This is a genomic window from Bradyrhizobium oropedii, assembly GCF_020889685.1.
GTDB classification, from domain to species: Bacteria; Pseudomonadota; Alphaproteobacteria; order Rhizobiales; family Xanthobacteraceae; genus Bradyrhizobium; species Bradyrhizobium oropedii.
In genome coordinates this window covers 1-56601 of record NZ_JACMYO010000024.1, presented here as the reverse complement: position 1 = coordinate 56601, position 56601 = coordinate 1, and the positions used below count along the sequence as shown (strand labels likewise).

53 protein-coding genes and 1 tRNA gene (1 of these 54 only partly in view) are annotated in these 56601 nt (G+C 63.4%); 34 read left to right on the top strand and 20 right to left on the bottom strand.

Annotated features, from left to right (window positions below; translation table 11 throughout):
• Both H8A95_RS09630 and H8A95_RS09625 read right to left on the bottom strand, forming a co-directional pair.
• A protein-coding gene (locus tag H8A95_RS09630; protein WP_229182951.1) for a sterol desaturase family protein crosses the window boundary here: on the bottom strand, positions 1-266 show its 5' end (the start). It extends 547 nt beyond the left edge of the window; only the first 266 of its 813 coding nucleotides appear in the window; the start codon lies at positions 264-266; its stop codon lies beyond the left edge, outside the window.
• A gap of 228 nt (positions 267-494) precedes the next feature.
• Positions 495-1370 carry a LysR substrate-binding domain-containing protein gene (locus H8A95_RS09625; RefSeq protein ID WP_229182950.1) on the bottom strand — a complete coding sequence of 292 codons (876 nt, stop codon included), beginning with the start codon at positions 1368-1370 and terminating at the stop codon, positions 495-497.
• A 103-nt stretch (positions 1371-1473) separates the two neighbouring features.
• Between H8A95_RS09625 and H8A95_RS09620 the strand changes: the two genes are divergently transcribed.
• Positions 1474-2085 (top strand): DUF1989 domain-containing protein, encoded by a 612-nt coding sequence (locus H8A95_RS09620; RefSeq protein WP_229182949.1) that lies wholly within the window; start codon positions 1474-1476, stop codon positions 2083-2085.
• Between the two features lie 24 nt (positions 2086-2109).
• Positions 2110-3039 (top strand): LysR substrate-binding domain-containing protein, encoded by a 930-nt coding sequence (locus tag H8A95_RS09615; protein ID WP_229182948.1) that lies wholly within the window; start codon positions 2110-2112, stop codon positions 3037-3039.
• On the opposite strand, the gene H8A95_RS09610 is transcribed toward H8A95_RS09615, so the two are convergent.
• Together H8A95_RS09610 and H8A95_RS09605 are read right to left on the bottom strand one after the other, a co-directional pair.
• Entirely contained in the window at positions 3020-3904 is an 885-nt protein-coding gene (locus H8A95_RS09610) for a polysaccharide deacetylase family protein (RefSeq protein WP_229182947.1), read from the bottom strand. The two genes, H8A95_RS09615 and H8A95_RS09610, sit on opposite strands and share 20 nt — an antisense overlap.
• Before the next feature lie 36 nt (positions 3905-3940).
• Complete coding sequence (locus tag H8A95_RS09605; RefSeq protein WP_229182946.1) at positions 3941-4612, bottom strand: FMN-dependent NADH-azoreductase; 672 nt, start codon at positions 4610-4612, stop codon at positions 3941-3943.
• A 313-nt stretch (positions 4613-4925) separates the two neighbouring features.
• On the opposite strand from H8A95_RS09605, the gene H8A95_RS09600 reads away from it, so the two are divergent.
• A complete protein-coding gene (locus H8A95_RS09600) occupies positions 4926-6386 on the top strand; it encodes a purine-cytosine permease family protein (RefSeq protein ID WP_229182945.1) in 1461 nt (486 codons plus the stop codon).
• 22 nt (positions 6387-6408) lie between these two features.
• On the opposite strand, the gene H8A95_RS09595 is transcribed toward H8A95_RS09600, so the two are convergent.
• Positions 6409-7335, bottom strand: a complete 927-nt coding sequence (locus tag H8A95_RS09595; RefSeq protein WP_338027814.1) for a LysR family transcriptional regulator — start codon at positions 7333-7335, stop codon at positions 6409-6411.
• 121 nt (positions 7336-7456) lie between these two features.
• On the opposite strand from H8A95_RS09595, the gene H8A95_RS09590 reads away from it, so the two are divergent.
• From H8A95_RS09590 to H8A95_RS09580, 3 genes are all read left to right on the top strand, one after another.
• On the top strand, positions 7457-8812 hold the full coding sequence (locus H8A95_RS09590) for an MFS transporter (RefSeq protein ID WP_229182943.1): 1356 nt from the start codon (positions 7457-7459) through the stop codon (positions 8810-8812).
• Positions 8813-8845: 33 nt separating this feature from the next.
• Complete coding sequence (locus H8A95_RS09585) at positions 8846-10090, top strand: metal-dependent hydrolase family protein (protein WP_229182942.1); 1245 nt, start codon at positions 8846-8848, stop codon at positions 10088-10090.
• Positions 10091-10576: 486 nt separating this feature from the next.
• Complete coding sequence (locus H8A95_RS09580; protein ID WP_229182941.1) at positions 10577-11773, top strand: adenylate/guanylate cyclase domain-containing protein; 1197 nt, start codon at positions 10577-10579, stop codon at positions 11771-11773.
• A 92-nt stretch (positions 11774-11865) separates the two neighbouring features.
• Here H8A95_RS09580 and H8A95_RS09575 read toward each other — a convergent pair whose 3' ends face one another.
• Complete coding sequence (locus H8A95_RS09575; RefSeq protein ID WP_163159328.1) at positions 11866-12261, bottom strand: NUDIX hydrolase; 396 nt, start codon at positions 12259-12261, stop codon at positions 11866-11868.
• A gap of 441 nt (positions 12262-12702) precedes the next feature.
• Here H8A95_RS09575 and H8A95_RS09570 point away from each other — a divergent pair, with 441 nt between their 5' ends.
• The 4 genes from H8A95_RS09570 (at position 12703) to H8A95_RS09555 (ending at position 15194) form a co-directional block, all read left to right on the top strand.
• Positions 12703-12999 (top strand): hypothetical protein, encoded by a 297-nt coding sequence (locus H8A95_RS09570; protein ID WP_229182940.1) that lies wholly within the window; start codon positions 12703-12705, stop codon positions 12997-12999.
• A 155-nt stretch (positions 13000-13154) separates the two neighbouring features.
• Complete coding sequence (locus tag H8A95_RS09565) at positions 13155-13382, top strand: hypothetical protein (protein WP_163159324.1); 228 nt, start codon at positions 13155-13157, stop codon at positions 13380-13382.
• A gap of 553 nt (positions 13383-13935) precedes the next feature.
• Complete coding sequence (locus H8A95_RS09560; RefSeq protein ID WP_420839364.1) at positions 13936-14685, top strand: lytic murein transglycosylase; 750 nt, start codon at positions 13936-13938, stop codon at positions 14683-14685.
• 101 nt (positions 14686-14786) lie between these two features.
• The gene (locus tag H8A95_RS09555) at positions 14787-15194 is read left to right on the top strand and encodes a hypothetical protein (protein WP_229182938.1); all 408 of its coding nucleotides are present in this window, start codon (positions 14787-14789) and stop codon (positions 15192-15194) included.
• Between the two features lie 9 nt (positions 15195-15203).
• Here H8A95_RS09555 and H8A95_RS09550 read toward each other — a convergent pair whose 3' ends face one another.
• A complete protein-coding gene (locus H8A95_RS09550) occupies positions 15204-15590 on the bottom strand; it encodes a YciI family protein (RefSeq protein ID WP_229182937.1) in 387 nt (128 codons plus the stop codon).
• 415 nt (positions 15591-16005) lie between these two features.
• Positions 16006-16140 carry a hypothetical protein gene (locus H8A95_RS43755; protein WP_274617396.1) on the bottom strand — a complete coding sequence of 45 codons (135 nt, stop codon included), beginning with the start codon at positions 16138-16140 and terminating at the stop codon, positions 16006-16008.
• A 60-nt stretch (positions 16141-16200) separates the two neighbouring features.
• Between H8A95_RS43755 and H8A95_RS09545 the strand changes: the two genes are divergently transcribed.
• Both H8A95_RS09545 and H8A95_RS09540 read left to right on the top strand, forming a co-directional pair.
• Positions 16201-16274, top strand: a tRNA-Gly gene (locus H8A95_RS09545).
• A gap of 480 nt (positions 16275-16754) precedes the next feature.
• On the top strand, positions 16755-17561 hold the full coding sequence (locus H8A95_RS09540; protein ID WP_338027813.1) for a Crp/Fnr family transcriptional regulator: 807 nt from the start codon (positions 16755-16757) through the stop codon (positions 17559-17561).
• Positions 17562-17828: 267 nt separating this feature from the next.
• Here the strand turns inward: H8A95_RS09540 and H8A95_RS09535 are convergent, their stop codons facing one another.
• Entirely contained in the window at positions 17829-20432 is a 2604-nt protein-coding gene (locus H8A95_RS09535; RefSeq protein ID WP_229182935.1) for an MASE1 domain-containing protein, read from the bottom strand.
• A gap of 412 nt (positions 20433-20844) precedes the next feature.
• Here H8A95_RS09535 and H8A95_RS09530 point away from each other — a divergent pair, with 412 nt between their 5' ends.
• From H8A95_RS09530 to H8A95_RS09505, 6 genes are all read left to right on the top strand, one after another.
• The gene (locus H8A95_RS09530) at positions 20845-20994 is read left to right on the top strand and encodes a hypothetical protein (protein WP_229182934.1); all 150 of its coding nucleotides are present in this window, start codon (positions 20845-20847) and stop codon (positions 20992-20994) included.
• A gap of 689 nt (positions 20995-21683) precedes the next feature.
• Positions 21684-22634 (top strand): PDR/VanB family oxidoreductase, encoded by a 951-nt coding sequence (locus H8A95_RS09525; protein WP_229182933.1) that lies wholly within the window; start codon positions 21684-21686, stop codon positions 22632-22634.
• An 18-nt stretch (positions 22635-22652) separates the two neighbouring features.
• Complete coding sequence (locus H8A95_RS09520; RefSeq protein ID WP_229182932.1) at positions 22653-24005, top strand: aromatic ring-hydroxylating dioxygenase subunit alpha; 1353 nt, start codon at positions 22653-22655, stop codon at positions 24003-24005.
• The gene (locus H8A95_RS09515; RefSeq protein WP_229182931.1) at positions 24002-24478 is read left to right on the top strand and encodes an aromatic-ring-hydroxylating dioxygenase subunit beta; all 477 of its coding nucleotides are present in this window, start codon (positions 24002-24004) and stop codon (positions 24476-24478) included. Before H8A95_RS09520 ends, H8A95_RS09515 begins: the two co-directional genes overlap by 4 nt.
• 7 nt (positions 24479-24485) lie before the next feature.
• Positions 24486-26102, top strand: coding sequence for an ATP-dependent acyl-CoA ligase (locus H8A95_RS09510; RefSeq protein WP_229182930.1), 1617 nt, complete (start codon positions 24486-24488; stop codon positions 26100-26102).
• A 20-nt stretch (positions 26103-26122) separates the two neighbouring features.
• A complete protein-coding gene (locus H8A95_RS09505) occupies positions 26123-26851 on the top strand; it encodes an SDR family NAD(P)-dependent oxidoreductase (protein ID WP_229182929.1) in 729 nt (242 codons plus the stop codon).
• A gap of 23 nt (positions 26852-26874) precedes the next feature.
• Here H8A95_RS09505 and H8A95_RS09500 read toward each other — a convergent pair whose 3' ends face one another.
• The 4 genes from H8A95_RS09500 to H8A95_RS09485 are packed head-to-tail and all read right to left on the bottom strand — an operon-like array spanning position 26875 to position 31586.
• Positions 26875-27357 (bottom strand): MarR family winged helix-turn-helix transcriptional regulator, encoded by a 483-nt coding sequence (locus H8A95_RS09500; RefSeq protein WP_229182928.1) that lies wholly within the window; start codon positions 27355-27357, stop codon positions 26875-26877.
• Positions 27357-27854 (bottom strand): MarR family winged helix-turn-helix transcriptional regulator, encoded by a 498-nt coding sequence (locus tag H8A95_RS09495; protein ID WP_229182927.1) that lies wholly within the window; start codon positions 27852-27854, stop codon positions 27357-27359. The genes H8A95_RS09500 and H8A95_RS09495 overlap by 1 nt, the downstream gene beginning before the upstream one ends.
• Positions 27851-29416 carry an indolepyruvate oxidoreductase subunit beta family protein gene (locus H8A95_RS09490; RefSeq protein ID WP_229182926.1) on the bottom strand — a complete coding sequence of 522 codons (1566 nt, stop codon included), beginning with the start codon at positions 29414-29416 and terminating at the stop codon, positions 27851-27853. Before H8A95_RS09490 ends, H8A95_RS09495 begins: the two co-directional genes overlap by 4 nt.
• A 10-nt stretch (positions 29417-29426) precedes the next feature.
• On the bottom strand, positions 29427-31586 hold the full coding sequence (locus tag H8A95_RS09485; protein ID WP_229182925.1) for a thiamine pyrophosphate-dependent enzyme: 2160 nt from the start codon (positions 31584-31586) through the stop codon (positions 29427-29429).
• A 92-nt stretch (positions 31587-31678) separates the two neighbouring features.
• On the opposite strand from H8A95_RS09485, the gene H8A95_RS09480 reads away from it, so the two are divergent.
• From H8A95_RS09480 to H8A95_RS09450, 7 genes are all read left to right on the top strand, one after another.
• A complete protein-coding gene (locus H8A95_RS09480) occupies positions 31679-32707 on the top strand; it encodes a carbon-nitrogen hydrolase family protein (protein WP_229182924.1) in 1029 nt (342 codons plus the stop codon).
• Between the two features lie 231 nt (positions 32708-32938).
• Complete coding sequence (locus H8A95_RS09475) at positions 32939-34045, top strand: cupin domain-containing protein (RefSeq protein WP_229182923.1); 1107 nt, start codon at positions 32939-32941, stop codon at positions 34043-34045.
• Positions 34046-34089: 44 nt separating this feature from the next.
• Positions 34090-34998: a fumarylacetoacetate hydrolase family protein gene (locus H8A95_RS09470; RefSeq protein ID WP_229182922.1), complete on the top strand. Its 909-nt coding sequence runs from the start codon at positions 34090-34092 to the stop codon at positions 34996-34998.
• A complete protein-coding gene (locus H8A95_RS09465) occupies positions 34998-35429 on the top strand; it encodes an acyl-CoA thioesterase (RefSeq protein WP_229182921.1) in 432 nt (143 codons plus the stop codon). The genes H8A95_RS09470 and H8A95_RS09465 overlap by 1 nt, the downstream gene beginning before the upstream one ends.
• On the top strand, positions 35426-36148 hold the full coding sequence (locus H8A95_RS09460; RefSeq protein ID WP_229182920.1) for an EthD family reductase: 723 nt from the start codon (positions 35426-35428) through the stop codon (positions 36146-36148). Before H8A95_RS09465 ends, H8A95_RS09460 begins: the two co-directional genes overlap by 4 nt.
• Before the next feature lie 265 nt (positions 36149-36413).
• Positions 36414-36917 (top strand): methyltransferase family protein, encoded by a 504-nt coding sequence (locus H8A95_RS09455; protein WP_229182919.1) that lies wholly within the window; start codon positions 36414-36416, stop codon positions 36915-36917.
• Between the two features lie 750 nt (positions 36918-37667).
• Positions 37668-38231, top strand: coding sequence for a hemerythrin domain-containing protein (locus tag H8A95_RS09450; RefSeq protein WP_229182918.1), 564 nt, complete (start codon positions 37668-37670; stop codon positions 38229-38231).
• A gap of 681 nt (positions 38232-38912) precedes the next feature.
• Here the strand turns inward: H8A95_RS09450 and H8A95_RS09445 are convergent.
• From H8A95_RS09445 to H8A95_RS09425, 5 genes are all read right to left on the bottom strand, one after another.
• Positions 38913-39740 carry a universal stress protein gene (locus H8A95_RS09445; RefSeq protein WP_229182917.1) on the bottom strand — a complete coding sequence of 276 codons (828 nt, stop codon included), beginning with the start codon at positions 39738-39740 and terminating at the stop codon, positions 38913-38915.
• Positions 39741-40372: 632 nt separating this feature from the next.
• Positions 40373-41086: an ABC transporter ATP-binding protein gene (locus H8A95_RS09440; protein ID WP_229182916.1), complete on the bottom strand. Its 714-nt coding sequence runs from the start codon at positions 41084-41086 to the stop codon at positions 40373-40375.
• Complete coding sequence (locus H8A95_RS09435) at positions 41083-42852, bottom strand: branched-chain amino acid ABC transporter ATP-binding protein/permease (protein WP_229182915.1); 1770 nt, start codon at positions 42850-42852, stop codon at positions 41083-41085. The genes H8A95_RS09440 and H8A95_RS09435 overlap by 4 nt, the downstream gene beginning before the upstream one ends.
• Complete coding sequence (locus H8A95_RS09430; RefSeq protein WP_229182914.1) at positions 42849-43892, bottom strand: branched-chain amino acid ABC transporter permease; 1044 nt, start codon at positions 43890-43892, stop codon at positions 42849-42851. Before H8A95_RS09430 ends, H8A95_RS09435 begins: the two co-directional genes overlap by 4 nt.
• Positions 43893-43935: 43 nt before the next feature.
• The gene (locus H8A95_RS09425) at positions 43936-45087 is read right to left on the bottom strand and encodes an ABC transporter substrate-binding protein (RefSeq protein WP_229182913.1); all 1152 of its coding nucleotides are present in this window, start codon (positions 45085-45087) and stop codon (positions 43936-43938) included.
• Positions 45088-45712: 625 nt separating this feature from the next.
• Between H8A95_RS09425 and H8A95_RS09420 the strand changes: the two genes are divergently transcribed.
• The 6 genes from H8A95_RS09420 to H8A95_RS09395 all read left to right on the top strand — a co-directional run bounded on the left by H8A95_RS09420 (position 45713) and on the right by H8A95_RS09395 (position 52735).
• A complete protein-coding gene (locus tag H8A95_RS09420; RefSeq protein ID WP_229182912.1) occupies positions 45713-46492 on the top strand; it encodes an aspartate/glutamate racemase family protein in 780 nt (259 codons plus the stop codon).
• Between the two features lie 130 nt (positions 46493-46622).
• Positions 46623-47801, top strand: a complete 1179-nt coding sequence (locus H8A95_RS09415) for a thiolase family protein (protein ID WP_229182911.1) — start codon at positions 46623-46625, stop codon at positions 47799-47801.
• Positions 47798-49039 carry an SDR family NAD(P)-dependent oxidoreductase gene (locus H8A95_RS09410; protein ID WP_229182910.1) on the top strand — a complete coding sequence of 414 codons (1242 nt, stop codon included), beginning with the start codon at positions 47798-47800 and terminating at the stop codon, positions 49037-49039. The genes H8A95_RS09415 and H8A95_RS09410 overlap by 4 nt, the downstream gene beginning before the upstream one ends.
• Before the next feature lie 33 nt (positions 49040-49072).
• Complete coding sequence (locus H8A95_RS09405) at positions 49073-49855, top strand: cyclase family protein (RefSeq protein ID WP_229182909.1); 783 nt, start codon at positions 49073-49075, stop codon at positions 49853-49855.
• 57 nt (positions 49856-49912) lie between these two features.
• A complete protein-coding gene (locus tag H8A95_RS09400; RefSeq protein ID WP_229182908.1) occupies positions 49913-51070 on the top strand; it encodes an ABC transporter substrate-binding protein in 1158 nt (385 codons plus the stop codon).
• A 30-nt stretch (positions 51071-51100) separates the two neighbouring features.
• Positions 51101-52735 (top strand): ATP-dependent acyl-CoA ligase, encoded by a 1635-nt coding sequence (locus tag H8A95_RS09395; RefSeq protein ID WP_229182907.1) that lies wholly within the window; start codon positions 51101-51103, stop codon positions 52733-52735.
• Positions 52736-52748: 13 nt separating this feature from the next.
• On the opposite strand, the gene H8A95_RS09390 is transcribed toward H8A95_RS09395, so the two are convergent.
• A complete protein-coding gene (locus tag H8A95_RS09390) occupies positions 52749-53093 on the bottom strand; it encodes a MarR family winged helix-turn-helix transcriptional regulator (RefSeq protein ID WP_229182906.1) in 345 nt (114 codons plus the stop codon).
• Positions 53094-53735: 642 nt separating this feature from the next.
• Between H8A95_RS09390 and H8A95_RS09385 the strand changes: the two genes are divergently transcribed.
• The 3 genes from H8A95_RS09385 to H8A95_RS09375 all read left to right on the top strand — a co-directional run bounded on the left by H8A95_RS09385 (position 53736) and on the right by H8A95_RS09375 (position 55570).
• Positions 53736-53942 (top strand): SDR family NAD(P)-dependent oxidoreductase, encoded by a 207-nt coding sequence (locus H8A95_RS09385; protein WP_229182905.1) that lies wholly within the window; start codon positions 53736-53738, stop codon positions 53940-53942.
• Positions 53943-54161: 219 nt separating this feature from the next.
• Complete coding sequence (locus tag H8A95_RS09380) at positions 54162-54947, top strand: coiled-coil domain-containing protein (RefSeq protein WP_229182904.1); 786 nt, start codon at positions 54162-54164, stop codon at positions 54945-54947.
• Positions 54948-55417: 470 nt separating this feature from the next.
• Complete coding sequence (locus H8A95_RS09375) at positions 55418-55570, top strand: hypothetical protein (RefSeq protein WP_229182903.1); 153 nt, start codon at positions 55418-55420, stop codon at positions 55568-55570.
• Between the two features lie 298 nt (positions 55571-55868).
• Here H8A95_RS09375 and H8A95_RS09370 read toward each other — a convergent pair whose 3' ends face one another.
• Positions 55869-56057, bottom strand: coding sequence for a hypothetical protein (locus H8A95_RS09370; protein ID WP_229182902.1), 189 nt, complete (start codon positions 56055-56057; stop codon positions 55869-55871).
• Between the last annotated feature and the right edge of the window lie 544 nt (positions 56058-56601).

Genomic DNA, 56601 nt, shown 5'->3' with positions numbered 1-56601 from the left:
GCAATCAGCACTTGCACCAGATACGGGAGATCGCCGACCGCCTGCTTGACCGCTGAAGGCAGTATCCACTGATTGACCAGAGTGGCCACCGCGAGGATGGCGGTCACACCGGCGAACACCAGCCAGCCGTTGATGAACAGGAAGGCCATGTCGGTCAGCAGGCCGCGCCTGAAAATCTTCTGGGGCCTCGCAGCAAACAGCAGCTCGAACGGCACGAAGATCAAGATCGTCAGCAACAGCTGATACTGTGCAAATAGCTCGCGCATTGAAATGGTCGCCTGAAATGGCGGTAGCCTATCACCTTGGCCCCCAATTGCGTCAATTGGAAAGGGAGGCCCAGGTCGCAAGAGCGTTAATCCCCGTGTCGTTACGGGGATGAAGGATGTCCCCGGGCCGGCTGGCCCGAGCGCGCCAATTCTCACGCCTCACTCCATCAACGCGAACATCTCCACCAGCGTCTCGCACAGCCGACGTTGCACCGCCGCGGACGGAACTCAGGCGCGCAAGGCACGCCGCAGCAGCTTGACGAAATCCTGCGCCATCTGCGACGGCGCTTCGTGCGTGGGGGAGAGAATGGCGATCTGGTACTGGATCCTCGGCTTGAACGGGCGGATGGCGAGGCCTTCGGTGAACGGCTTGCTCACCACGGGATCGACGATACCGACGCCGCGGCCCTCAGTGACGAGCTGACACGCGGTCGAGAAGAATTCGGTCTCCGCGACCACGTTCCAGCGCGCGCCATATTCGGAGAAGGCGGATGCCAGCTGCTGGTAGATCGGGTCGCCGCGGAACAGTGTGACGAACGGGACGCCGTCGAGGTCATCAGGGGTGATCTGCTTCAGCTTCGCAAGCGGATGCGCATGCGGCAGCATGCACATGCAGTCATACGAAAACACCTCCATGTGCGAGGTCGGATAATCGAGCGGCAGTTCGGCGACAGCGAGGTCGAATTGCTGCGTCGAAACCAACTCGCGGACGGTAGCTGAATTGCGCGTGATGATCTTGACCTGCAACTCGGGCCGGTCCCTGGCGAACTGCGACAGCAGGCGCGGCAGCAGTTTGATCGAGATGCTCGGATAGGCCGCGATGGCAAGATGACCGCGCCGGCCGGACCTGATTTCGGCGGCGACGCGGGACGCGTTCTCGACGGCTTCGAGTGCCCGTGCCGCCTCGACGTAGAACAATTTGGCTTCGGGGGTCGGTTGCAGGCGGCCGCCGCGGCGCAGGAACAGCGTCAGGCCGGTCTCGTGCTCGAGGCCCGCAATCATCGTGCTGATGCCGGGCTGCGACATGCCGAGCAACTCGGCCGCCCGGGTCATGGTGCCGTGGAGCATCAGGGCACGAAAGCATTCGAGCTGTCTGAGGCGCATGGGACGACTATACGAATCTGCTATAATGGATACAATTAATATTATTAGAATTGCATGGCCGGCAGTGCTCCAATGGCGCGAGTGAAGCTTGAGGAGCCACCACGTGACCGCAGCAACCGCCGATCTCACCCACGCCCGTCTGATCCCGGCCCGTCATGGCGTGGCGGCACGCCTCGACGCAGGAGAGACGGTCACCGTGGTCAATACCCACGGCAAGCAGGTGGTCGACACCTGGGCCTTCAATGCCGGCGACACCGGCGAGTTCATGTCGATGGAGCACAGCCGTGCGTCGATGCTGCGGCTCATTCCGCGCGTGGGCGACACGATGACGACCAACAGGCGCCGCGCGATCCTCACCTTCGTCGCCGACACGACGCCGGGAATCCACGATACGCTGATCGCGGCCTGCGACATTCACCGCTATCGTCAGCTCGGTGCGGTCGGCCATCACGCCAATTGCACGCAAAACCTGGCTCATGCGCTCGAGGCAGTCGGCCTTTCGGCTGCGGTGACGCCGGCGCCGCTCAATCTGTTCATGAACGTACCCGTCTCCGACGGCGGAAAGCTGGACTTCAAGTCGCCCGTCAGCGAGGCCGGACAGTATGTGGCGCTGCGCGCCGAGATGGACCTGGTCATCGTGTTCTCCGCCTGTCCGCAGGACATGGTGCCGGTGAACGACATGCGGCCGACCGATGCTCACTATCTCATCGCCTGATACCGTCAGCGCGGAGAACCGATCATGCGCAAGCTGCCGCCCCTCAATGCCGTCCGTGCGTTCGAAGCGGCGGCGCGCCACGAGAGCTTCACCGCCGCCGCCAATGAACTCTGCGTCACGGTGACGGCGATCAGCCACCAGGTCCGGCAGCTCGAGGCGATCCTCGGACGCAAGCTGTTCGAGCGCTCCGGTCGCGCAGTCGTGCTGACCGCGGAGGGCCATGCGGTGTTCCCGTTGCTGCGCGACGGCTTCGACCGCATGGCGAGCGCCTTTGCCGCGATCCGGCCGCCGGTCGATGGCGATGCGATCACCGTATCGACCACGCGGGCCTTCGCCGAACGCTGGCTGATGCCGCGGCTTACCCGCTTCAATGCGGCGTTTCCTCACCTCGTGGTCCATATCGATGCGACCGAAGAGATCAGGGCGCCGGGCGCCGACGGCGTCGATCTGGCCGTTCGTTACGGACGCGCTGACCGCGCCGGTGAAAATTCGGTGCTGTTCAGCGACCGTTATGTTGCCGTTGCGGCGAGCGCGATCTGTCCGCCGGATGGCCGTCTCGCCATTGACGACCTCCGCTCGCGATCGCTGCTGGCCTTCCGCTGGAAGAACGCCGCGCTGGATTCGCCTGCGTGGTCCGCGTGGCTCGCGGGCTCCGATCATGATCCCGGCCGGGACTTCCGCATCTCCTGGTACAGCGAGGAGCCGCTGGCGTTGCATGCCGCCGAGCGCGGGCTCGGACCTCTGTTGTGCAGCGATGCGCTGGTGGACGAGCAATTGCGCGAGGGCACGCTGCGTCGGCTCGATGGCCCCGCGCTTCCGGGCTTTGCCTACCGTCTCGTGGACGCGCCGGCTGCTGCCCGGCGCAAATCGGTGACGGCGTTCGTCGATTGGCTACGAGGAGAGGCGGCCGCGTTCCGCACCGCCCCGCAGCAGGTCATGTCACGGGCCGCGTGAAATAGGGCAGGGTCTCGACCCGGACCTGATAGGTGCCTGCCTTGACCAGGCCGTCGACATGCGCGGCGATCGCCTCGAGCGGCGCAAACCAAACCTTGCGCTCGGCAACGATCCGCTCGAGCCAGCGCTCCACGACGCGCCAGCGGGCAAGCCGGCCGGTCAGGAACGGGTGCCAGATCCCCATCCAGAATCCGCCGGCCTCGTAGGCCGCCTCGAACTCCTCGAACGAGGCGGCAAGGCCTTCGCTCGGCGATTTGACCGGCATCATGTAGCCGATCTCGGCGTAATGGGCGAAGGGCGGCCAATCGTCCGATCCCCAGTGCGGCGGCATCTCGTAGATCGATCCGCGCGCGGTGCGCATCTGGTACGGGATGTCGTCGGCCATCAGCGACGAATCGTAGACAAAGCCGTGCTCGATCAGGAGGTCGATCGTGGTCTGGTTGGCGTTGTAGACTGGCGCGCGGTAGCCGCGCGGCTTCCGCCCGGTCATCGCGACATGAATGGCGAGCGCGCGTTCGAAGGCCTCGCGCTGCTGCGCCGAGGAAATCTCCGTCGGGTCTTCGTGGATATAGCCGTGATGGCCGATCTCGTGGCCATCCCGGAGGATCGCTTCCACCGCATCCGGATAGCGCTGCATGGTCCAGGCCGGTATGAAGAACGATTGCTTGAGGCCGAGGCGGCGATAGGTCTCAAGGATGCGCGGCAGGCCGACGGTCGGCCCGTATCGTCCCATTGTGATCGGGTAGAGCCGGTCGAACGAATCCTTCGGCCGGGCGACATGAATGAGACTGTCGGCATCGACGTCGAACGTGATCGCGCAGGCGCAGCGCGCCCCGTTCGGCCAGGGGATGGGATTGCGTATCATCGGATCATCCTCGTGCAGCCGGCAGACGGCGGCGCATCATTCCGCCGCGACATTAACAGGCCCGTCGATTCCAAGACACTGCCGGACCAGCAGCGGGATCGCGGCGAAGGCGTCGGCGACCGACCGCCGGTAGCGTTCGTCGTTGAACTCCTGGTAGTCGACCGCGATCAGGTGGCTCTCCTGCACCCCGAGATAATGGGCGCAGGTGAAGATGTGGGTCTCCAGATGGTTCATGGCTTCCCGCACCCCGCCGGGACCAAAGCCGAATTCGCCGCGCGAGCTCAGCACCACCAGCGTCTTGCCGCGCATGATCGGTTCGAGCGGAAAGTCGCCGCGTGCGAGATCGAAGCTGAAGGTCTTGTCGATGCGGATCACCTTGTCGAACCATGACTTCAAGGCAGCCGGCATGCCGTAATTGTGCATCGGCGCGCCGATCACGATCACATTGGCGCGTTCAAGCTCGTCGATCAATTCGTCGGAGAGACGAAGCTCGTCGCGCTGCTCCGCCGTGCGGTCGCCGGGCGCGGTGAAGGCGGCGGCCACCCACGCCTCTGATATGAGCGGCGGCGGGTCGCGGCCGACGTCGCGCGAGATGATGGTGGCGCCGGGTTCGTGCGTCAGCCAGTGCTCGACAAACGACTTCGAGAGTTTCCGGCTGACCGAACGGTCGCCGCGCGGGCTGGCATCGATATGGAGGAGTGTCGTCATCTCTAGTGTCGTCATCTCTGACCTCGGCTAATTGGCGGCAATGCGTCGGCTCCACAATGACCGGGTGTTCGGGTCGGCGTGATTGACGAATTCGTCAACTGGGTTGAGAAAATCTCAGCAGTGAAGCGGCGCGCCAGGGTGTCGCGGCGTGCGAGCCCGGTCGCGGCGCGATCTCTCGCTATTCAGCACGCAAACTTCACTCTCGATGTCGTCTCAACCCGGCTTGAGGATTTCTCATTATCGCCTCCCAGCTTCCTGCTGCTCAAATGCCCCATCCCGGCCCACATCAATGCGCCGGACAAACGGGGGAAACATGTTGCTCGAGCAGACACAGCTTCCGGCGCAGGATGAGGCCGGCTTCGATGCCCACGGAATCGAGCCGGTGCCAGCGGCGCACCGCACGTCGTCATCGTTCGATCAGTTCTGGATCTGGACCGGCGCGAACATCGCGCCGATCAACTGGGTGCTGGGCGCGCTCGGCATCCAGCTCGGCCTGAGCCTGCTGCAGACGCTTGCCGTCATCGTTGTCGGCAACCTGTTCGGCGCGGCGCTGTTTGCCGCCTTCTGCCTGATGGGACATCGCACCGGCGTGCCGCAGATGGTGCTGGGTCGGCTGGCGTTCGGCCGGCGCGGCGCCTATCTGCCGGCGCTCGCGCAGGTGCTGATGCCGATGGGGTGGGTCGCGATCAACACCTGGATCGTGCTCGACCTCTGCATGGCGGCGCTCGAGCGGATGGGGGTTGGCGGCGGCGTCGAGCTCAAATACGCGATCGCGCTGCTGGTGATGCTGTTCCAGATCGGCATCGCGGCCTGGGGCTTCAACGCCATCAAGGTGTTCGAGCGCTACACCATGCCGTTCATTCTGCTGATCATGGCGGTCATGACAGCGCTCGCTTTCCTGCGCGTCGATATCAAGTGGCAGTCCGCCGCTGTCACCGGCATGCCGGCGTTCGCCGCGGCGACGCAACTGATGACCGCGATCGGCATCGGCTGGGGCATTTCGTGGCTCACCTATGCGTCCGACTATACGCGCTTTACCAGGCCCTCGCTCAGTGCCGCCAAGGTGTTTCGGGCGACGTTTCTCGGCATGTTCCTTCCGACCGTCTGGCTGGCGTTCCTTGGCGCCGCCATTGCATCCGCCGGCGCCGGGTCCGATCCGTCGAAGCTGATCATCGCGGCGTTTGGTACGATGGCGTTGCCGGTGCTGCTGGTGCTGCTCCATGGTCCGATCGCGACCAACATCGTCGTGATCTATTCGGCGGCGCTGTCGTCGCTCGCGCTCGATCTGCGGCGGCCGCGCTGGGTGATCTCGGTGCTCTCCGGCCTGATCGCCTCCGCGATCCTCTACGCCTTCCTGCAGTCCGGCGATTTTGCCCATGCCTTCGACAACTTCATGGTCGCCCTGATCGTCTGGATCAGCCCTTGGGCCGGCGTGACGCTCGCCGACTTCTACCTGGTGCGACGCGGCCGGATCGATGTCGCGTCGCTTTACGAGGAGCCGGGCCGGGATCGTGATTTCAACTGGGCCGGGCTGATCGCCTTTGCTGCCGGCTTCGTGGCGGCGTGGGCCTTCCAGATGGGCACGATCAAGGCGATGCAAGGCCCGCTTGCGTTGGCGACCGGCGGGGTTGACCTGTCCTGGCTCACCGGCATGGGTGTTGCGATGGCGAGCTACCTGGCGCTGCATCGGCTGTTTGGACGTCCGCTGGCGCGGAGCGTCCCGTCGTCCGCCGCGGACGCAGCGTCGATCGAACCCGCGCCCACATCGACCTGAACGGGGTACGGCTTGCGCCTGTTCACTCCATCCGCGCGAACATCTCCACCAGCGTCTCGCGCAGCCAGCGCTGCGCGGGGACGGTGTCGTTGCGCTGGTGCCAGAACAGGCTGACGATGCGCGGCGGCGCCGGCAGCGGCACCGGCACCGCATGCAGATGGGGCGCGTGGCGGGACTGCGCGCTGAGATCGCGCGGCAGCACCGCGATCAGGTCGGACTGGCGCACGATCTCGTAGGCGGCGTTGTAGTGATTGACGGTGGTGACCAGATTGCGCGACAGCCCGCGCGAGGCGAGGAACTGGTCGTAGGTCGGCAGCGTCTTGCCGGCGAGGCTGACATCGACATGCTTGGCGTTGAGGAAGCTGCGGGTGCTGAGCCGCTTCCTGTTCGCCAGCGGATGATCCCGCCGCATCATGCAGGCATATTCGACGGTCCATAACGAGCGAGAGCGGATCACGGCCGGCGGCTGCTGCGCCTCGTTGACGTAGACGCTCAGCACGCAATCGACCCGGTTGTCCTCGAGCCGGTCGCCGATCTCGAGGATGGTGTTGGGCAAAGTGTGGATGCGCGCGGAGGGCGCGATCTCGCTGAAGCGGTTGATGAGCCGCGGCATCACCAGCGAGGACACGTAATCCGACATCGACAGGCTGAATTCGGCCTCGGTGCGCCGCGGATCGAAGGCGTCCTCGTCGAGGGCGTGGCGAACATGTTCCAGCGCATCGCCGATCGGCTGCCACAGCGCCACCGCCCGCTGCGTCGGGCGGATCCCGCTGGCTGTACGCACGAACAGGGGATCGCCGAGCGCGTCGCGCAGGCGGGCAAGCGCATTGCTGACCGCGGGCTGGGTCATCGTCAGCGCGCTCGCCGCGCGCGTGACGCTGCCCTCGGTCATCAGGGCCTCGAAGACTTTCAGCAGGTTGAGGTCGAGCGTGCGAAAGGACACGAGCAATATTCACAGGGGTGATGTACCAGATAACGATTATAAATTATTCCCATAATATTGATTTGTCTATCATTCCCCGGACTGACCTCGCGGCGCGTGCCGACCGCGGGGCGGAGGGGGGCTTTTCATGTCAATGATCTCGGCGCGCATCGAGCGCCTGCCGTTCGCGCGTTTCCATGTGCACCTGCTGCTGATGGGCGGCCTGGGCTATCTGTTCGACGCGATGGACGCCGCGGTGCTGGCGTTCATCCTGCCGGTGCTGCGCACCGCCTGGGGGTTGACCAATGTCGAGACCGGCGTGCTCGGCAGCAGCACCTTCGTCGGCTATCTGTTCGGCGCGCTGCTCGCAGGCATGCTGGGCGACCTGATCGGCCGCCGCGCGGTGATGATGTCGGCGCTCGCGCTCTACAGCGCGGCCTCGCTGGTCAGCGCGGCGGTGGACAGCTGGCCGGCGTTCTTCGCCGCGCGCGTCGTGGCCGGCATGGGCACCGGCGCGGAAAGCGCGATCATCGCGCCATATCTCGCGGAATTCGTGGCGCGGCGCTACCGCGGCGCCTTCACCGGCGCGCTCGCCGGCTTCTTCTCGTTCGGCTTCGTCGCGGCTGCCTTGCTCGGCTATTTCATCGTGCCTGCCTACGAGAATGGCTGGCGCATCGTGCTCGTCATCACCGCCATCCCTGTCGTGATGCTGCTGTGGTGGCGCCGGTCGCTGCCGGAATCGCCGCGCTGGCTGGAAAGCCGCGGCAGGGTGAAGGAAGCCGAAGCGGTGCTCGACAAGGTCGAGGCCGCCTTCGCGCGCGAGGGCCGGATACTGCCGCCGCCGGTCGTAGAGCCCGCTGGGCCTGCCGTATCGTCGGGAACGCTGCTGAGCAATTTTGCCGCGCTGCTGGCCGGACGCCAGGCGCGGATCACCACCATGACCTGGATCATGTGGCTGTCGATCACGTTCAGCTATTATTCGTTCTTCGTCTGGATCCCGGGCCTGCTGGTGCAGAACGGCATGAGCATCACCAAGAGTTTCGGCTATTCGCTCGCGATGTATTGCGCGCAGGTGCCGGGCTATTTCACCGCCGCCTTTTTCAATGAGCGGATCGGCCGGCAGTCCACGATCGCGTCCTACATGACCCTCGGCGGCGCCAGCGCGCTCGGGCTCGCCTTTGCCGCAAGCGACGGGCAGATCATGGCGGCCGGCCTGCTGCTGTCGTTCTTCATGAACGGCACCTATGCCGGCGTCTATGCCTACACGGCCGAGGTGTTTCCGACCGCGATCAGGACCACCGGCGCAGGGCTCGCATCCGCGATCGGCCGCATCGGCGCGATCATTGCACCGATCCTGGTCGGCTATCTCTACCCGAATTTTGGCTTCGCCGGCGTGTTCGGCGTCACCACGACCGTGCTGTTGATCGGCGCCGTCACCGTCCTGCTGATGGGCGTGCCGACGCGCGGCCGATCGCTGGAAGACATCGCAAGCGAAGCCGCGTGATTGCCGCGCTTGCATCCCGATAAGGAGATCATCATGTCCACCATCCTGTTCAAGAATGCCGCGCTGCTTGATCCGCTGCGGTCCGATCTGCTCGAAGGGCATCAGGTGCTGGTCGAGGATCGCCTGATCAAGGAGGTGTCCGATCGGCCGATCCAGGCCTCAGTCGATCGCGTCATCGACCTCAAGGGCAAGACCCTGATGCCCGGCCTGATCGACCTGCATGTGCATGCGGTCGCCGTCGAGCTCGATCTGTCGCAGCAGGCGCGGATGGCCAATGTGCTGGTGACGCTGCGCTCGACCATGCTGCTGCGGGGCATGCTGAAGCGCGGCTTCACCACCGTCCGCGATGCCGGCGGTGCCGGCTATGCGCTGAAGCAGGCGATCGATACCGGCCTGACCGATGGTCCGAGGCTGTTCGTCTCCGGCCGCGCGCTGAGCCAGACCGGCGGGCACGGTGACGGGCGCGGCCGCTCGGACTATCTGAGCGACCCGACCTGCTCCTGCTGCGTGCGGGTCGGCGCGATCGCGCGCGTCGTCGACGGCGTCGATGCGGTGCGCAAGGCGGTGCGCGAGGAGCTGCAGATGGGCGCCGACCAGATCAAGATCATGGCGTCCGGCGGCGTCGCATCGCCCACCGATCCGATCGGTGCGTTCGGCTATTCCGAGGACGAGATCCGCGCCATCGTCGCGGAGGCGAAGGCGCGGCACACCTATGTGCTGGCGCATGCCTACACCGCGGAAGCGATCGAGCGCGCGGTGCGCTGCGGCGTGCGGACCATCGAGCACGGCAATCTGGTCGATCTTCCGACCGCGCGCCTGATGGCGGAGCAGGGCGCCTATGCGGTGCCGACCCTCGTCACCTACGAGGCGCTGGCCACTGAAGGCGCCAAATACGGCCTGCCTGCCGCGAGTGTCGCCAAGGTCGCCGACGTGCGCGACGCCGGCTTGCGCTCGCTCGCGATCTATCGCGAGGCCGGCGTCAAGATGGGGTTCGGCACCGACCTGCTCGGACCATCGCAGCGCCTGCAGAGCGACGAGTTCCGGATCCGCGCCGAATTGTTGGGCCCGCAGGCGGTGATCGCGAGCGCGACCATTGTCGGCGCCGAGGTGCTCGGCATGGACGGCAAGCTCGGCCGCATCGCGCCGGAGGCTTTTGCCGACCTGCTGGTGGTCGAGGGCAATCCGCTGCGCGATGTGGCGTGCCTGCTCGGGCAGGGCGAGCACATCCCGCTGGTGATGAAGGCCGGCAAGGCCGAGGTCGACCGGCTGGGCGGATAGGACGGGAAGAGGTCGGGCTGAATCAATCCTGCGACAGGCTCCCTGAACCGCTCCCGCTTGCGGGCAGGGCGATCGCATATGGCTATCGGCCACGTTCCACGGCCCGGCGATGACGGCGTGGAGACGTCAGTTGCAGAGGTCCGCAAATGCCATATGCGATAGTCCCGGGGCGAGGCGCTGCACGAGTTCTGGATAATAGAAGAATGCCGCTGATTTGCCCGACGAGTTAAGTTGCTGTGTCCGCCGGCTACTGTGCATGGGGTTGTTTTCGATATTTTGGCAGTGCGTCCATGCGACGGCAGGCTATCGCATCCGGCTCGCGTATGACCGTCCGGCCTCTCCACGCCACGCGGAGGCCCGCGGTGCCCTTCGAGGGGCTCGGGCAGGCCGACTAGCTCGATCACGATACCGCCGGCGGCGTTGACGCGGCCGGGCGGAAGCACGACATACCGGTTGCCGACCCCACCCGCCGCTCCGGAGCCAGCCATGAACGCACCCAACATCGATCACGTCACGCCGCAGTCCGACGGCGACGTAGTGAGCTGGCTGACCAACGAGACGCGCGACCAGCGCTTCATCGACAATATTTTCGCCGAGCTGTGCATCCGGCTGCAGGGCACGGGCATTCCGCTCAAGCGGGCGACCATGAACCTCCTGATCCAGCATCCGCAATGGCTCGGCGCCCGGATCATCTGGGCCGACGGCAAGCGCGAGGCCGAGATCACGCGGGTCGACTACGATGTCCAGCAGCGATCGGAATATATCGGCAGCCCGGTCTACGAAATCCATCAGGGTGCCGACGAGGTGCGCGAGAAGCTCGAACGTGACCCGTCGCAGGGCCGCAAGCACGCGCTCTATGACGACATGCGCGCGCAGGGCCTGACCGACTATGTGGCCTGGGCGCTGCTGCACACGCTCGGAAAGCGGCATGTCGTGACCTTCGCGACCGACCGTGCCGGCGGTTTCGATGACGTCCACGTCGCCGAACTGCGGAAGGTGCTGCCGGTGCTGGCGCTGGTCAGCGAGATCCGGATGAAGAACCGCCTGGCGCGGACGCTGCTCGAGACCTATGTCGGCACCCATGCCGGCGAGATGATCCTGGCCGGCGCGACGCGGCGGGGCAGCGGCACGACGGTTCGCGCCGCAATCATGATCTGCGATCTCAGGGACTTCACCCGGATCTCGGACTCCTGGCCGCGCGATGACGTCATCGATCTCCTGAACGACTATTTCGACGCGATGTCGGAGCCGATTGCGCGGCATGGCGGGGAAATCCTGAAATTCATCGGCGACGGCCTGCTCGCCATTTTCCCGCTCAGCGAGCCCAAGGCCTGCGCCAACCTGCTGCACGCGGTGTCCGAGGCGCGGCTGGCGATGGCGGCGCTGAGCGAAAGGAACGGCATGATGGGCCGGGCGCCGATGAATTACGGCATCGGCGTCCATGTCGGCGACGTCATGTACGGCAATATCGGATCGCGCACCCGGCTCGACTTCACCGTGATCGGCCCTGCGGTGAACATGGCCTCGCGGCTCGAAGCCCTCACCAAGCAATTGGGAAAAACCGTGCTGCTGTCGCGCGCATTCGCCGATCTCGTCGAGCATGATTTCGCGCTCGAACACGTCGGCGAGCATGCGGTGCGCGGCTTCAGCGAGCCGATCGAGCTGTTTGCGTATCAGGGCTGAGGCCTGAACGATCGGAAGGTGCCGGGACGTTCGGAGAGGCTAATCCCAACGGCGGCATCTGGCGCTTTCGGTGGCGGCAGATCTCCAGCCGTCTATCGCCGGCGCCGCTGCTTTCTCGGAAACAGCCGGTCGCGGATGTAGCGTGAGGTCGCCGTCAGGCGAAGTCCGCGCGGCTTCTGCCAGGCGGCGCGGTCGATCTCCTTCTTGTCGCCGATCGCCAGTCGTCCCTTGGCGTTCTTGGCGATGAAGATCGCGTCGCTCATCTTGCGGCCTGAACGCTTGTTCTTGGCCGTCACCTCCTTCCAGAGGCTGAGCCTGCCGAGCTTGAGCTTCGGCAGCTCTTCCTTGATCTCGCGCTTGAGGCAATCCTTCCCGGTCTCTCGCGCGCGCCTGCGTCCGCCGGGGAACATCCACAGCCCGTCAGATCGGCGTCGAACCAGAAGAACCTTGCCGCGCTTGGCGGCAACCAATTTAGAGGACTTCGTCATGTCACTGCGCAATGATCGAAACGGAATCGGTGCCTATTTTAATTTGTCTATTTGAGTAGACAAGTTCTAACGGCGGATTGTTCCACAGTCATGTGTCCGTCGTTTGTCCCTGATCGATAGCCTTTAAATTGAAGAGCTCCGACGACGCGGAGAATCCTGTGCGGACGAGGCTGCAACTGAAAAGGCTGCCGGGCTGTGACGGTCTGCCGCGCCTGCACTGCGTGCTCGGGTTCGCAGCGATCCTCCCTGTGCGCGTCCTCTGGTGGCTCGCCGAGCTCGCTTGACGTCCGACATCCTCACGGTGAATTCGCGAAACTGTTCCCGCGACAGGAACCCGCCGGATCGCGCATCGACGGCAAAGCCGATGATGAGCGGCGTCGCCGCTTGACTTCATGTTCTTGTTTTGTTCTAGTTGCCCTCCACCGTGAATAGGAGGCCGCCATGGACAACCGTATCAGCGAAATTCGCAGGCAGATCAGGGCACTGCGCGTCAGCATGCTCGAGGCCGAGGCCATCATGCGCCAGCAGATCAACCGGGATGAGGACTGCGCCTTCGTCGCCGGGGACCTCCTGAAGATGCGCCTGGTGATGAGCCGTCTGGTCGAGGAGCGGAGTGTCCTGGGCGACCGCGAGCCGATCATCGTGCATGCGAGCGTTGCTCCACGCCGCCGCGCCGCGGCACCGATCTTCCTGCGCGCGGCGAAGCGACAGCTCGTCGCCGCCGAAGCGCGTGCGTGATGACGTAATCAGGATGCAGCGGCTGCGCGTCGAGTTGCGCGCGCTGGATTTATCAGTGAACCGGCTCAGGCGTGCCGGACGCGACAGCGCGTCGGCGCAGCTGCTGCTGTCGCGCAAGCGTGCCGAGCTGGAAGACGTGATCTGCCGGAGGAAAGATGAGAGAGCCGCTTCGGTATTTCCACGACAGCGATGATCACGCGCCCTGGATCAAGGCGTTGGCCGAGGTCCGGCACATGGCAACGCGGGAAGGCTGGTGCTTTCAGCACGTGCAGGCGATCATCGTGGCGATCGACCAGTACGCGGAGGCCGCGCTCGGCAACCGCGAGTTCTTCCTCAACCGGCCACAAACCGTCGGCCCGATCAGGCGAGGCGACGTGCCTTAGCGCGTTTTCGAGCGGGCGGTTGCGATCGACACTCGGCCTTCCCAGCGTCCTCCTCAAGAAAGCGGGCGGAATGAAAGCTCGGACCGGTCATGTCGCGAGAATGCGGATGTGATTCACAAACCGCGCAACACATTCGGCGTCGTCCTGGCGAAAGCCAGGACCCATTACCCCGAATGCTCGTTGCTGAGCGGCTTGGGGCCCCAATCCCTTTCACAACCAACGCCGGTGGTTATTGGTCCTGGCTTTCGCCAGGACGACGAATGGAGAGAGCCCAGCCCACTAGGCAGGACGATGGTGGTCGCGTCATCCGGATTTAGCCACCGTATGCGGCATCGACGCGGTAAAGCCGCTATCGGCCGGGATGGCGAATCCGCGGCCGGCGACATATCGTAGCGGTCTGCGGCCGAATCTGAGGCGGATCGTTCATCGCCGGGTCATGTAAATCCGGCCATCGTCAGCGCTGCGCCCGGAAGGCGCGGCGGTACATTTGCGGAGGAGGTTTCGGATGATCAGGGGCTGGCAGATTGCGACGTCGGCGCTCGCCATCGTCGTGATGGTTGCAACGCTGACTGCTGAGGCAAACGCGGCGCAGTGCGGCAACGGGCCCGGCGGGTTCGAAGCCTGGAAGGAGCAATTCGCCGGCGAGGCGAGGGCCAAGGGCGTCGGCGCCACCGCGACCGACGCGCTGATGCAAACGCATTATGCCAGTGCGACGATTGCCGCGGATCGCGGCCAGCGCAGCTTCGGCCTGTCGCTCGAGCAGTTCATGGCCAAGCGGGGATCTGCGACCATCGTGGCGCGCGGCCGTTCGCTGAAGCAATCGCAGGCGGCGATGTTCGCCTCGATCCAGCAGCGCTACGGCGTGCCGCCGGGACCGCTGATCGCGATCTGGGGCATGGAGAGCGGCTTCGGCAGCCAGCGCGGCAACCAGAACATGCTGTCGTCGATCGCGACGCTTGCTTATGACTGCCGCCGTCCGGAGTTCTTCACCGAGCAGCTCTATGCCGCGTTGAAGCTGATCGACCGCGGCAGCCTGTCCGGCAGCACGCGCGGTTCGATGCATGGCGAAATCGGCCAGACCCAGTTCATGCCGAAGAACGTCCTCGCCTACGGCACCGGCAATCTCGACGTCGCCGCCAATGCGCTGGCCTCGACGGCGAACTTCCTGCGCGCCAATGGCTGGCGCGCCGGCGCCGGCTATCAGCCCGGGGAACCCAACTTCGCGGCGATCGAGGCATGGAACGCCGCGGGGGTCTACCAGAAGGCGATCGCGATCATGGGTCGGCAGATCGACGGCCAATGAGCGCAGGCGCGAGTTCTCCACCTCCAGGTTCCTTCATCCCCTGTTAACGCAACGATGCCCAGATCGCTTGCGGTGAAACGGAGCAGGTGGAGACAGGCTCCATGCTCAAGAACGGCACCTATGCGGCGTGGTTTCGCACGTCGCTCGCGGACGGCACCGGCATCGTGCATGTCGCCGACGGCAGGCTGTGGGGCAGCGATGCCATCATGCTCTACAGCGGCACCTATGAGGTCGACGGCGAATGCTTCTCCGCGGTTCTCACCGCAAGGCGGCATTCCGAAGGTCATGCGACCGTGTTCGGCACCGACGATCTCGTGGTGCGGCTCGAGGGGGCCTTCAGCGGCGCGATCGCGATCTGCACGGGCAGGGCGGATGCCGTGCCCGATCTCGCCTTCGAGGTGACGCTGATGCCGAGCCACGACGCGCCGCCCGAGCCGCCGCCGGATCTGCCGCTGCCGAAGTTCGATCCGAGCAAGCTGCCGAAGCTGCCGAAACGCTCCGGCCGCTGAGCAAACTCGCTACGCGTCGCTGGGGCCCGCGGTCTCCGGAAACGGTGCGCCGGGGATGTAGAGCTTCAGCGGGCGGATCTCGTAGACTGCCGACGGGTTGACGCTGCGCAGGTCGCGCGCCGCGGCGATCGCCTCCGCCTCATCGGCGCAATCGAGCACGTAGAAGCCGAGCAGCTGCTCCTTGGTTTCGGAGAATGGGCCGTCGATCACCATGCCGTGGCCGGGCCCGCGCAGCGTGCTGGCCTTGCGCGTCTCGTCGAGCCGTGCAGCCGGGCCGAGCCGGCCCTTCAGCCGTTGACGGACCTCGCGCAGTCCCGTCATCACGGCTGCGTCCTCTTCGGCGTTCCACGATTTAACCTCGGCTTCGACGTGGTAGGCCAGGATGGCATAAAGCATCTATTGAGCTCCTCATTTCTGATGCGACAGGCGCTGAAGCGCGACGATGTTCGAGCGTGAATCTTTCCGGAAAACCGCTTCGCACTTTTCCGGATCATGCTTTAGGACGTCTCGCGGCGGCCCGCACCGACATTTCATCTGTAGCGGATCGGATCGATTTGGGGCTGCGACAAGGTTTCCCCCGAAGCCGTGCGGAAACCGGATTCCGCCCGGCAGGCTTGAACGCGTGAATCGGGCGGGCAGGGCTGCGGCGAACTTCGCGGCTCGATGGCAAAAAGGCGCGGCGGAATCGCTTCCGCCGCGCCCCCGATGTTGATGTCTCGCTGGTCCAGGGCTGAGAGCGCCCCGATGCCAGGCTGATTGCTCAGGGCCTAGCGGGCGATCCCAGCGAGGTGACAGCGCTTGAGACAAGACACTAGATCACCTCCTTTTCTTTGTTGATGGGACCAGCAATATAGGTGGCGAATCCGCCGCTGTTAAGGCCGCCATCCGGCCCGTCCGCGCCAGGAACCGGGCTGATCGCGCCGAAATATCTGCGTTTACCGGACAACAAAGCCATCCGCCGAGGCAGTTGAGACGGCCGTCCGGCCGTGTTAGGGGATCGTTCGACGCGGGTGTAGCTCAATGGTAGAGCAGCAGCCTTCCAAGCTGAATACGAGGGTTCGATTCCCTTCACCCGCTCCAATGATTTCAATAACTTAACGCGTCAGGAGAGTTTCATTCTGACAAGTAGCGTTTTCTCGTTCTGACAAACGTTCACTTGTTGAGCTCGACGCTTGATGCGCTTCATTTGCGCATCCCGCTTTGCCACGTCGTCATCGTGAAGATAGTGAGCAATCGCCGCAGTTGAGGACCACTGTCCCTTCGGCATCACGGCTGCTGCGTGGCGATCGTGATGCGGGTTCGTTGGCGGCAACGATGTGCTGGAGGCGGTCTTTGCCCGAGCGCCGGCGATCGGCTCCGTTCTCACGCTCCTGACGCATGCGATGATTCCGGCGGCGCAGGAAGGAGGCTCGCCTGCGGAGCGGCCGATGGTCGCTTCATTCCCCTATTTGTGCTCTTTCTCGCCCTCGCCGAGTCTTTGGTTTGAGTTGACGAGCGCAATGGTTTCATTCGGAATAGCCGCTACCGGTATCGGCTTACACAGCACTTTGGCGAAATCAAATGATACTCAGCGCAGACGTGTCCAGCATGCTGGATCGCATTCTAGATGCAGCAACCAATAACCTCAGGTTCGCTAAGATTCTGCTTCAGATGGGTCTCGATCCCAATGACGTGACCTGGGACGCCATTTTCAGCCGCCTGCTGGAAATCTTTCTGCACAACATCACCCTGGCAAACATGTTCGCCCTGGTTGGCGCGATCTTCTTTGTCGCCACCCTGCTGACGCAGACCATGGTGCCGCTTCGGGTCGCCAACATGATCGGTTGCGTATTCTTCGCCATCTTCGGTGCGCTCACTGGAGCCGTTACGACGTTTCTTCTTTATCTCTTGATGGTTCCCATAAACGCCTATCGCCTTCGTCAAATGCTCGCTCTCGTGAAGAAGGCACGCGCCGCAACGCAGGGCGACATGTCGATGGAGTGGCTCAAGCCGTTCATGACCCAGCGCAAGTATCGCAAGGGCGATATCTTGATGAAGAAAGGTGACACGGCCAACGAAATGCTGCTGACCGTTACCGGCAGATTCCGGGTCGTCGAAATCGACGTCGATGTTCCGCCGGGCCGCCTGATGGGTGAACTCGGCTTCCTCACACCCGACAACCGCCGGACCGCGACGATCGAATGTATCGAGGATGGCCACGTTCTAACCATCACCTATGAAAAGTTGCTCGAGATCTACTTCCAGAACCCGCAGTTCGGCTACTACTTCCTTGTCTTGACCAGCCAGCGCCTACTGGAAAATCTCGCGCGGGCCGAAGCGATCATAGCGCAGAACAAGATCGCGGTGCAGACGGGCTCGGCGAACTGACGGTGGTTCGGCTCGATAGACCCTGGCTGCCGCCCGCCGCAAACCTGAACCTACCGAACCGCTCCTCCGAGCAATGAATGCTGTCTAGCACGACACACACGACAAGAAGGTCATGATTTATGAGTTGCGCGCGGCGCTGAGTAGCTCAACTTGCGAGACTGTGCACCCAGCGGGTCAGGCCAGAACCGGATTCGCGCATTTGCGACGAGGGAGGCCTGCTCGATCACTGCGTCGGCACGGCCGAGCAGTCCCCGTGATGGCGATCGGTCAATGTCTGCGCAAAGCGTCGGTCGTGTTTGACGCCAAAGGTACGACGGATGATCGCGCTGATCTCGGGGGCGCAAGATCCTGGATAAAATCTCTCAGTGCCTCGGTATCGAACGGCTTGCGGAGTATCTTTAGATTTGGCGGTGCCGCATTTGCAGCATCGCTGTAACCGGTCGTCAGGGCGATCGGCAAACCCGGGTAGCGCGACCGTACTTCTCTCGCGAGCCCGACGCCATCGATGGTTCCCGGCATGACAATATCGCTGAAGACGAGATCGATCCTCGTGCCGGCATCGAGCAATTTCAACGCCGCTTCGGCCGAATCCCGATAGATCGTTTCATAACCCAGATGCTCGAACAGCGATGATGTCACATCCGCCACTTCTGGGCTGTCGTCGACAACGAGAACCGTCTGCCGCTGCGGCTGCTTCGGTCTTACTCTGGCAGCGGCGAGGTCTTTAGTGGCGGTTTGCTCGTCTGCACTGGACGGCAAGTAGATTGTAATCGTTGTCCCTTGTCCAACCTTGCTGTCTGCCGTCACCGTTCCACCCGCCTGGTGGGCAAAACCATAAACCTGGGACAGACCGAGCCCGGTCCCCTTGCCGACCTCCTTGGTCGTGAAAAACGGATCGAACATCTTGGACAGAAGATGTGGCGGAATACCCGTGCCGGTATCGCCAAGCGCTATCGCAAAGAAGGCCTTTGCTCGGCGATCGCCGCCGGTTTCCTGGTTCGCGGTCACCGCATGGACGGACAGGGTGAACGTGCCGCCGCTCGGCATTGCATCGCGCGCATTAACGGCGATGTTGACGATCGCAAGTTCCAGCTCGGCGAGGTCCACCTTGACCGACGCGACGCCCTCACCGACGTTCTCGTTGTACACGATGTTCCCGCGCAGTGAGCTCTCGATCATCGTCCGCATGTTCTTGATGGACGCATTCAGATCGACGACCGTCGGGCTGAGATGCTGATGACGAGAGAAGGTCAGCAATTGGCGTGTGAGGCTCTCGCCGCGTTTGGCCGCGGTCTGTATGGCTTCGATTGCCTTGGGCAGTTTTGGATCGAGCAGGCGCGTGAAGATCTGGGCGCTGCCTCCGATGATCATCAATAGATTGTTGAAGTCGTGTGCAATCCCGCCGGTCAGCTTGCCGATTGCCTCCATTTTCTGTGACATCGCGAGCTGTTCGCGCGCCTGAACCAGCTTCTCCTCCGCGTCGCGTCGCTCGGTTGCGTCCCGCAGAATACTGATGAAGCCGATCAGATTTCCTGCGTCGTCATGGCTCGACGAGACCGAGCCCGTGATGAAGAACGGCGTACCGTTCTTTCTGATGCGCCAACCCTCGACGTCGTACCTGCCTCTTTCGATGGCCGTCTCCAGCGCGTGTGTCGGTGAACCCGCGCGTCGCTCATCCGGCCGATACAATATTCCAAAATGCTTGCCGATGATTTCTTCCGAGGTGTAGCCGATGATTTTTTGAGCGGTGCTGTTCCAACTCGTAACGTGTCCTTCTCTATCAAGCGCAAAAATCGCATAATCGACGACGCCTTCGATAAGGGTCTGGAAGTGCCGTCTGATGCTGTCGAGCGCCAAGGCTTTCCGTTCAAGTTGGCCGTTCAGTTGGTCCTGAACGGAAAGTAGATGGACTTCCGTGGCCTGGCGCGTCGCAATTGCCGCTGCCAGGGCAAGAGGAGGCGCCGATACGATGATCGAAAGCACGAGCAAGGATAACAGTGCGCCATTCGGATCCAGTTTCGGAAATGGATCATTCCCCACCGAGAATCCCCACACGGCCATTCCGACAAAAATGAACGCAGCCGTCGACACGGTGCATCGATCGCCGCGCAGGCCGGCCCAGATCAAGGGTAGTAGAACCAGAAAGCCCAGAAGGCTCCGATGCGGCAGCAACACGTCGAGGTCAGTGCTGATGAGATCGGTACCGATGAGCGGACTGTAAGCAACGATCCCGATGATCGCAGCGAGAGCGGGGAGAGCGATCGATTCCAATAGCTTCCATTTCGAGGGAACGCGCAAGGGGATCGCCGCCCAGAGCACGATGACCGGAGCAATCAGCAGGGCCGCAGCCGCGTCCGCAAGCCACCAGGTCACCCCGGCGACGACGGAATCGGAAAGGCTCGATTCGTTGGCGAGCGTGAAGCCGGCCAGGGCGATGGTGGAACTGATGACCGTGGTCGGCGTAAAGGAAATGATTGCAAATTTTACAACGCCGGAAGGCGTGGCAAACGTCTCGCGACCGTTCGACCAGCGGTCGATCAGCTGTGTCCCGGCAAATGCAGCAAGGAGGCTGCCGATCCCGGCGGCGCCAAACTCCAGGAACGATCGGTCGGCCATGAGGTAGGGAGAGACGGCTCCCACCAGGATCGCCGGCCAGATCCGGTAACCGCGCAGCAGGACCAGCGCGAGCGCAAGCCCGGTTGGTGGCCATAGCGTCGTCCCGGTCGGATTTATCGCGGGAAGCAATCGCGCGGATTCAGCAAGGCCGCCATAAATCGCGGCAATTATCAAGATTTCGACCGAGTAGGTCGCAATGCTCCGAGCGTCGCCAAAAGCGAAAATCCTGGCTTTGTCGAACGTTGCCCTTTCCATCCCAAGCCTTTGCAGTGGGCATCTCAAGAATGCGGTGGCGACCTGTCCCCTGATCCAGTGTCACCAAAAGCGGCGAATCGCATTGTCATGACGTCGATGTTCCCGCCAAGCACTCAACGCAGTTTTGACCAAAGCATGGCCGCACGATGGTGAGGAGAGGGGACCAGGCAAACTTCGGAACGAGGGGCTATCGGGCAGGGCCACTGACCTAATAGCACCAAGACCCGAAACGGGGCACGGCAGCATCCGGAATACAAATTGGGTACGATCCCGCTGCGTGTCGATGGGGGCACCAGCCGTCATTTTTCCTGTTGGCGCAGGAGGGAGCGCGCTGCAATGGCGAGCGGCATCCGTATTGAACTCGGCCGAAGGTAGCGGCGACCAAATTGTCGGTAGACTGGAGGACCACGACATGCCCGACTGGATTCTCGCGCCGATTTGTGTGGCCGCACTGGGCGGCTTTATCTGGTTCGCGTTTCGACAGGGGTTCAAGGTCAAGCCCGACAAGGACAACCGCGACCATCCGACTTTACCCCTTGGGCCGGACGGGTCTTGGCGCTAACGGCGGTCCCGAGCGACAGGCGCTGCCGGCGCCACGCCGTGTGGCCCACGGTCGTGTGAGATCGTCATCGTGAGGTCGTGACGGGGGGCGAGGGTGCCCCAAGGAGGGGCCTCTTGCGGTATGCAATCCTACACCCTTTGGGGTATGCCCAATCGTCACGTGAACTTTCTGCGCCGATGTGTAAACGTGATGGCTACCGGGATTTTGCATTTCAGTCCTGGGGCTAGAGCTGACGCTGTCCGCATGCATTTTAAGCGGGCGGTGTTGTGCTGATGTGGACCAGCGCCCCGTCGCAGCATCCCGCTCCCGCGTGCGGAGGCGGCCCATGAAGCGAATACCCACGAGCGAAGCGATCATCACCGTCGCCTTGTTGGTGATGTTCGCGCTCGTGATCTGGTTTGGCGCCATGCCCTGAGCCTCCATGCCCTAAGCCTTGGGCGCCCGGCGCCGGTCGACCGGTGGGCAAACAAGCTCAGGCAGCGCTGGACACGCTCCATTTCGTATCCCGTTCGCTCTCACGATCATGCTGGTCATGCGCCATGGTGGCGGTCGCAGGCCACCGACCTTTCTGCATCGACCGGGTCCTCGTAAGCCCTGACGCACCCGCTTCCTGTCGCCACGTCGGCGATTGACAGGGAATTATTACATGTATAAAAATATGCAAATTCATATAATATGAGATGCCCGAAATGGACGCGCATCCGCTTAAGCTCAAGGTGCAGTCGGTCGTTGCGGAGACGTCGGTCGTTCGCAGCGTCGTGTTCGACGTGGAGGGCGGCGCCGTGCCACTATGGCAAGCAGGCGCGCATATTCGCGTGCTGCTGCCGAACGGAGGAGACCGGCCGTACTCCCTGATGGCGTTGCCGGACCTGCCCGACGGCACGGTGGCGCTGGGGGTGCTGCGCGAGGAGGCATCGACCGGTGGCTCGCAGTTCATCCACGCGCTTCAGGTCGGCGACGTCGTGAGGGCGACCGCGCCGGTCAACAATTTCGGTCTTCATCAGGGCACAGCGCCCGCGCTGCTGTTTGCCGGCGGCATCGGCGTCACGCCGATCCTGTCGATGGCGGCGGAGCTGAAGGCGCAGGGAATTCCCTATCGCCTGCACTATGCCGGACGAATGCCGGGGCTGCTGGCGTTCCTGCCGCAGTTGCAGGCGATCTGTTCGGAGGGCCTCGCGGTTCATTACGACAGCGATGCGTCCCGCCTCGATATCGCGGCAGCGCTCGGCGATGCGCCCGCGGAAGCGCACGTCTATGTCTGCGGCCCGGCCGGCATGATCGACGCGGTGAAATCAGCCGCGCTCGCCAAGGGGATTCCGGCCGACCGCATCCATTTCGAGCTGTTCAAGGCGGAGCAGCCCGGTTCCCCCAACAAGCCATTCGAGGTCGAGCTCAAGTCGACCGGGCAGGTCATCACGGTCGCGACCGATCAGAGCATCATCCAGGCGCTGGAAGCGGCGGGCCTCGACGTGCTGTACGACTGCCAGCGCGGCGATTGCGGCATCTGCCAGTGCGGGGTGATCGCAGGCCTGCCCGATCATCGCGACGTCATTCTCAGCGACGACGAGAAGGCGTCCAACAAGGTGATGCAGATCTGCGTGTCGCGTGCGAAGTCGGAACGGCTGGTGTTGGATCTCTGAGAGGAGGCAAGAGGCGCCATGGCGAAATACGGAAAGAATCCCCGCGCGATCGCGGGGCTCGTGCGCGACGCCGAAGTGCATCGCGACGTCTATGTCGATCCCGAGGTTTTCGAGCTCGAGATGGAGCATCTGTTTCCCAACAGCTGGATCTATGTCGGCCATGCCAGCCAGCTGTCGAAGCCAGGCGATTTCATCACCGCCAAGATCGGCCGGCAGCCGGTCATGGCGAGCCGCCATAGCGACGGCTCGATCCACGTCTTCTACAACCGCTGTCCGCACAAGGGCGTCAAGATCGCGTCCGAGCCGTGCGGCAATACCGGAAAGTTCTTCCGCTGTCCCTATCATGCCTGGTCGTTCAAGACCGACGGCTCGCTGCTCGCGATTCCGCTGAAGAAGGGCTACGAGGGCACCGGGTTCACCGACACGCAGGCGAATGGCGGGCTGTCGAAGATCAAGAATGTCGTGATCTACCGGGACTTCATCTTCGCGCGGCTGAGCGAGAACGGCGTCGGCTTCGAGGATTATTTCGGTGAAAGCCTCTCGACCATCGACAACATGGCCGACCGCTCGCCGGAGGGGAAGCTGGCCGTCGCAGCCACGCCGATCCGTTACATGCACACCTGCAATTGGAAGATGCTGGTCGAGAACCAGACCGACACCTGCCATCCGATGGTCGCGCATGAGAGCTCGGCCGGCACCGCCATCAAGGTCTGGCAGCGCGAGCAGGGCAATTCGACCGAGACGCCGATGGCGGTGCAGCTCTATGGGCCGTTCATGAGCCCGTACGAGTTCTACGAGCAGAGCGGCATCCGGATCTGGCCCAACGGCCATGGCCATACCGGCGTCGCCAACTCGATCCATTCGAACTATTCCGACGTCGAGGGCTATCTCGGCCAGATGGTTGCCGCCTATGGCGAGAAGCGGGCCCACGAGATCCTCGGAGAGGTCCGCCACAACACCGTCTATTTCCCGAACATCATGGTGAAGGGCGCGGTGCAGATCCTCCGCAATTTCATCCCGATCGCGGTCGACCGGACACTGGTGGAGAGCTGGGTCTATCGCCTGGTCGGTGCGCCCGACAAGCTCTACGAGCGTGCGCTGATGTACAACCGCTTCATCAACGCGCCGACCTCGATCGTCGGGCACGACGATCTCGAAATGTACGAGCGGGCCCAGGAAGGACTGAAGTCGAACGGCAATCAGTGGGTCAATCTGCGCCGGCTCTACGAGAGCGGCGAGGAGCCTGATGTCACCGCTGTCATCAACGGCACGTCGGAGCGCCAGATGCGGAACCAGTTTCATGCCTGGGCCAAATACATGACCATGGACATGAACCAGGACATGGACCAGCCGGTCGAGGCCGCCGAATGATCAGCGAAAACACCATCACCGATTTCATCTATCGGGAAGCCGAGCTGCTCGACACGATGCAGTGGCAGGCCTGGCTCGACCTGTTTCATCCGGATGCGCGCTACTGGATGCCGCTGGAATGGCAGCAGCAGGATCCGGTGCTGCAGCCGTCACTGATGTATGAAGACCTGTTGCTGATGAAGGTGCGCGTCGAGCGCCTGACCGGCGAACGCACCTTCAGCCAGAAGCCGAAGAGCCGCTGCCATCATCTGCTGCAGGCGCCGCGGATTGTTGCCTGCGATCCGGCGGCCGGCATCTTCAAGGCGCGGACGTCCTACATCTACACCGAGACCCGCGGCGACACGCTGGAGCGCTTCTCGGGATGGGCGTCGCACGATCTCGTTCAAGTCGGCGACGACCTCAAGATCATGCTCAAGCGCATTGATCTCGTGAACTTCGACGCTCCCTTCGGCAATATCCAGCTCTTCATGTGAGTGCGCCTTGACCGCTGCGACCACTGTCCATGTCCGCTTCCGTGACATCGCCCTCAGCCGGGGGGACGCCGGCTTTCTCAACGTGCTGCCGGAGACGGCCGAGATCTACGGCATCGCGGCCGGCGAGATTTCGTATCGTGCCATGCTCGAGCGGGTGGAGCACTGGCGCACGGCATTTGCCGGACGCGGCTATGGCGAAGGCCATCGGGTCGGGCTCCTGCTCGAGAACAGGCCGCGCTTCGTCGAGCTGTGGTTCGCGCTGAACGCGCTCGGCGTTTCCGTGGTACCGATCAATCCCGATCTGCGGGTCAGCGAGCTCGAATACATCATCGCGCATTCCGAGATGAATGCGGCGTTCGTGCTCGCCAAACGCCGCGACGAGGTCGAGACTGCGGCACGCCAGGCCGGCCGGCCGATTCCGGTAGCAACCGAGGGCGACGACGTTCCAGCCCCGCTGGGCGGCGCACGCCCGGCGAGCGCGGGCGACGGGGCGACCGAATGCGCGCTGCTCTACACCTCGGGGACGACAGGCCAGCCCAAGGGCTGCGTGCTCACCAACACCTATTTCCTGCATTCCGGAGACTGGTACCGCGACGTCGGCGGGCTGATCGATCTCAAGCGCGATGGCGAGCGCATGATCACGCCGCTGCCGCTGTTTCACATGAACGCGATGGCGGTGTCGCTGATGGCGATGCTGTCGGTCGGTGGCAGCCTGACCATGCTCGATCGCTTCCATCCGCGCAGCTGGTGGAGATCCGTGCGCGACAGCCGGGCGACCTGCCTGCATTATCTCGGCGTGATGCCCTCGATGCTGATGAGCGCACCGCCATCTGAGGAAGATCGAGCGCACGGCGTGCAGTTCGGCTTCGGCGCCGGCGTCGACAAGCTGCTGCACGCGCCGTTCGAGGCGCGTTTCGGCTTTCCGCTGCTCGAGGCCTGGGCGATGACCGAGACCGGAAGCGGCGGCGTGATCGCCGCCAATGTCGAGCCGCGCAAGGTCGGCACCAGCTGCTTCGGCCGTCCGGCGCCCGAAGTCGAGGTTCGGATCGTCGACGACGGCGGCAATGATGCGACGGCGGGAATGCCGGGCGAACTGCTGGTACGGCGGGCGGGGGCCGATCCCCGCTACGGCTTCTTCAGGGAGTACCTGAAGAATCCGGAAGCCACCGCCGAGGCCTGGAAGGACGGCTGGCTCCATACCGGGGACATCGTCTCGCGCGATGGCGATGGCGACCTGCATTTCGTCGATCGCAAGAAGAACGTGATCCGCCGCTCCGGCGAGAACATCGCCGCGGTCGAGGTCGAATCCGTCCTCAACCGCCATCCCGCGATCCGGCAGGCCGCGGTGGCGGCAACACCGGATCAGGTGCGCGGCGACGAGGTCGCGGCCGTGATCATCGCGGAGCAGCCGGGGGCGGATCGTGCGCAAGCCGAGGACATCGTGCGCTGGAGCCTGGAGCAGATGGCCTATTACAAGGCACCGGGCTGGATCTGTTTCGTCGAGAAACTCCCGCTGACCGCGACCGAGAAGATCCAGCGCGCCGGGTTGAAGGAATTCGTCGCGAAGCTGATGCGCGAGGGCGCATTCTTCGATTGTCGCGACCTCAAGCGGCGGCAGGAGTGACAATTGGCAGGGAGCCGATCATGAGCGAGACCCGCACCACACTCATCACCGGAGGCAATTCGGGAATCGGCGAGGCGCTGGCGAAGAAGCTCGTTGGCGAAGGACAGCGGGTGGTTTCGGTCGGGCTGGAGAAGCCTGTGTGGACCCACGATCTGCTCACCGCCTATCGTGCGGACCTCACCAGCATGGCGGAGACGCGAGCCATCGCCGAGGAGATCTGCCGCGATCATGCCATCGATAGCCTCGTGCACAATGCCGGCATCATCCTGCCGAACCTGCTGCCCGATGCGAAGCCGGAAGACATCCTGACGCTGGCGCAATTGCATCTGGGCGCACCGATGTTGCTGACCCAGGCGGCGATGGAAGGGATGCGGTCGCGGCGGTTCGGGCGGATCGTGTTCGTGAGCTCGCGCGCCGCGATGGGCGCGGCCACGCGCTCGGCCTATTCCGCGACCAAGGCCGGCGTGCACGGCATGGCGCGGACCTGGGCGCTGGAGCTGGCGTCGAGCGGGATCACGGTGAACGTGGTCGCGCCGGGTCCGATCCTGACCGACAATTTCTGGGGCATCGTCCCGAAGGGCTCCGAGCAGCAGGAGAGGATGGCACGCAACGTTCCGGTCGGGCGGCTCGGCACCCGCGAGGACGTGGCGCACGCGATCAGCTTCTTCCTCGACGAGCGCTCGGACTTCGTGACCGGCCAGGTGCTCTATGTCTGCGGCGGCACCAGTCTTGCCGGCCTCAGTCCCTGATCGCAAGGTCAGGTCGGGTCAGATCAGATCTGGTTCTGGCGGATGTTCTCGACCATCCTGGCCAGCACCCGGGCGCAGACCTCGATCTCGTCGGGGTCGATGCCCACGGTCAGCCGGTCGTAGTTGGCCTCCATGATCGGCCAGATCTTGCGCAGCAGCGCTTCGCCGTCCGGCGTCAATCCGACGACGCGGCGACGCTGGTCCTCCTCCGCGATTTCGCGCTTGACGAGGCCCGCTGTCACCATCGACTCCACCATGCGGCTCGCGGTCGACTGCTCGGTAACGGCCAGAACGGCAATCTCGTTGACGGTCAGGGTCTTGTAGATGAACAGCACCGACAGCGTCCGGAATACGACGTTGTTGATGTTGTGCTCGCTGAGATCGCGGTTCTGATCCAGATTCCAGCGGTTGGCGAGCCGGTTGAACAGATAGGGGATGTAGCTTTGCAGCTGATCCCGCGTCCGCGGTGGACCGGATTTCCATCTGCTCCTGGAGTCTTTGGCCATTACTTCTTGCGACCCTGCTGCTTGCTTTCGCTGCCAAGTTTCGAGGAGAGGGACCGCAGCATCGACAGTGCCGTCTCCAGCTCCCGGGCGGGAATGCTTTCGAGCCGTTCGCTCAAGTGCTTCTTATGCACGTCGGCGGCCTTCCTGAACAGGGCCTCGCCCTTCGGCGTCAGCCGGACGATGAACGAGCGGCGGTCCTCGCTCGACATCTCCTTGCTGATGAGATCATCAGCCAGCAGGCGCTGCACCAGGCCCGAGACGTTGCCGCCGGACACTTTCAGGTTCTGGGACAACTGCCCGAGCGCGAGGCCGTCCTTGTAACGATCGAGTTGCGCCAGCACGTCGAACTTGGCGAGCGACAACCCGAACTCCGAGCTCAGCATGGAATTCAGCGACGCAAACAGCTCGCCATGCAGTGACAACAGTTGCAGCCAAAGCCGGGTTTCGATCTGCCCGAATTCGGGAGCAATGCTTTCCTTGAGTGCCGACGACGTCATGCGAAGCTCTTGATGGTCTGGATCACGCCGTCGAGCTCCTTGCCGGCGCTGTCCTTCAGCGCGGCTTCCCGCAGCCGGCGCGCCCAGTCGGCGGCATCTTCGCGCGGCGCGACCAGCTTGATCGCCGCCAGCGTCTTGTCGAACTTCGACAGGCCGCGGCTGTGCGTATCGGAATAGCCTTTGACGAGGCGCCTGCATTGCAGGACCTCGACGCCCAACTGATAGTTCGTTCGGACTGCCTCTGTCGCGGACTTGACCCATTCATCCCGATGCGCAGTCTCGATGGCGTGACGCAGCGAGCGGCGGCGGATGCCGCGCAGTCCGCCGACGACATAGAGCGCGACGAACCAGGGCAGCGAATAGGTCCGCACCCTTCGTCCCTTGTTGACGCGTCGGTCGAGCCAGCCGAGCAGGCCCGGCTTGGCGCCAAGCCAGCGCGCGAATCCCGCCGGCAGCATGCCCATGACCTCCTCCATGCGGGGATGCATGAACTCGGTGGTCTGCAGCACCTGGCCCGCGGACAATTCGAGATCGCCTTCGATCCGCGCGCGGCGGCCGGATCGGGTCTTGAGGTCGGCAACGCGGATGACGTCGTCATAGGTCATGGCGTTGGCGAGATATTTTGCAGCGGCCCCGGTGAAGGCAAAATTCCGCGCGGCACCACCGGCGCTGCGATCGGCGGCGTGGAGCTTGCCAAGGATGTCGAGATATTCGCCGCCATAGGCGACGTCCTGGAAATCGACCACCTTCTTCAGCCCGGCGCGGCCGATGGCGTGTGCGGCGTCGGGCAATTCCTGCGTCAACCGGGCGGCGAGGCCGGCAAGGCGGGGATCCAGAGCCGCCGGAGCGGGGGGCGTCTTGGCAGTCTCCGATTGCACGGGCGTCACCGGCTCCGGGGCTTTCGACTGCACCCGGTCATACGCGGCCTCGAACGCGCGGATGCTGGCCTGCGCGCCCTTGTCGCCGGCGCGGATGACGTCGAGATAGCTGTCGTGGCTGAAGCTCAGCACGCCGGCGCCCGCGAGGGCGCCGAACATCGCAGCCGAGATGACGCTACCGTTGGCGATCGCCAGCGCATTCATGTCGAAGATGATCTCGGTCTTGGCGGCGATCCCGATGGCGCCGGTCACCGCGCCCTTGTCGGCGATGCCGTTGCCCGGCGCGATCTTCTCGCCGATCGCAAAGGTCCGGTGATTGGAGGCGATCAGCGTGGTACGGTCCGGCGTCACCAAGCCACGCAGGATCGAGCGCCCGGCTTCCATGAACTCCGCCGCCATCACCACGTCGACATCGCCGGGCGTCGGCATCAGCGACAGGATCGGCTTGCGGCCGTCGAGCGGCGGCATCGCCTCGATGTAGTAGATCGTGGCGCCGGTGCGCTGGGCGACGCCGGGCACCGAGGTCGACTGCGCGACCCAGCCGTGGTTCTCGGCGAGCTGGACGATCCAGTCGGTGAGCACGCCGCCGCCCTGGCCGCCCATCGCGACGATCGCGATCGAGATCGGCCGCTCGGTTGCGTCACCCGCGGCGGGGAGGGCCAGCTTCACCGTTTCGTCTCTCATGCCAAAGCTCTCATGCCAAAGCCTCGAGCGCCGGACGCCGGCGATCGCGGCGCCGCTGCAGCCAGCCGATCACGGCCATCGCGACCTTTGATTTGAACTTGTCCCAGCCGGTCGGGTTGTGAATGACGTCGGCGCGATAGAACGAGGGACACAGCACGGCCGCTTCCGCGACCTCGCCGCAATTGCCGCAGCCGACGCAGGAATTGTCGATCGCCGCAACGGGATCGTCGCGCAAGGGATCGTCGAGTTGCTTGACCGAGAGCGAGGGGCAGCCGGAGAGGCGGATGCAGGCGTGGTCGCCGGTGCAGACATCCTCGTCGACGCCGAACCGTTCCTTGACGGTGCGAACGCCGTCCTTGATCGCCTTGCTGATCTGCGGCTTCACGCGGCGCTGTTTGTTCAGCATGCATTCGGAGGAGGCGACGATGACCTTGGGGCCTTGCTCCTTGGTGGTCAGCGCTTCCTTCAGCGTGTCGCGCATCCGGCCGACATCGTAGGTGCGGTCGATCTGCCGGACCCATTGCCCGCCGATGCCCTTCACGGCCTGCACGATCGAGTTGTTGGTGTTCCGCCGTTTGCTCACCGCGCGCGACGACAGGATGTCCTGACCGCCGGTCGCCGAAGTGTAGTAATTGTCGACGATGACGAAGACGCCGTCATGCTTGTTGAACACGGCGTTGCCGATGCCGCTGGTCAGGCCGTTGTGCCAGAAGCCGCCGTCACCCATCACGGCGATCGAGCGCTTGTCGGCCTTGACGTTGAAGGCCGAGGTCGAGGCCGGGCCGAGGCCAAAGCCCATCGTCGTCGCGCCGATGTTGAACGGCGGCAGGATCGAGAACAAATGACAGCCGATGTCGGCGGAGACGTGGTGCTCGCCGAGTTCGCTCTCGACCAGCTTCATCGCGGCGAAGATCGGCCGCTCCGGGCAGCCGGTGCAGAGGCCGGGCGGGCGCGCCGGCACGACTTGCTTCAGCTTCTCGACCTCGGGGTGGCTCAGCACGGCGGTTGCGTCCGGCGCCGGCGGCCGGTTGCCGAGCAGCCGCGGATCGGTCTTCTCGAGGAATTCCCGCACGCCGCCGAGCAGCACCTGCGCGGTATAGTCGCCACCCATCGGGAGCACGTCCTTGCCGTGGACGCGCGCCTGGATATCCCTGCGGCGCAGCACCGTGTTGATCGCCTGCTCCAGATATTCCGGCTGGCCTTCCTCGACGATCAGGACTGCGTCCTTGTCCAGACAGAACTCCGCGACCTCGGTGTCGATCACGGGGTAAGTGACGTTCATGACGTAGAGCGGGATCTGGGTGTTGCCATAGGCATCCGACAGCCCGAGATATTGCAGCGCGCGAATGACGTTGTTGTACATCCCGCCCTGCATGATGATGCCGACCTTGCCCTGCTTCGGCCCCATCCATTCATTCAGCCTGTTGTCCCGGACGAAGTTGATGGCGGCGGGCATCCGCGTCTTGATCTTCTCCTGCTCATGCTCATAGGCCGCCGGCGGCAGCACGATGCGGCCGACGTCGCGCTTCGGATTGTTCAGTGCGTCCTTGATGGTGTGGGCCGGCTTGACATTGTCCTTGCAGGCAAAGCTTCCATGCATGTGGCAGGCACGGACCCGCACCTCCAGCATCACAGGCGTGTTCGAGACCTCAGAGAGCTCAAAACCCTTCTCGATCAAATTGACGATGCATTCATGGTCGGGACGCGGATCCAAAAGCCAGATCTGCGATTTCATCGCAAAGGCGTGGGTGCGCTCCTGCATGATCGAGGAGCCTTCGCCGTAATCCTCGCCGACGATGATCATGGTGCCGCCGGTGACGCCACCGGAGGCGAGATTGGCCAGCGCGTCGGAGGCGACATTGGTGCCGACCGTCGACTTCCACGCGACCGCGCCGCGCAGGGGATACATCACGGAGGCCGACAGCATTGCTGCTGCCGCCGCTTCATTGGCGGAGCTCTGGAACACGACGCCGAGATCGTCGAGCACGTCCTTGGCGTCGGCCAGCACGTCCATCAAATGCGAGATCGGCGAGCCCTGATAGCCGCCGACATAGGCGACGCCGGATTGCAGCAGGGCCTTGGTGATGGCGAGGATGCCTTCGCCGCGGAAAGTGTCGCCGTCGCCGAGCCGGAGATCCTCGACCTCGCGAGCAAAAGACCGTTCAGCCATTGCACCCTCCAGAAATATGCGATAGCATACGTTTACATGTAAAGTAAGTCAACGCTGCGCCACGATGATGAGCCGGCGACAGGGTAGGGCCAATGCTGAAGCTGCCGCGCTTTAGAGCCGCCGCCGTCCAGGCTTCTCCTGTCTATCTCAATGCGAGCGCGACCGCCGACAAGGCCGCCTCACTGGTGCGTGAAGCCGCGGCGAACGGCGCGCGACTGGTCGCATTCCCCGAAGTGTTCGTGCCCGGCTATCCCTATTGGAACTGGATCACCGATCCCGTAACCGGAAGCGCCTGGTTCGAGAAGCTCGTCAAGGCATCGGTGCTGGTCCCAGGTCCCGAGATCGACATTGTCCGCAAGGCCGCGCGCGATAGCGGGTGCTACGTCGTGCTTGGCGTCAACGAGCGCAGCCCGGTGTCGCTCGGCGCGCTCTACAACACGCTGGTCTTCATCGGTCCGGACGGAACGCTGCTCGGCAAACACCGCAAGCTGGTGCCGACCTGGGCCGAGAAGCTGACCTGGACCGGCGGCGACGGGTCGAGCCTGCGCGTCTATGAGACCGAGATCGGGCGCCTCGGCGGGCTCGCATGCGGCGAGAACACCAACACGCTGGCGCGCTTTGCATTGTTGGGGCAGGGCGAGCTGGTTCACGTTGCGAGCTACATCTCGCTGCCGGTCGCGCCGCCGGACTACGACATGGCGGAGGCGATCAAGCTGCGCGCCATTGCCCATTCCTTCGAAGGAAAGATTTTCACGATCGTTTCCTGCTCGACCGTGTCGGAGGAGATCATCGCGGCAATGCAGACCGTCGTGCCCGATGCGCGGGCGCGCTTGCAGCGCAAGTCGAGCGCATTCTCAGGGGTGATCGGGCCGGACGGCCGTCTCGTCGGCGAGCCGCTGATCGACGATGAAGGCATCGTCTATGCCGACATCGATCTCGAGCGATGCATCCAGCCGAAGCAGATGCATGACATCGTCGGGCATTATAACCGGTTCGACATCTTCGATCTGCGGGTCAATCGCCGTCCGCAGGCGCCGCTTGGCCTCGCGGAAGGCGAACGCCTGACAGCCGAAGCCGCGGAGCAAGCGAGCTTCGCGTCAATTCCCGGCAGGACGGAATGATTGGATGTGTCGATCCAACGACCCCTCCTCACCGTCGTCCTGGCGAAACCAGGACCCATTACCTCGAATGGTCATTGTCGAGCGATCCGGGGCCACGATCCCTTTCACCGCGAATGCGGTGGCTATGGGTCATGGCTTTCGCCAGGACGACAGCGGTGAGTGTGGCGACAGGACTGCATGAGACAGGACGTCACGAGATAGGACGTCATGAGACAAGACTTGGAGGACAGGATGAGCGAAAACGTCATCGGCCGGGCCAATGTCGAGGATACTCCGGAGCTCAAGGCCTATTACAAGGATCTCGAGCAATTCGAGGCCGGCGCGCTGTGGACGGTCGCCAACAAGATCGAGCCGTGGCAGCCGCAGTCGGCGTCCGTTCCCGTGCTCTGGCGCTACAGCGATCTGCGTGAGCACGTGCTGCGCTCGGTGGAGCTGGTCTCGCCGGAGAAGGCGGGACGGCGGGTGATCTACCTCAACAATCCCGGTCGCCGCGACGTGTCGGCCGCGGTCGGCTGGCTCTATTCAGGCTTGCAGGTGATGCACCCGGGCGAAGTGGCTTCGGCCCACGCGCACTCGGCCTCGGCCCTGCGCTTCATCATGGAAGGAGCGGGCGCCTACACCATCGTCGACGGTCACAAGATGACGCTCGGCGCGCGGGATTTCGTGCTGACGCCGAACGGCACCTGGCACGAGCATGGCGTCGAGGCAAACGGCTCGGTCTGCATCTGGCAGGATGGGCTCGATATTCCGCTGGTCAATGCGCTGGAGGCCAATTTCTTCGTCGTGCATCCGAAGATCCAGCAGGAGGAGTCCGGCTATCCCGTCGACGACATGACCAAGACCTGGGGCAATCCCGGCCTTCGGCCGGCGGACTCGCGATGGTCGAACGGCTATTCGCCGATGTTCAAATATGAGTGGGAGTCGACTTACGAGTCGCTCGGGAAATATGCCGCCGCGACCGACGGATCGCCCTTTGACGGCATCCTCATGAACTACGTCAACCCGATCACCGGCGGGCATGTGATGCAGACGATCGGCGCGAGCATGCAGATGCTGCGGCCGGGCGAGAAGACCAGGTCGCACCGGCACACCGGAAGCTTCGTCTACCAGGTCGCCAAAGGACACGGCTATTCCGTGATCGGCGGCAAGCGGTTCGAGTGGCAGGAGCGCGACATCTTCTGCGTTCCGTCCTGGGCCTGGCATGAGCACGGCAACGCCTCCGAAAGCGAGGACGCCTGCCTGTTCTGCTTCAATGATCTTCCCGTCATCGAAGGGCTCGGCCTCTACCGGGAAGAGGCTTACGGCGACAATGCCGGCCATCAGCCGGTCGCGGCCTGACATTTCCCCACAGCTTTCAACCCGAACAACCGGATCAAGCTTTCATGCGTCTTGTCACCTACACTTTGGGCCCGAGCGGTGCCCGCCTTGGACTTGTCGTCGACGGATTGGTGGTCGATGTCGAGCGGCTCGGTGCGTCACGCGGTCTGGTCTGGCCGGCCGACATGCTGTCGTTCATCGATCATGGTGTCACGCTGCTGCCGGCGTTGAAAGAATGCCTCGACGGTGCCAACGGGCGCCTGCCGGCCGGCGCTGCCGTTCCGATCGAGGACGTCAAGCTGCAGGCACCGATCCCGCGCCCGCGCAAGAACATCTTCGGCATCGGGCTGAACTATCGCGCGCATGTCGCGGAGTCCGCCAAGAGCCTGGACACCGACAAGGACCTGCCGAAGCAGCCGGTGGTGTTCTCCAAGCCGCCGACCGCGGTGATCGGTCCGGGCGCGGCGATCCAGCACAATGCCGGCATGACCAAGCAGCTCGACTGGGAGGTGGAGCTCGCCGTCATCATCGGCAAGACCGCAACCCGTATCCCGGTCGAGAAGGCGATGGATCACGTGTTCGGCTATTCCGTCATGATCGACATTTCCGCGCGCGACAATCGCCGCGCCGGGCAGTGGATCTTTTCCAAGGGCATGGACACTTACGCGCCGTTCGGTCCCTGCATCGTGACCGCGGACGAGATTTCCGATCCGCATGATCTCCGGCTCTGGCTGACCAAGAACGGCGTCATGAAGCAGGACTCCAACACCAAATACATGATCTTCGATATTCCAACCCTGATCGCCGACATTTCGTCGGGCATGACGCTCGAGCCGGGCGACATCATCGCGACCGGAACGCCCGAAGGCGTCGGTGCCGGCATGAGCCCGCAGGAGTGGCTGTGGCCCGGTGACGTGGTCGAGGCCGGCGTCGATGGCGTTGGCGTCATCCGGCACCCGGTCGTTGCGATCTGATGACGTCGTTCTCGTTCGATCGCGAGCTGAGGTTCGGCGACTGCGATCCCTCGGGGATCGCCTATTTCCCGTCCTACCTGAACATCCTCAATGGCGTGGTCGAGGAGTTCTGGTCGACGATCGGGTTTTCCTGGCCGGAGCTGATCACGGTCCGCAAGATCGGGACGCCGACGGTGCATCTGGCCTGCGACTTCTCACGGCCGTCGAAGTTCGGCGACCGCCTGACCTTCGGCCTGCACATCGTCAAGATCGGCCGCGCGTCGCTTCATCTGGCGCACGTCGTCACCGGCGCAGATGGCCTGCGCTGGCGCGCGCGCCAGATCCTTGCCGCGACGTCGCTGGTCGATCATCACGCGATACCCTGGCCCGACGACGTCCGCGCGGCGCTGATGTCGCATCTGCAAGCCGGCGAGGAGATGGCGGCATCATGATCTCGCTGTTCATGACGTTCGCCGATCCGACAGGCGAGCGGCGAATTGAAGCCGACGATCTTGCGGCTGCTTCTGCCATGGTGGGGTCGATTCCGGCGATGGCCGAGGGCCTGCTGTTTACGCCGCTGGAGCAATCGGTCGATCATCCCTACAAGGCCGATGGCGCCGGGCCGGTATTTGCGCTGCAACTGCGATTTCTAAACCTGTTTGCGTGCGAGGCGGCGATGGATCGCGGTGGCGTGCTCGCAGGTCTTGCCGCAGGTCGCGGACTGCCGAGCCTCGCCGGATTGGACGTGACGCATCAGGCGATGGTGACGCGCGCATTTCCGGTCGACGACGCCACGCATGCGAACGGCACGGTCACGCCGTGCAGCTACCTCGTGCATTATCCCGGGCCGGCCGACGATATGAATGCCTGGAATTTGCACTATCTGGAGCACCATCCGTCGATCATGCGGACCTTCCCCGGCGTCCGCCAGATCGAGATTTATACGCGCATCGATTGGGTCGACCGGCTGCCGTCGCAGCGGGTCGAATACATGCAGCGCAACAGGCTGATGTTCGACAGCCCGCAAGCCCTTGCGCGCGCGCTGAGCTCCGACGTGATCAAGCGGATGCGCGCGGACTTCGTCCAGTTTCCGCCGTTCGCGGGCGGCAACAAGCATTTTCCGATGCTGACGAGGATTGTGCGGCCAAAGAGGTCCAAGGGCGTGAACTGATAACGCGCGGCCAGCCATATCCGGATAGATGCGAGTTGGACGAGGGCAAGGTGGTTTCCCGCAAGGGGACGCTTGCGGGGCAGAAGCGGACATCGGCCAGCCGACAATCTCCGCTGAAACCGTCCAAAATGACCCATACCGGAACTCAGCCTGAAGATCAGAAGCGAGGTGAAGAGAACTCGACAACTAATTGTGGAGCCGCGTTCAATGCTCGTAGCAGAAAGTGATTTGCTAAACTATTCTTGTCGGGTCGTGGGAGCACGCAATGTCGAAAGCAATTGCCGTCTTGGGCTCCGCTCTGTTCTTCGTCATTGCGCCGTTGGTGCTGGCAGGCTTCGTCCCCTGGTGGGTCACGCAGTGGGAATTTCGGCCAGCTTTTTTCGGCGTCGATCTAACCCGCATCCTCGGCGGTATATTGATCATCGTCGGAGTGCCCGGACTTGCGGAATCATTTGCCCGTTTTGCGCTGGAGGGGCTGGGGACGCCCGCCCCGATCGCGCCGACACAAAAGCTCGTAGTGACTGGCCTTTATCGCTACGTGCGAAATCCGATCTACATCGCGGTCGTCGCAGTCATTTTTGGTCAGGCCCTTTTGTTTGGTGACTGGCGTCTCCTCTGGTACGGCGCGCTACTCTGGCTTTTTTTTCATGTCTTTGTGGTGATGTACGAAGAACCGACGCTCAAGCAAACATTCGGCACGGAGTACGAGAGCTTTCGGACTAATGTGCCGCGCTGGATTCCGCGGTTGACGCCATGGCGAGCCGCATAAAGGAATCGCTGCAAGCGGCTCGATGCCGGCTGCAACAAACAGTGCGAGACGGCGAAGCGTAGCAAGCGCGCCTAGCGGCCTCGCCCCGGAGGGCCCACTACCTTAGCCGCCAGGTCGAAATAACGCATGGGCCGGGCAACTGCTCCGCACGCCGTGTCTTTCCGATCCCGGAGGAAGACCGGCCGTCTGCGCCTGCGCATTATGAGGACCGGATATGGCCCTTCGCGACCTATTGCAGTGCCACACGAACTTGGTCGCAAACGGGGCATAGCGGAAATCGACAGGTCGCGATCTATTGCAGCGGGCGACGCTCGTGACCCTAGGCGGACGTCGGTCGCTCGAACGTCCAATCCTCCCGTCTGCAAGACGCGCCTCCTGACGGTGGCATACGAATCCGGGCAGATCCTCACTGACCGGCTGGATCGCGGTGGGAAGCGATTGCCACGGGCTACCTTCCATGAGCCGGGCCCGCCCGCGCGATCCTGCCTGCCTCGCGAGGCGTAGAGCTGCCGTCCGAAAAGGACGCCCAGCGCGTGTGGAGGCGATCGAAACCGCTGCAGGCATGCATACCGCCGGGGCGGAGGATATTTACAAGGCCACGGCGGCATAACCGCGAGCCGGGTAAGCGTCACATAGCGCGCTCGGAGATTGAAAACACCGCGTTCGGCTCAGGTTTGATCCAGCGCAAAAACTGACATTGCGTTTCGGGCTAGATTGAATTTTCTCAATGGTTCATCCGTGGAGGCTACAATGATCATTGAGCTTCTAAGCCAAGAGCATCGCAACATTGAAAGGCTGCTCGTTGTCCTTGAGCGTGAACTAGAGATTTTTGACCGCGGGGGCCGGCCCGACTACGAGGTTATTCGCGCGATTGTTAGCTATTTCGAAGTTTACCCGGAGGTGTATCATCATCCCCAGGAAGACTTGATCTTTGCCAAGCTAAACATTCGCGATCCCGCTGCGGCTGCGAAAGTCGGCGATCTCGCACGTGAGCATCAGCAAGGAGCTGAGCGGTTGCGCCGTGTCGCTCGTGCGGTCGATAGCGTTCTGGCGGATCGGGAAATCCCTCGGCAAAATGTGGACAACATCGTTCGCGAGTTCATTGACCATCAGCGGCTTCACATCATGATGGAAGACCGCGATTTCTTTCCTGCCGCCCTCAAGGCTCTAGAGCCCCAAGATTGGACGGAGATCGCTTCGGCGATGACCAATCCCGAGGATCCGCTGTTTAGCGAGGCGGCCGAAGAGACGTTCGGTGCGCTACGAGCGCATATCTTGCGGTTGGAGCAAGAGGCTGAAGCAGAACGACACTAGTCGAGCTTTCATCCGCATATGGGAAACGAGGGAGGTTCCACATGGCATCGGTCTCAATACCAAATCACGAAAAATGCCCTCGGTGTGGTTCTGGGGCAGTTCACCTCGAGTGGCATGAACGCGTCAATCCGCAGGAAGTCCAGGATCTTTGGCACTGCTGGGACTGCAAAAACGAATTTGTCACCGTCGTCACTTCTGACGAGAAGGAGCCGTCAGTCACTGAGAAGATCACCGAACGATTCTTTACGAGCCTCCTCGTCTGATCAGGGACGCCCGAGCAGGTTCCGACCAAGGTGTGATCAACTTCAGAACCCCGCAGGCGCTAGGTATTACGATTCCGCCCGGCGCCGCTTGCCCATGCCGATGAAGCTGATCGACTGAAGTCGGCGAATGTCTACACATGGCCCCGAGTTGACCTGAGTGACCAGCGCGATCGCGTCCGCTGGGAGGGACAGAACCGACACGGGCCCGATTGGCTATCATTTCCGAGTCTGACCCTTCGCGACATATTGCAGCGTCACGCAATCTCGGTTGCGAACGAGGCGCAGAAGTTGACGGACAGCCGCTATTGCAGAACACGACGTTTGAGACCCGAAGTCGCGGTCCCGGATGGTCCGGGCTACCCATTCACAGCGGTGTCCCACATCGAGCTTCGCCCTTGCTCGGCCCGAGACGAGCGTTTCAATGCGACATTATCACCCAGCAAGGTGGCCGCCCGATGATAGTCTTGGTCGCGCCGCCCCAGAGCCATTCGCTCAACCGATAATGACCGTAGGCCCCCATGACCAAGAGATCGGCGCCTCTAACTTTGACCTCCGCCTCGAGTATCTTCCCGACGGAACTGCCATCAATCCGCACCGTTTCGAAGCTTGCGCTAATGCCATGTTCGGCCAGATGGCGGACCACTGCCGCACCCGACTGCTGCTCCGCCAGGGTGTTGCCGTCGGTCGCTGTGATGATCTGCACATCGCGAGCACGGCGCAGGATCGACAGGGCATCGCCAACGACTCTTGCAGCCGGCGCGCTATGGTCCCAGGCAACGATAATCCGGTCGAAGTTGACAGGCAGCTCGGCGGCGAGTTCTTCCGGGCACAACAGAATCGGTCGACCTGATTGAAAAATCAATCCCTCGATGACCCTTTCCGCTTGGTCATCGTCCGGCTTGACCGGAACAATCGACAAATCCTTCGGGCGCGCGCATAGCGCAAGGTGTTTCGGGGCATCCCCCACACTCAAATGCGCAACCCTCTGTACGTTGCGCACCCCGACCTCGGCGACGGCGGCATCGAACGCTTTCAATAAGCCTTGCGCATCCGTAGTGCTTCTGACCTCGTCGGGGAAATCGGCCGAGATCATGACTTGCGGCCGAACAGAGACATCCTCTTCGACAGCCAGCGCAGTGATCTCGGCGTCGAAACTCGCCGCCACATTAACGCATTTCGCGATCGCTGCAATTAATCTTGGGCTTGGGTTCCCAATGAGCGGCAAAAGCATATCCTTGATAGCCATTAACGCTTCTCCGAGAATAGCCGTATTCTAGCTGATCCCAATGTCGCCTATTTGAGGCAGATCAACCCTTGGCCGACTTCGTGTATATGGTCGCCTGCGGCGAAGTCTATGCCAGCAATCGGTGCGATTTTTGAGCGCCGCCTACACAAAATCAGAAGGTAGCGCGAGGCGCTGACCGCAGCTACCAGTATCTATCGAGAGTCTGCAGCCCGAATTTCATGCCTCTCACTCCATACAAGCATTCCGATGCGATCTGCGGTAACCCGGGATCGAATACTGAAGGCGCGGCCGCCGGGCTGCCGTCCTAGCTTTCCAAAGGATTCGTTTGTTGCGGCGCATGAGTCCGGAATTGGCCCATCGCGACATACCGCGCTGCCGCGCGAACTTGGTCGCTATGGGAGCAAAGCGGACGACACATGATGTCGCCGGGTTTCCAGGTACAAGGCCAGAGACCACGCCGCGGCGACGATGGCATCGTGGCATTGATTTGCCCGACGGCGCAAGCGGTTTCTGAAAATCAGTAGATGCTGCGCCGAGCCGCCAGGCCGCTGATATTGCGGTGGCGGGCTACTGTGCATGGGGTTGTTTTCGATATTTTGTCGTGCAGCTCGCCGCGACCGACTAACCCGGTCTCAGTGTCCGCCGAGATAGGCCGTGATCAGCCTGGGATCGTGGATCAGATCCTTGGCCGGGCCGGACTGCACGATTGCGCCGGTTTCCAGCACGTAGCCATAGTCGGCGGTCTCGAGCGCGGCACGGGCGTTCTGCTCGACCAGCAGGATCGACACGCCGAGGTCACGCAGGGACGCGATGGTGCGGAAAATCTCGCGCACGATCAGCGGCGCGAGGCCGAGGCTGGGTTCATCGAGCATCAGCAGCGCGGGCTTGGCCATCAGCGCGCGCCCGAGCGCGAGCATTTGGCGCTCACCGCCGGACAACGTGCCGGCGGCCTGGCGCTGCCGCTCCCTCAGCCGGGGAAACCGATCATAGACTTCATCCAACGTCTTTTGCACGCCCGAGCGGTCACGCAGGCTGTAGGAGCCGAGCAGGAGGTTGTCGGCGACCGACATGTCGGAGAACAGCTCGCGCTTCTCCGGAACGAGGCATAGCCTGCGCTCGACGCGATCCTCGACCGACATCTTCTGGATGTCGCTGCCCCGGAACACCATGCTGCCGCGTGATGCGAGCAGCCCGATGGCGGCCATCAGCAGCGTGGTCTTGCCGGCGCCGTTCGGGCCGATCACGGTGACGATCTGTCCCTCGTCGACCGACAGCGAGACGTTGTGAACCGCCTCGACGTTGTCGTAGCAGACGGTCACGTCGGTCATGGACAACATCTGGCTCACGCGACGCCTCCGAGATAGGCCTCTTGAACCCGCTCATCGCTGCGGATCGCGCTCGGGACGCCCTCGCAAAGCTTGGAGCCGAAATCGAGTACCACGATGCGATCGACCAGCGACATCACGAACTCCATGTCGTGCTCGACGATCAGGATGGTCAGGTGATCCGCCCGCAGCGAGCGGAGCAGCTCCGCCAGCCGCAGCTTTTCCTGGCGGCGCAGGCCCGCCGCCGGCTCGTCCAGCACCAGCAGCGCGGGATCCGCAGCGAGTGCGCGTGCGATCTCCAGGATGCGCTGGTTGCCGAGGGGAAGATTGCCGGCGAGCTCGAACGGCTTGTCGCCGAGCCCGACGCGCTCGAGCTGCATCAGCGCCTCGTGTCGGGCGCTGGCTTCCTCGCGTTGATTGAGACGAAAGGCGCCGGCGAACAGGCCGCTGCTGGTCCGGCTGTGGGTGCCGAGCATGACGTTCTCGAGCAGGCTCATCCGCGGCCGCAGCTTCACATGCTGGAAAGTCCTGGCGACACCGGCCTTGGCGATGCGGGATTGCGGATCGCGTGCGATCGAACGTCCGGCGAAGATGATCTCGCCCTTGCTGACCCGCAGCGCGCCGGTCAGGCAGTTGAACATCGTGCTCTTGCCGGCACCGTTTGGGCCGATCACGGCAAGGATTTCACCTGACCTCACCTCGAAGCTGACATTGTTGACCGCGACGAGGCCGCCGAACCGGCGCTCGGCGCCATCGACCTTCAGCAGAAGCTCGCCCGGCGTCGGTTGCGGACGGCGCGGCAGCGGCGGCGCCGGCTGCGGCCGCTCGCGCCTGATCTTGGGCAGATAGCGCGCGATGGAGGGGACGATGCCCTGCCGCGCCCATTGCAGGAACAAGATGAACAGCGCGGAGAAGGCGACGATCTCGAGCTGCCCGGACGCGCCCTTGGCGATCAGCGGCAGATAGTCCTGCACGCTGTTCTTGAGCAGCGTCACGATAGCGGCGCCGACCACACCGCCGAGCAGGCTGCCGGCGCCGCCGACCATCGTCATCATCAGATATTCGATGCCCATGCTGGCATCGAACGGGCCCGGGCTGATGAAGCGGCTCATATGCGCGTAAAGCCATCCGGAGAGCGAGGCGAGAAAGGCCGCGATCACGAATGTCGCGAGCTTGATCCGGAAGGCGTTGATGCCGAGGCTCTCGACCAACGTATTGCCGCCGCGCAGCGCCCGCATGGCGCGGCCGAGCCGCGAGTCCAGCAGGTTGTAGCCGAGCAGGAGCGCCAGGGCGACGATGCCCCAGATCAGGTAATAGATCTGTGCGCTGGAGACGAGCGCGAACGAACCGACGCTGATCGGCGGGATCGACGAGATGCCGTTGAAGCGGCCGAGCCCCTCGACATTGCCGAACAGGAAGCCGATCGCAAGGCCCCACGCTACGGTCGAGAGCGAGAGGAAATGGCCCTGCAGCCGCAAGGTGACGATGCCGAGGACGGCCGCGACACCGCAGGTCAGCACCACCCCGAACAGCAGGCCGAGCCAGGGCGATTGGCCGTTCAGGGCAGAGACCCACGCCGTCGCATAGGCCGCGATGCCGACGAACGCAGCCTGTCCGAACGACACGATACCGCCGACGCCGGTGAGGAGCGCAAGGCCGATGGCGACCAGCGAATAGATGCCGATATAGTTCATCAGCGTGACGCTGAACGGGCTCAGGACGAGGGGCGCGAGTGCGAGGCACGCGAGCACCGCTGCCGCAGCGAGCTGAACGTGAAAGCGCGTCATTCCTCGATCTCCTCCTCGGAATGCAGCGAGGCGAGGGATCGCCAGATCAGGATCGGGATCAGCAGCGAGAACACGATGACGTCTTTCAGCGCGCTGCTCTGGAACGATGCGAAGCTTTCGAGGATGCCGACGCCCACCGCGCCGATCGCAGCGCCGGGATAGCTGGTCATGCCGCCGACGATGGCGCCGACGAACGCCTTGAGTCCGATCAGGAAGCCGGAATCGTAGAACACGGTATTGACCGGCGCGATCAGGATGCCGGATACGCCGGCCATCAGCGAGCCCAGGAGATAAGCGATGGTGCCGGCGCGCTCCGGCCGGATGCCCATCAGTCGGGAGCCGGTCCGGTTCACCGCGGTGGCGCGAAGCGATTTGCCGACCAGCGTGAAGTCGAAGAAGAGGTAAAGGAGACCGCTGAAGACGAGCGCGGCGAGCACGATCAGCATGGTCTGGCCCGAGACCAGCACGCCGGCGAACTCTGTCGAGAATGACGTCAGTGGTTCGGTCCGGACCCCCTCGGGGCCGAAGAACAGCAGGCCGAGGCCGACCAGCGCGAAATGCAGCGCCACCGAGACCGTCAGCAGCAGCAGCACCGTGCCGTCGGCGATCGGGCGGAACACGATCCGGTCAAGCAGCGGGGCGATCGGCGTGATCAGCATCAGCGCTAGCACGAGCCGGACCGCAAGCGGCGGGTCCATCCGCATGGTGAGCCAGGCAATGCCGACGACTGCCAGGGGAATGGCGAGATAGAACAGCAGTGCGCGCGGCAGCAGGCGAATCTCGCCGTTGCGAATGAGCGAAATGACCTCGATCAGGGTCGCAAGGCACGCCAGCGCCACGACCAGCGCACCGGTCCCGGGAAAGCGCTTGGCATCGAGGGCCGCAAGCGTCAGTGCGGTGAAGGCGGCGATGTCGCCGAACGGAATGAAGATGACTCGTGTCACCGTGAAGATGAGCACGGTCCCGATCGCCACCAGCGCGTAGACCGCGCCGGTGGCTATCCCGTCGATCGCAAGGATGGCTGCGATGTCGCTCGTCATCGAGACGCCGTTCCCCCCGTTCTGATCGCCTGCCGTGATCCGCTTATGGTGCGTACTTCCAGGCGCCGCCGGTCAGGCGGACCACCACCAACGAGCGCTCGTCGACGCCGGTCACCGCACCGGGCTTGAAGTTGTAGACGGCATGCACGCCGGGCAGCTCCTTGGTGCTGAGGATGGCGTCGCGGAGCGCGGTGCGGAATTCGGCCGTGCCGGGCTTTGCGGTCTTCAGCGCCCGCTCGGCGGCGTTGGCAAAGATCAGCCAGGCATCGAAGGAGTAGGCGGAGAATCCGTCGGTGGTCGGAATGTTGTGGGTCTTCTGGTAGACCGCGCGGAAATCGAGCGCGATTTTCTTGGCGAAGTGGTCGTCCGGAAGCTGTTCGGCCACGATCACGGGGCCGGCGGAGACCTGAATGCCCTCGGCTGCCTTGCCGCCCACGGTGACGAAGTCCGGATTGACCAGCGCCACGGTGCCGTAGGTATTGCCCTTGAAGCCGCGTTCGGCGAGCGTGATGAGCGGCAGCGCGCCTTGGGTGCCGGAGCCGCCGATCAGCACCGCGTCGGGACGCGCGGCCATGACTTTAAGGATCTGCGCGGTCACCGAGGTGTCGGTGCGGGCATAGCGCTCGTTGGTCTGGACCTTGATGTCGTCAGTGGACTCGGCGGCCTTGGCTCCGTTGTAAACGAGGTCGCCCCACGCATCGGAGAAGCCGATATAGCCGATGTTCTTCATGCCGTCGCGTTTCATCCGATCTGCGACGATCTTGACCAGCAGCGACGCCGGCTGCGGCACCGACACGACCCATTGCTCCGGCGAATCCGGGAGTTTGCCGAGTGGCGAGATCGCGATCATCGGCACCTTCAATTCGCTGGCGACGGCCGCCATGGCGATGGTCGAAGGGGTCGTCGCAGTGCCGATCAGGAGGTCGACCTTCTCTTCCTCGACCAGCTTGCGCGCGTTGCGCGTCGCGGCCGACGGATCGGAGCCGTCGTCGAGCTGGATCAGGCGGATGGTCTCGCCGTTGATCGTCTTCTTGTACTCATAGGCGGCATTGATGCCGCGCCCATAGGGGATGCCGATCGACGCGCCGTTGCCGCTCAGCGAGGTGACGAAGCCGATCGTGATGTCGGCCTGCGCAGCCGGTGCCGCGAAGATGCCGGCGACAAGTGCGAGTAAGCCCAGAGTCCTCTGCCGCATTTGCGTTGTCCTCCATTGATGCTGGGTACGAATGTCTGGAAGCCGGGCAGGGAGCCCGAACTGCGAACCAACCGACTGAAACTATTGCTGCAGCGCCAGACGCCGGCGCGGCGAGAAGAAAGTTCGCTCGGCCGGGCGTCAGCGGCCATGGCAAGGCGTGCCGCTCGAACAGCAGGCGGGGTGTCGGAAATTCACAGATGTCTGTCGAAGCGAAAGCAGACGAATGCCGCAGAAGCGAAGCGCGACCGGCGATGCTGCTGCCGCCCATCCAGGCCCGACGCTAGTCCACGCGATTGAGTCTCTCAAAATCGGTGCCCTGCAACATCATCGTTATGGCCCCGGCAGCGGCCGGCGAGCGATTACTTAAAGCCTAAAGTATTCTCCGTGGCGCCGTCAACACGTGTCACGGGGCTGTCAGAAAAAAATGTTGTTGCATACAATTCCGTCCGGGCGCGCCATTTCCGTCCCTTCTTTGTCCCGCGAAACCAGCCTCCTCGCGGCGCCCGCGAGGCCCCCTTGGCGGGCGCCGGCGCACGTATTTGACGCGTCAATTAGTTTATGGTTGAAATATATCTGTCGGCAAGCCGGCAGCCGATGCTCCTGTCACGGCTTGTGGAGAAGGGCGATGCGCATCTTCTGGCAAAGTTTCGTCGATGCGAGCGTGAACGCGCCCTATATGGCGCGGCTGTCGGAGTACCTCAACACGATCGCCGCGGCCGGCACCACGGTTCACGTCGAGGGCATTTCTCCGCCGGATCGGGAGTTCGGCCGGCTCGCCGAATTGCGCTGCGCCGTTCAGGCGATCGACAACGGCATCGCGGCCGAAGAGAGCGGCTTCGACGCCTTCGTGATGGGCCACTTCCAGGACCCGGGGCTCTATGAGCTGCGCTCGGCGCTTGACATTCCCGTGATCGGAACCGGTGAGGCGACACTGCTTGCGGCGTCGCAGCTCGGCCGGCGCCTTGGCCTCGTGACGCTCGATACCGTCTTCGAGGTCTGGCACTACGAGCAGGCCGAACGGTACGGCCTCGCCGATCGCGTCGTCCACGTCACCGGCCTCGGTTGCAAGCCGGAGGATTTCGCAAGTGCGTTCGCAGGCGATGAAGCGGCCCATGCCAGGATGATCGAGGATTTCATGAGCAGCGCCCTTCCGCTGGTGGAGCGCGGCGCCGACGTGGTGATCCCGGCCGGCGTGCTGCCGGGCTTATTGATTGGGCGGGAGCACGGCCTGAAGGTCGGACACGCGCCGGTCGTGAACTGTGCCGCGGTGGCGTTGAAGAGCGCCGAGATGTGGGTGCAGCTCAGGCGGCTCAATGGCACCGAGCCGAGCCGCGGGCCGAGCTTCAAGCGTGCCAGTGCCCTGGCCCGTGACGATTTCCGGGCGATGCTCGCGCGCAAGCGTTAGCGTCCGAACAGCCGACCAGCGCTGGAGAGCCAGACGTGATGAGACCCGAGAAGGTGCCCCTGATCGAAAGCGACCCGTGGCACTATCGACGTGACGGTGATCTGAGGCGGGTAAGCAAGGCGGGCGGCTGGTGACAAATTCGCTGCGCACCCCCTATGACGGCATCGTGATGGCGGCCCCAGTCACGATCCCTTATGCGCGTTATTCCATCGAGAGCGCGCAATGGTGGATTGGCCGCGCGTTGAGTGCGCTCGTCGCGCGAGCCGGCATCAAGGTCTCCGACATCGACGGTCTGTGCGTTTCCAGCTTCACCATGGGGAACGACAGCGGGATCGGACTGACGCAGCACTTCGGGTTGTGCGTCAGATGGCTGGACACCATCCCGCTCGGCGGCGCCAGCGCCATCGCGGCTTTGCGGAAGGCGGCGCGCGCGGTGCAGGCACACGATGCCGACATCGTGGCCTGTGTGGCCGGCGATACCAACCACGTCGATTCCTTCCGCCAGACGCTCGAGAATTTCTCGCGCTTCAACCAGGACGCGGTCTATCCCTATGGCGCGGGCGGCGCCAATGCGAGCTTTGCGCTGATCGCGCGCAACTATATGCGGACCTTCGGCGTTACCCGCGAGGACGTCGGCAGGATCGCGGTCGCCCAGCGCGCCAACGCGTTGCGCAACCCGCACGCGCTGATGAAGACGCCGCTGACGATCGAGCAGTATCTGGCGGCCCGCCCGATATCCGATCCCATCCATCTGTTCGATTGCGTCATGCCGTGCGCCGGTGCGGAAGCCTTCCTGGTGATGCGGGACGAGACCGCGGCATCGCTCGGATTGTCGGCGGCACGGTTGCTGTCGACGATCGAGCGGCACAACGCCTTCGCCGACGATCCGATGCAGGTGCGCGGCGGCTGGGCGATGGATGTCGGCGAGCTCTACGCAATGGCCGGCGTGAAACCCGACGATCTCGATGTCGTCCAGACCTACGATGATTATCCTATCATCACGATGATGCAGTTCGAGGATCTTGGCTTCTGTGCCAAGGGCGAGGGGGCGGCCTTCGTTCGTCAGCACGACCTGACGATTGACGGCGACTTCCCGCACAACACCTCCGGCGGCCAGCTCTCTGCGGGCCAGGCCGGCGCCGCCGGCGCCTATCTCGGGCTGGTCGAAGGATTGCGTCAGGTCCTGGGAGAAGCCGGTCCCACGCAGGTGACGAATGCAAAACTCGGTTTGGCCGCGGGCTTCGGTATGATCAACTATGACCGCGGCCTGGCCTCCGGCGCCGCGATCTTTGCAGGATCTGCACGATGATCGATCCGGTTCAGCCACCTCGGCGCAAGAACCCGCTGCTGCGGACGCGGCTTCCGGCATCGCCGCCGCGGCCGCGCAGCCGGACATCGCACGGGTTCACGCGCGCCGCCGCCGAAGGACGCTTCATGCTGCAGCGCTGCGAGGCCTGCGGCGCCTTCGCCTATCCGGCGCGCGAAGCATGTCCCGCCTGCCTGTCAGCCGGCCTTTCCTTCGTCGATGCGCCGCGTCGCGGCGTGCTGTTGGCCGAAACCACGGCACGCGTACCGAGCGACGTTTATTTCCGCGAGCGGGCGCCCTGGCGCATTGGTCTCGTCAAGATGGATTGCGGGCCGACCATGGTGGCGCATCTGCATGCCGACTGCGTCGAAGGCGCGCCGGTCGTGATGTCGTTTCAGCTCGACAAGAGCGGTCAGGCGGTGGCCTTCGCCCGACCCGAGGGGGGGACTCCCAACATGGCAGATGACAGGCAGTGGCGGGAAATGACGGCCGATCCGAAATTCCGTCGTGTGCTCGTGACCAACGGCCGCAGCGTGATCGGCCAGGAGGCGGTCGCGGCGCTGAAGGCTGCGGGTGCGAAGACGGTGTTCGTCGGCGTTGCCGAACCGTGGCGGCCGTTTGCCGGCGAGCAGCTGCTGCACGGCCAGCAGGGGATCGAAGTCGTTACGCTCGACGCGTCAGACGAAAAGTCGGCGGCCGATCTCGCGGCCGACATCGGCGGCAAGGTCGATATCCTCGTCAACACCACGGAATATGTACGGCCCGGCGGCCTGCTCGACCGCAGGGGCACGAGCATCGCGCGCGACGAGATCGACCAGGCCTATCTCGGCTTCATCAACCTTGCGCAGGCGTTCGGTCCCGCCATGCGGATGCGGGGTGCGGATGGCATCAACAGCAGCGCCGCCTGGGTCAATATCCTGTCGGTCCATGCGCTGGTAAACTGGCCGGCTTTCGGTGCCTACTCGGCGTCGCAGGCCGCCTGCCTGTCGTTGTCGCATTGCCTTCGTGCCGAGCTCAGGCCGGGCGGCGTCAAGGTGATGAACCTGTTCACGGGGCCGGTCGATACCGAGTGGTTCCAGACCGTGCCACCGCCCAAGGTCGCGCCACGCGCCGTTGCGCAGGCCATCGTGTCCGCGCTGCGGGGCGGGCTCGAGGAGATCTATGTCGGGGACGTTGCCGAGGAAATCAGGCAGCGTCTTGCAGCGAATCCGAAAGCGCTCGAGCGCGAGCTCGACAAATAAGACCAAGATTCAACCAAGCGGGAGGACGTCACAATGCAAAGCAAGAATCTCCTGGAGCTGGCCGGTGCGATCTCGTCGGGCGCGGTGCGCGTCGTCGATCTCACCTTCACGCTCAGTCCGGATTTTCCGGTCATCGTGCTGCCGCCGGAGTTTGGCCAGGCAGCTCCCGTTCGGATTCAGGAGATCTCGCGCTATGACGGCCGCGGTCCCGCCTGGTACTGGAACAACGTGACGTTCGGCGAACATACCGGCACGCATTTCGATGCGCCGATTCACTGGTTCACCGGCAAGGACCTGCCGAACAATTCCGTCGACTCGATGCCGGCCAAGGACATGATCGCGCCGGCATGCGTGATCGACTGCTCGGCGGGCGCAGCGCAGGATCCGGACTTCCTGCTGACGGTGCCGCTGGTCGAAGCCTGGGAGGCAAAGCACGGACGGATTCCCGAACGGCATTGGGTTCTGCTGCGCACCGACTGGTCGAAGAAGGGCTGGCGCGACTACTCCAATCTCAGGGATGACGGCGCGCACACGCCGGGTCCGAATCCGGCCGTCATGAAATGGCTGGTTGAGGAGCGCGGCATCATCGGATTCGGCACCGAGACGATCGGCACCGACGCAGGCCAGGCCGGCCATTTCGAGCCGCCTTATCCGGCGCATCACTTCCTGCATGGTGCAGGCCGCTATGGCCTTCAGTGTCTCTGCAACCTCGATCAGCTTCCCGCCACCGGTGCCGTGATCGTGGCTTCGCCCTTGAAGATCCAGAACGGTTCCGGCAGCCCGTTGCGCGTCATCGCGTTGGTTTCAGCGAACTGAAGCGATCGGGTGGCGCTTGCCCGACAGAAGAAACGCAAATCAAGAAGGACAGGTGCCATGATCTCGATGAAGACCCTGCTGACCTCCGCCGCGCTGCTGGTCGCCGTTCCGCAGGCCGGGCAGGCGGACATTCTGGTCGGCTTCGTCACCGGCCTCAGCGGCCTGGTGTCGTCGATCGGGATTCCAAACGCAAAGGGGATTGCGGCCGGCGAGGCCTATGTCGACGAAGTCGGCGGTGAAAAGCTCCGCGTGATCCAGCTCGATGATGCCTCCGATCCGACGGCGTCGGCGCGCAACGCGCGCAAGCTCGTCGAACAGGAGAAGGTCGACATTCTGATCGGCACGTCGGGTGCGCCGCAGACACTGGCGATGGCGACCGCCGCGATCGAGATGAAGATTCCGATGATCGCGGTGTCACCGATCGCGCCGGTGCCGCCGGGCGATGGCGGGCCGTGGGTCGTGCAGACTCCGCAACCGACGCCGCTTCTCGTTCAAGGCATCGTCGATCACATGAAGGCGCGGGGGTTGAAGACCGTCGCGTTCATCGGCTTCTCGGATGCGTTTGGCGACCTCATGTACGACTCGCTGTCGCAGAGCGCCAAGGCCGCCGACATCAAGGTCATTGCCAACGAGCGATACGCCCGATCGGATTCGTCGGTGACGGCCCAGGTGTTGCGCGCGTTGGCGGCGCGGCCCGACGCCATCATGCTCGGCGGCACCGGAACGCCGGGAGCGTTGCCGGTGATCGCCTTGTCCGGGCGTGGCTACAAGGGGCCGCTCTACGGCAACCACGGACTGATCAGTGCCGATTTCCTGCGGCTCGCCGGCAAGGCTGCCAACGGGATCATCTGCCCGACCGGGCCGGTGACCGCGGCCGAGCAGCTTCCGGCCGGCAATCCGATCCAGAAGGTTGCGCTGGATTTCCGCGCGGCATTCGAAAAGGCGAATGGCGAGCCGCCGACCGACTCGTTCTCGTCCTATTCCTTCGATGGCTGGCTGGTGCTCGTCGATGCGGCCAAGCGCGCGTTGGCGACCGGAGCCAAGCCGGGCTCGCCGGAATTCCGTGCCGCGCTTCGCCAGGCGCTGTTCACCACCAAGGAGCTGGCCGGGACGCAGGGCGTCTACACCTACACGCCGGCGGACCGGCACGGCGTCGATGATCGCTCGCGTATCCTGGTTCAGATCGAGGATGGAAAATACAAGCTGCTGCCCTGACTGAGCGGCAGGATGGTGTCGGAGTGCGACATGCAGGCAGACGCCGGCAAGACGATGGAACAGGGCAATGCGCCGACCGTCTGGGCGCGCGCGGTCGATTTGTTTCCGCCGCAGGACAGGATCCTGTCCACCATTCTGACGCGGCAGGCAAAGCGTTACGGCGATCGCATCCTGCTCGTCGCCGGGGAGACGCGCTGGACTTACGTGCAGACCGCCGCGATCGCGGCCGCATCTGCGCAGACGCTGATCGACGCCGGGATCAAGCCCGGCGACCGGGTTGCGCTGATGTGCTCGAACCGGGTGGAATTTCTTCAGGTCTATCTGGGTTGCGCGTGGCTCGGCGCGATCGTGGTGCCGATCAACACCGCGCTGCGCGGCTTGCAGCTGTCGCATATTTTTCGCAACGCGCGGCCCGCGCTTCTCGTTGTCGAAGCTCCATTTCTTGCCGCAATCGAGACCGTGGATGCCGAGGTCGAGCTGCCGTCGCGGAGATGGACGATCGGGCCGATCACCGAGACAAGGACGGCGTCGGTGCCGTTGCCAGTCCTTGGCGATGAGGCGCGCCCAGGTGCGGTGCGTCCCGGCGACACCGTTGCCATCCTCTACACGTCGGGCACCACGGGGCCGGCCAAAGGCGTGTGCTGTCCGCAGGCGCAACTGTTCTGGTGGGGCATCTATTCGGCGCGGGCGCTCGGGATCCGCGAGGGCGACGTGCTGTTCACGACGCTGCCGCTGTTCCACACCAACGCGCTGAACGCGTTCTATCAGGCGATGCTGAATGGATGCACCTACGTCCTCGAGCCGAAATTCTCGGCCTCGGGATTTTGGGCGGCGGCGCGGGCGCATCAAGCAACCGTCGGTTATCTATTGGGCGCGATGGCATCGATGCTGCTGGCGCAGCCTGGGACGGACGACGATCGCGCGCATCGGCTTCGCGTCGCGCTCGGGGGCGGCGTGCCGCAGCAGATCCACCAGCCGTTCCTCGAACGGTTCGGTGTGCCGCTGATCGACGGCTATGGATCGGCGGAGACCAACTTCGTGTTCGCGGGATCGATCCCGTCGGATCGCCCGGGGGCGATGGGGCATCTGGCTGATGGCGTCGAAGCGCGCATCGTCGATGAGAACGATTCAGAGTTGCCCGATGGCCAGGCCGGCGAGCTCGTCCTTCGCGCCAGCGAACCGTTTGCGTTCGCCACCGGCTATTTCGGCATGCCGGAGAAGACGGTCGAGGCCTGGCGAAACCTCTGGTTCCACTCCGGCGATCGCGTGGTCCGTGATCCGGATGGGCATTATCGCTTCATCGATCGCATGAAGGACTCGATCCGCAGGCGTGGGGAGAATGTGTCCTCATGGGAGGTCGAGCAGGCCATCCAGTCGCACCCGGCCGTTGCGGCTTGCGCGATTTACCCGTTGCCGTCCGAATTGGGCGAGGACGAGGTCGCCGCCGCAATCCTGCTCGAGCCCGGCCAATCGTTGCAGGGCGTCGATATCGTCAGGCATTGCGAAGGGCGGATCGCCTATTTTGCGATTCCCCGCTATGTTCGCATCGTCAGCCAGATGCCGTTGACGGAGAACGGCAAGATCAGGAAGGGCGCGCTGCGTGATGCGGGCGTGACCCCGGATACCTGGGATCGGGAGGCGGCCGGCGTGCGGGTGCGGCGCTAGGAGCCATCTCCGTTCACGGCTTCTGCATCGCGTCCTTGACGGCGCCCTTGAGCGCGTCGAGCTCGCCGGTCAAGGCGTCGAGCCGGTCAGCCGGGAATCCCGCCAGCAGCTCTGCCAGCCATGAGCCGTGGCTCTTGGCCATGCGCCTGAAGGCTTTCCGGCCCTCGACGGTCATGCAGACGATCTGCACGCGCCGGTCCAGGTTCGAAGGCGTGCGGGTGATGAAACCGTCCTCGACCAGACGATCGACGATCGGTGTGAGGTTTCCGGCGGAGACCATCAGGCGCTTCGGCAGTTCTCCCAGCACCAATCCGCTCGGTTCGCGGTCGAGCTGGGCCAGCACGTCGAAGCGTGGCATCGTGAAATCGAATTCCTCGCGGAACCGGCGCCGCAGCTCACCCTCGATCAGCGTTGTGCAGGCAAGCAGCCGAAGCCAAAGCCGTGTCTGAGCCCTGTACTCGGCCTCCTGATCAACCCCGCTCCTCGGTGAAACCGGTGGGGACTCCTTCGCGAGTGCCAAATCAAATCTCCTGGGCATCCGGGCCCGTTGAAGGCGACGGCCCTGATGTCACCGCAAGATAGTTCGTGCCAAAAGTAAATTCAAGGCTCGTTCAAGCCGCACCGAACCGGCGCGCCAGCGCTGGGAATCTGCGGCGACTGGCTCGGCGGAGGCGATCTCCGCAGTTTTCCAACGAGCGCCGTGATGATCCTGTAGCCGACGTTGATGGTTTATACTTGAAATAAATACTAGACCTTCGGTGTGACGAAGCTTGCAACCGAGGCCCTCGTTTCCTCTCGGGCATCTTCCATTTTGACCGCGACGGTGCAGTCCGAAGCGATCAGCCGACACGGCCGCATGCGCCTGACGTGTCTGCGCTTGAGTCCAAGGCGGGCTCGGTCCGGTAGGTCTGTCTGATAGCAACGAAAGATCGCCGGCAAGCAGCTTGTCGTCCTGCTTGACGAAAACGTGAGTGGCATCGGGCGGGGGCGAGGCGAACATATGAGATTTTGCGAACGAACTGCCTTGGTAACGGGTGATGGCACCGGAATAGGAGCGGCCGTCGCGCGGCGGCTTTCGTCGGAGAGCGCCAACGTTGCGGTCATGGACCGGCGGCGGGAGCCGCTGCAAGCGTGGCTGACGAGACCGGTTGTTTCGTGGTGCAGGCTGACGCCGCCGATAGCATCATCGCAGTATGCGCCGCCCTGAAGAGGTCCACAGCAAGTTCAAGGTGGACGTTCAACGTCTGACTAGTAACCTCGCGGTCCAAGTGAGCTCAAGCGTGCCGAGCCGCTTCCCTCCTTGCCTAAGCTGCAGTACGCTACACGCTCTCCCATTTGCGTGCCTCAATGATGACTCAGTTGGGCAATTGTTGCCCCTAGTTCTGCCCTCAGTCGGATCAGGTTGATATTTGATACGGAGCGCCAAATGGACTCCACACTGGACAACAAGGTTGCGGAAGGGCAGCTCGCGAGCTTGGAGGAGCAGCTTTCGAACCTCGCGCGCGAAGTGGGAGTGAGCCCCTCGCGCCCGCCGACCAGCATGAAAGTGTCTCGCGCGCTGCTGGCAACGATTCAACGATTGAGAGATTGGCGTTACCCGGCCGCCGTCGGCTTTGTGTTGCTGGCATCCATTGGTGGCGGTGCTTGGTGGTGGTCCTCCGCTGGTACAGCGGTCGTACCCTCCTCGAACCCTACACCGCTGACACAAGTCCAGCCGAAAGACATTGCGCCGACCTCCGCCGCACTTTCTCCCGACCTGGCACAGCAGCTCGGACCGATGGCGCGCGATCTCGCTGTCCTGAGGCAAGCGGTAGAACAGCTGCAGCTGAGGCAAGAACAACTGGTCCGCGACAATGATAGCGTGACAAGGCAAATCACGGCGGGCCAGGCGGAAATGGCACGCAACAACAATGTCATCGACGAAATCAAGGCTGCCCAAAGTCAGTTGGCGCAGGAAAGCAAGACGGTCACCGAGCGGCTCAACGCAAGCCAGGAGCAATTGGCCCGTCTGATCGCTAACGCCTCACCACCAAAGGTGGAGGCTGAAGCGCCTGAGCAGACGTCGGAACTGCCAAAGGTAACCTCCGAAATACCATTGCCGCGTCCGCGGCGGCCGACCAATGTCACCCAGACGCACAAGCCGGCGCCGAATTCGGCACGCCCGCAAGCCAACAAGCCGCAACCGTCGGCATGGCCGTGGTCAGTGCGCTGATCTGCGAGACCGCCATCACGACAAGCAGGACGAAGAGGCCGCGGACGCTCGGACTGCGGCCTTGAACCTGATCGATGAGTGCCTCGGAAACAGAATCGCCAGAGGTTCGCCATCACGCCGGCCTTGGGCCGACATCCCGTGATCGCCCTCATCCAGGAAACCGCATGGCGGATGGCCGAGCTGTGAGGACTGGCTGGCTCCACGTCATACAGAGCGCACGATTTCGGAAATCGACCACCTCAAGGTCTTTGCCCTTCAAAGGCCGCGACATGGTTCGCTGAAATCGGGGTCTATCGGCATAGGCCTTGCAGTCTAGGCGGTGCTGGGAATTTCAGTGTCCCAGTTTAGGAACAAACCGCCACCGGTCGTGTATTTTTGGGACCGGCGGACTGACCGATTGGGAGGCATCGTTGAAGTTCAGCGCGCCAGTGCAGGCTAGATTCCTCGTTCGGAAAGGAAGCACCGACTGGATGGTCTATGATCGGGACCTCAAGGGGCCGGCGCAGATCGAAAAGGGTGGCCGCTTTGCCGAGAAGCTGTCGAAGGAGCAGGCCGAACGCATCAAGCAGGCTTTGACCGACGCTCTACCGGCACCTGCGGGCAATGCTCGGGCTTGGCCGTGATCGACTGCCTCGCGTGTCGGCGAAACGGACCGCGAACAAATGACACTGGTGTTACCTAGTAAGACATATGAACAAAATGAGACATCGGGGAACGAGGCGGGGCAAAATGACGACGCCTTCGTGGAACAAGTTGGGCCCCTGCGGAATTCGACTGTGATTGCTGAGCGTTAAGGACCGCCATTGCTTGGCGAGCCCCTAGAACAAGCCGGGAACTCTCGAGAGCCAGTTCTTTTTTACACGCTGCGGCCCGACACTCCGGTCAAAATCAGCGCGATCCCATAGTCTCGCGGAGACCCGTTCACAGTATCTTCGACGTGCCATGTACGAGGCCACTCGTCCTTAGCCTCTGGATCGCCAATTGTTCTTCCGTGAGGCGCCTTTCGACGAATTCCCTCTCTTGTTCGGTTAGGTTGCCCTCGAGCAATCGGCGATAGCGCTGGACATTGTTCCCGTAGACCTTCAGGCGCATCAACTGCTCGTCGGTCATCTTCTTCTCCATGCGAGACCGGCAATAGGCGGATAGCCCCGGCCATTCCCAAGAAATTGCAGAGAGCCGGGAAAATCTCGCCACCGTCTCTCGTCGCTTCAATGATTTCGCTCGTGACTTTGCTCAACCTTTTCCTAGCGGTGCGGAAGGCGGCGATGCGCACCGACTAACCGCTCTGCACCGGAAAGGCGCGGTCGCCGTCTCGTGACGCGCACTCGCATCATCACCGTCAAGCGAATTGTTACCGCCTCTTTACAGAGAGCTGTTGGAAATTCCGGGGTATTCCGTTGAAGATGGAACGTTAGCAACGCCGTCGCCTAGCTATCCAAGTCAAGGTCAACGCGAGCCACTACGATGCCACTCGCTAAGGTCTTGGACTAACTGGGCGCATATGCAGATCATGGACTGCGTCGACAGCAGCCCGGCGGAAATGGCGATTTTCCAAACATTGCGTTCGGGATGCATAGCGCTTCAGTTGCAATACGCGGCGTGCCGCATTCGGATGCGGACGGGCCGATTGCGAACCGGCACTGCAACCGGTTCG

Excerpts from the sequence above, each read along its gene's own strand:
- H8A95_RS09525 (WP_229182933.1), top strand. The coding sequence starts at position 21,684 with ATGGACGCGCATCCGCTTAAGCTCAAGGTGCAGTCGGTCGTTGCGGAG.
- H8A95_RS09480 (WP_229182924.1), top strand. The coding sequence starts at position 31,679 with ATGCTGAAGCTGCCGCGCTTTAGAGCCGCCGCCGTCCAGGCTTCTCCT.
- H8A95_RS09430 (WP_229182914.1), bottom strand. The coding sequence starts at position 43,892 with ATGACGAGCGACATCGCAGCCATCCTTGCGATCGACGGGATAGCCACC.
- H8A95_RS09395 (WP_229182907.1), top strand. The coding sequence starts at position 51,101 with ATGCAGGCAGACGCCGGCAAGACGATGGAACAGGGCAATGCGCCGACC.
- H8A95_RS09610 (WP_229182947.1), bottom strand. The coding sequence starts at position 3,904 with ATGATACGCAATCCCATCCCCTGGCCGAACGGGGCGCGCTGCGCCTGC.
- H8A95_RS09390 (WP_229182906.1), bottom strand. The coding sequence starts at position 53,093 with ATGCCACGCTTCGACGTGCTGGCCCAGCTCGACCGCGAACCGAGCGGA.
- H8A95_RS09465 (WP_229182921.1), top strand. The coding sequence starts at position 34,998 with ATGACGTCGTTCTCGTTCGATCGCGAGCTGAGGTTCGGCGACTGCGAT.
- H8A95_RS09505 (WP_229182929.1), top strand. The coding sequence starts at position 26,123 with ATGAGCGAGACCCGCACCACACTCATCACCGGAGGCAATTCGGGAATC.
- H8A95_RS09405 (WP_229182909.1), top strand. The coding sequence starts at position 49,073 with ATGCAAAGCAAGAATCTCCTGGAGCTGGCCGGTGCGATCTCGTCGGGC.
- H8A95_RS09475 (WP_229182923.1), top strand. The coding sequence starts at position 32,939 with ATGAGCGAAAACGTCATCGGCCGGGCCAATGTCGAGGATACTCCGGAG.
- H8A95_RS09435 (WP_229182915.1), bottom strand. The coding sequence starts at position 42,852 with ATGACGCGCTTTCACGTTCAGCTCGCTGCGGCAGCGGTGCTCGCGTGC.
- H8A95_RS09380 (WP_229182904.1), top strand. The coding sequence starts at position 54,162 with ATGGACTCCACACTGGACAACAAGGTTGCGGAAGGGCAGCTCGCGAGC.
- H8A95_RS09590 (WP_229182943.1), top strand. The coding sequence starts at position 7,457 with ATGTCAATGATCTCGGCGCGCATCGAGCGCCTGCCGTTCGCGCGTTTC.
- H8A95_RS09615 (WP_229182948.1), top strand. The coding sequence starts at position 2,110 with ATGCGCAAGCTGCCGCCCCTCAATGCCGTCCGTGCGTTCGAAGCGGCG.
- H8A95_RS09515 (WP_229182931.1), top strand. The coding sequence starts at position 24,002 with ATGATCAGCGAAAACACCATCACCGATTTCATCTATCGGGAAGCCGAG.
- H8A95_RS09410 (WP_229182910.1), top strand. The coding sequence starts at position 47,798 with ATGATCGATCCGGTTCAGCCACCTCGGCGCAAGAACCCGCTGCTGCGG.
- H8A95_RS09575 (WP_163159328.1), bottom strand. The coding sequence starts at position 12,261 with ATGACGAAGTCCTCTAAATTGGTTGCCGCCAAGCGCGGCAAGGTTCTT.
- H8A95_RS09455 (WP_229182919.1), top strand. The coding sequence starts at position 36,414 with ATGTCGAAAGCAATTGCCGTCTTGGGCTCCGCTCTGTTCTTCGTCATT.
- H8A95_RS09555 (WP_229182938.1), top strand. The coding sequence starts at position 14,787 with ATGCTCAAGAACGGCACCTATGCGGCGTGGTTTCGCACGTCGCTCGCG.
- H8A95_RS09600 (WP_229182945.1), top strand. The coding sequence starts at position 4,926 with ATGTTGCTCGAGCAGACACAGCTTCCGGCGCAGGATGAGGCCGGCTTC.
- H8A95_RS09420 (WP_229182912.1), top strand. The coding sequence starts at position 45,713 with ATGCGCATCTTCTGGCAAAGTTTCGTCGATGCGAGCGTGAACGCGCCC.
- H8A95_RS09570 (WP_229182940.1), top strand. The coding sequence starts at position 12,703 with ATGGACAACCGTATCAGCGAAATTCGCAGGCAGATCAGGGCACTGCGC.
- H8A95_RS09445 (WP_229182917.1), bottom strand. The coding sequence starts at position 39,740 with ATGGCTATCAAGGATATGCTTTTGCCGCTCATTGGGAACCCAAGCCCA.
- H8A95_RS09450 (WP_229182918.1), top strand. The coding sequence starts at position 37,668 with ATGATCATTGAGCTTCTAAGCCAAGAGCATCGCAACATTGAAAGGCTG.
- H8A95_RS09490 (WP_229182926.1), bottom strand. The coding sequence starts at position 29,416 with ATGAGAGACGAAACGGTGAAGCTGGCCCTCCCCGCCGCGGGTGACGCA.
- H8A95_RS09375 (WP_229182903.1), top strand. The coding sequence starts at position 55,418 with ATGGTCTATGATCGGGACCTCAAGGGGCCGGCGCAGATCGAAAAGGGT.
- H8A95_RS09470 (WP_229182922.1), top strand. The coding sequence starts at position 34,090 with ATGCGTCTTGTCACCTACACTTTGGGCCCGAGCGGTGCCCGCCTTGGA.
- H8A95_RS09500 (WP_229182928.1), bottom strand. The coding sequence starts at position 27,357 with ATGGCCAAAGACTCCAGGAGCAGATGGAAATCCGGTCCACCGCGGACG.
- H8A95_RS09580 (WP_229182941.1), top strand. The coding sequence starts at position 10,577 with ATGAACGCACCCAACATCGATCACGTCACGCCGCAGTCCGACGGCGAC.
- H8A95_RS09460 (WP_229182920.1), top strand. The coding sequence starts at position 35,426 with ATGATCTCGCTGTTCATGACGTTCGCCGATCCGACAGGCGAGCGGCGA.
- H8A95_RS09550 (WP_229182937.1), bottom strand. The coding sequence starts at position 15,590 with ATGCTTTATGCCATCCTGGCCTACCACGTCGAAGCCGAGGTTAAATCG.
- H8A95_RS09370 (WP_229182902.1), bottom strand. The coding sequence starts at position 56,057 with ATGACCGACGAGCAGTTGATGCGCCTGAAGGTCTACGGGAACAATGTC.
- H8A95_RS09400 (WP_229182908.1), top strand. The coding sequence starts at position 49,913 with ATGATCTCGATGAAGACCCTGCTGACCTCCGCCGCGCTGCTGGTCGCC.
- H8A95_RS09425 (WP_229182913.1), bottom strand. The coding sequence starts at position 45,087 with ATGCGGCAGAGGACTCTGGGCTTACTCGCACTTGTCGCCGGCATCTTC.
- H8A95_RS09560 (WP_420839364.1), top strand. The coding sequence starts at position 13,936 with ATGGTTGCAACGCTGACTGCTGAGGCAAACGCGGCGCAGTGCGGCAAC.
- H8A95_RS09585 (WP_229182942.1), top strand. The coding sequence starts at position 8,846 with ATGTCCACCATCCTGTTCAAGAATGCCGCGCTGCTTGATCCGCTGCGG.
- H8A95_RS09495 (WP_229182927.1), bottom strand. The coding sequence starts at position 27,854 with ATGACGTCGTCGGCACTCAAGGAAAGCATTGCTCCCGAATTCGGGCAG.
- H8A95_RS09385 (WP_229182905.1), top strand. The coding sequence starts at position 53,736 with ATGAGATTTTGCGAACGAACTGCCTTGGTAACGGGTGATGGCACCGGA.
- H8A95_RS09485 (WP_229182925.1), bottom strand. The coding sequence starts at position 31,586 with ATGGCTGAACGGTCTTTTGCTCGCGAGGTCGAGGATCTCCGGCTCGGC.
- H8A95_RS09520 (WP_229182932.1), top strand. The coding sequence starts at position 22,653 with ATGGCGAAATACGGAAAGAATCCCCGCGCGATCGCGGGGCTCGTGCGC.
- H8A95_RS09530 (WP_229182934.1), top strand. The coding sequence starts at position 20,845 with ATGCCCGACTGGATTCTCGCGCCGATTTGTGTGGCCGCACTGGGCGGC.
- H8A95_RS09535 (WP_229182935.1), bottom strand. The coding sequence starts at position 20,432 with ATGGAAAGGGCAACGTTCGACAAAGCCAGGATTTTCGCTTTTGGCGAC.
- H8A95_RS09565 (WP_163159324.1), top strand. The coding sequence starts at position 13,155 with ATGAGAGAGCCGCTTCGGTATTTCCACGACAGCGATGATCACGCGCCC.
- H8A95_RS09605 (WP_229182946.1), bottom strand. The coding sequence starts at position 4,612 with ATGACGACACTCCTCCATATCGATGCCAGCCCGCGCGGCGACCGTTCG.
- H8A95_RS09625 (WP_229182950.1), bottom strand. The coding sequence starts at position 1,370 with ATGCGCCTCAGACAGCTCGAATGCTTTCGTGCCCTGATGCTCCACGGC.
- H8A95_RS09540 (WP_338027813.1), top strand. The coding sequence starts at position 16,755 with ATGATACTCAGCGCAGACGTGTCCAGCATGCTGGATCGCATTCTAGAT.